Origin of the sequence: Blautia difficilis, from assembly GCF_014297245.1 — a bacterium.
Taxonomy (GTDB): Bacteria; Bacillota; Clostridia; order Lachnospirales; family Lachnospiraceae; genus Blautia_A; species Blautia_A difficilis.
In genome coordinates this window covers 1-54,078 of record NZ_JACOQG010000023.1, presented here as the reverse complement: position 1 = coordinate 54,078, position 54,078 = coordinate 1, and the positions used below count along the sequence as shown (strand labels likewise).

Below are 54,078 nucleotides of genomic sequence, written 5' to 3'. Positions count from 1 at the left end.
GATAGGCACCTGTGCCGCAAGGGGAAACAGCCCCTTGTACGAAATCTCTGATTTCGCTGTATTTCCCATTTTGAGATTTTTCAAAACTGGGAATGGCACCGCAGGTCGCACGATACAGGTAGATGGAATTGCCTGTATAGAAGTGCGCCCTTTAGTTCCTAAAGGGATTTTTCCTTAATACTTTTTCATCAGCTTATTAAAAATGACAATTCCTGCGATAACTTGAAACAGTAAATATCCGCTGAGATAGAGTACAATCATGCGAGCATTATCAATGACTTCCAATGCTCCGAGAATACCGAAAACCAAAATGGAGAAACAAACAACCAGCAGTCCTAAGCTGTAAGTATATCTTCCGGCTCTATCTCTGATTTTTGTTTTCAACTCGTCATGCTGTTCAATTCGTTCGTTCTCCAAACGCTCTTCGTATCGCTCTTTATTTTCGGGGGAACTCCAATAAAAATATTTGCATATCATCATAATTCCGGGGAAGATACCTGCGCCAGCAAAGCCCCATAAAATGCCCTCTAACTTTGTTTCAATCAACAGCGCAACAATCAAACAAGCCACACCGAAAAGAACATATAGTATCCCGGTTATCAAATTACTCTTTTTCATTTTCTGCACCTCTTTCATAGAAAAAGATTTCTTCAATCCGTTTGCCAAAAAAGTCTGAAATTGCAAAAGCTAATTCCAATGATGGATTATACTTTCCTGTTTCGATTGAACTAATGGTTTGTCTTGAAACACGAAGCATTTTTGCAAAATCATCTTGATTTAATCCTCGCTCCTTTCGTAACTGCTCAACTTTATTCTTCAAAAAACGCCTCCTTGTATGACAAGTTTCCTTTACAAACTTACTATAGCATGACACGCATCTCTTGTCAAGTTTCCTTTACAACATTTACTTCTTTATCATGGGAAAATTGCAATTTATTCATACAGTAAGAGCACCCAAACATTTTTCGTCCGGGCGCTCTCAGTATCAGTCATAAATCAGCTCAAACTTCACAATCTCCTCTGCCTGTGCCTTGCAAGCGTTCATCTGCCGCACCCATTCCATTTGATTTTCAGCTTTCAGTTGCTCTGTCACGCCGTTGCGCTTCGCCAGCTCCGGCACGATCAGCTCCATGCGGTTTCGTGTCGCTTCGTCAATCTTGGCGCAATGTTCAAAGAGCAGGACTTCCAGCCCGGAAGCCCTCTGTCTGGCGGCAGCAAGGCGTGTGCGCTGTTTCTTAACCTCTGTTGTCTGCTGGCTGGACTGCACTTCCTGTACCACTCGGACAAACTCGGCTCGGTCATACTTTGCATACTCGGCAATGGCTTTGAGCATTTCGGAAACAAGGGACAGTACCACATCTTCATTGATACGGTGCTGGGTCTTGCAGAGCGTTCCGCAAGGAACTTTGATGTACTGTGAGCAGGTGTATTGAGAAATGCGCTTGCCGTTGTTGGTGCGGTGGACATACATCTTGCCGCCGCAATCGGCGCAATAGAGCAAGCCCGTGAGGGGAGCTGCTTCGCCCCAGCCGTCCGGGTAGCGTCTGACATTCCCACGGATTTTCTGCACAAGGTCAAAGGTCTGCTGGGCGCGGCCATCACCCTCCACGCCATCTATAATCTGCTCATCGCCTATGGCGGCGCGGCGCAATATATCGCCTATGCCCTGCCGGTGCTGCCGGTGGCGGTGGGAAGGTTGTCTGCTTTCCGCTTATCGCAGAGGAAATAACCGAATATCTACTCCCTGAGAGCTGCTTTTTGGCGGCTCTCAAATTTTTTGAAAAATTTTTCGTTTTGGGTGAGAGTTTTTTCGATTTTTTGTACCTATATAAGTGAAAGGGTTTTTATCACAATTCCAGACAAACCGGAAAGGGGGGCAAACGATATGTACGATACCTGCAAGACGGGTCGCACTCGTCAAGCAGCGGGTGCGGGAAAACACCCGCCGGAGGCAGCGGCGCGAGGCAATAAGCCTCTCCGCTTTCTGCCTGATGTTATTCACGGCACTTGCCGGGGCGGCGGACGCACTTATAGTGCGGGGACAGACCGCCGCATGGGGCGTGTTCGGCACGAGGCTGCTGCGGGAGGACGCAGGCGGCTATGTGCTGGTGGCCGTCGTCTCCTTTGCCGCGGCGGCGGCGATCACCGCGCTGTGCATTCGGCTCAGAAACAGGAAAAATCAGAAAAAAGGCGGGACAAACAAGCCCGCCCGATACGAACAGGAGGAGAAAAGCCAATGAAGAAACGAATACTCAGCATACTGCTCGTCTGCTGCATGGTGCTGACGCTGCTGCCGGCGACCGCGTTTGCGGCGGAGGTAGAGACCGGCGCACGTGCATCGAACCCGGGCGGTCTGTGCGAACACCACCCGGAGCATGACGAGGCCTGCGGCTATACCGAAGGGACAGCGGAAATTCCCTGTTCCCATGAACACACGGAGGAATGTCATAGTCTAATAACCCGGTGCGTCCATGCGCATACGGCGGAATGCTACACGGCGGAAAGCGTGTCGGAGAATGCCGACGGCTTATCGGAGGCAGAGAACGCAGCACCGACGGAATGCGTTCACGCGTGCACCGAGGAAAGCGGCTGTATCCTTCAAACATCAGACTGCAAGCACGCGCATGACAAGGATTGCGGCTATGCACCGGCTTCCATGGGGAAGCCCTGCACCTATGTATGTGAGATTTGCGATTCCAAGGACGGAAAAACGCCAATGCCTCTGCTCGGGGCAGCCCGTCCCGCTGCCACCCAATACACCTATACGCTGCATTACGATGCCAACGGCGGCAGCGGTGCGCCGCCAAGTCAAAGCGAGACCAGCTCGGAATTATCTGTATGGATTCCCATATCAGAAAAAATTCCAACCCGTGACGGGTATACCTTCAAGGGTTGGGCGGATAGCCCGAATGAGAATCCGAGATATCTTCGCGAAGAGGGATATTATTGGAATTACCTGATGGTACATCCGTCTTTGAACGAAACCATCTACGCCATATGGGAGGTGCACAATCATAACTGGGGCGAATGGATCTCCAACGGCAACGGAACGCACACACGCACCTGCATCACGGACAGCAGCCATACCGAAACAGGCAACTGCTCCGGCGGCAAGGCCACCAGCACGGAGAAGGCCATTTGCGAAACCTGTCATACGGCCTACGGAGAACTTTTGCAGCTCACCAAAACGGTCATCACCACCCCGCCCACGCTGCCCTCTGAGGGGTATGTCGGCGATCAGTACCTTGATGGAGATCTTGAAGGCGGCGAAGCAAAGGTCGAGGGGACGGACATCGTTGTTCCCGGCTCGTTCCGCTTCAAGCACAATTGGGGCGGCGTAGTAGACCCGGGCGAAAACCGCATGGAAATCCTCTTTACCCCCAACGATACGGAGACATACGCCACGGCGGAATGTATCGTCACCGTGACGGGGATTAAGCACACGATCACAAGTGTCACAGAGGAAGTCCTCCCCGACAAGCCGTTGGGCACGGCGTTTGAGGATCTGTGGCTTCCTCACTTCGTCGAGGTAAAGACCAACACCGGCGCGACCTTCGGTCACATCCCCGTGACATGGGACGGCTCCTCCTATGACCCGAACGCTCTTGGCGAGCAGATCATTACCGGCCAGCTGCATGTTGAAATGAGCTTCTACGCGGAGGAGCTGGAGCCGACAAGCACGGTCAAGGCCATTGCCAGAATCACGCTCATTGGCGACGAGCCCATTGTGCCAACGCTGGATCCGCCCACCTACTCCAGGCAGATATACAGCGGCGATTTTTGCCAGCTCGCCTTTTCCGACGAGTATCTTTCCGGCGGAAAAGCCACGGCAGATGGCGAAACGGTTCCCGGCGTGTTCACTCTGAACGAGGAGCAGGAATTATACGGCTACTGGCGGAGAGATGGCGGGCTTGTTCAGGTGGGACCGCTAGCGCTCAAGGTCACCTTCACACCCGATGACCTGCAGAAGTACACCACGGCGGAATGTACCGTCAACGTGGACGTCATTCCCCGCAAATTCAGGCAAGCCAATACATCGTATATTGACAATAAAAAGATTGGAACAGCCTTTGAGGATCTCGGTCTGCCGAACGCGTTCTATTTCTTCGCGGAGGCCGATGAACCAAACCACGAGGGAAGCGGGCTGAACGGCAATGTGCCCGGCATCATCAAGTGGGACGATTCAAACTACGACCCCAATTCTTATGAGGAGCAGACCATCTACGGCGAGGTTAACCGCGCCGAATTTGAGAAGTATTACATCGTACCCGAGGGCGCCGACCTCAGAGGAGTAATCAAGGTCACGCTGCAGGCAGACCCGGCCGAGACGGAGATAACGCAGCCGCCCGTATTCCGGTGGAGGAACGGCGATTTTGCGCAGCCCGACAATACCATGTTCGTCGACAGGAGCTTCCAGATGGGAGCCACAGGCGGGGAAACCGCCGATCTTGTGGACGGCATGGCAAAGGTCAAGGGAACGGATACCGTCGTCCCCGGCACGTTCTCCTTCAAGGAGGGTACGCCCAGATGGTTTGACGAGCTGGGCGAGAACGTTGTGACGGTGGTATTCACGCCGACTGACCAGCACGGCTACAGGACGGCGGAGACCACGATCAAGGTCAACGTCATCAAAAATACCTTCAAGCGTTGCGAGGAGCCGGATCCCATTACGGAGAAAAAACTCGGCACGACCTTTGCAGGGCTTAACCTGCCAGAAATTGTGGTCGTCGAGGCTATCGACGGGCTCAGGGTTGGCATGGAGGTTTCGTGGGAGGAATCGTCCTATGACGCGCAGTCCACGGCTTGGCAGACCATCCCCGGTACGCTGGTATTCGACGCTAACGACGAGCACAAGTATCAGCAGCCGGAGCCTGCGGTAACAGCCGCGATCCGGGTGAAGCTCCTAGGTTCGGAGGATGCGCCGGCGATTACTACCACGACGCTGCCCGGCGGCACGGTCGGCTCGCCGTACCACCATCAGCTTCAGGCAACCGGGGGAGGCTTCATTCTGTGGGAGCTTTTCAGTGGCGAGCTACCCGATGGCTTGACGCTGAAACAAACCACCGGCGAGATCAGCGGCACGCCCACTGCGGAACAGACCGCCCAATTTACCGTTCGAGCTCTCAACAGCGTGGGCAACGATAAGAAGGAACTGTCTATTACGATAACCAACGCCCCCGCCGCCGAGCACACCATCACCGTCACCACAGCGGGCGGCGGAACGGCTTCCGCATCTCCTGCAAAGACTGCGGCCGGCACAGAAATCACCCTGACTGCCACGCCAAACACCGGCTATCACTTCAAGGAGTGGCAGGTCGAATCTCTGGCAGGACTTGTAATCACCAACAACAAGTTCACCATGCCGGACAGCAATGTGGCGATCAAAGCTATCTTCGAGGAGGATTCACCTTTTGCACCCACCAAGCATACCGTCACCGTGAAAACGGACGGCAACGGAATAGCTTTCGCATCTCCCTTATTGGCCGTGGCTGGTACGGAGATCACCCTGACCGCCATGCCCAAAGAGGGCTACCACTTCAAGGAGTGGCAAGTCATCAGTGGCGGCGTGGCCATCGAGAACAATAAGTTTCTCATGCCGGACACCAATGTGGAGGTCAAGGCATTCTTCGAGGAGGGCGCGCCTCCTGCACCCACCAAGTATACCGTCACCGTGACCACAGAGGGTGGCGGAACGGCTTCCGCATCTCCTGCAAAGACTGCGGCCGGCACAGAAATCACCCTGACTGCCACGCCAAACACCGGCTATCACTTCAAGGAGTGGCAGGTCGAATCTCTGGCAGGACTTGTAATCACCAACAACAAGTTCACCATGCCGGACAGCAATGTGGCGATCAAAGCTATCTTCGAGGAGGATTCACCTTTTGCACCCACCAAGCATACCGTCACCGTGAAAACAGACGGCAACGGAATAGCTTTCGCATCTCCCTTATTGGCCGTGGCTGGTACGGAGATTACCCTGACCGCCATGCCCAAAAAGGGCTACCACTTCAAGGAGTGGCAAGTCATCAGCGGCGGCGTGGCCATCGAGAACAATAAGTTCCTCATGCCGGACAGCAATGTGGAGGTCAATGCTGTCTTCGAGAAGGACGCGCCGCCTGCACCCACCGATCCCGGCAAGCCCAGCATCAGCGTCACCGGAGCCTACACCTACAATGGCTCCGAGCATACCGCAACCGTGAGCGGTTATAATCCCGCCACAATGGACATCGCAGGCAACACCGCCACAGACGCAGGCGATTACACCGTTCGCGTCACATCCAAGACCGGCAGATGGGCGGACGGCAGCACTGGGGCCGTGACCGCAGCGTGGAGCATCGGCAAAGCCACGCAGGAAGCGCCTAACGGCTTGATCGGTGTCGCGCCCACTACCGAGGGCGGCAGCGACGGCAAGATCACCGGCGTGGATGCAACGATGGAATACCGTGTGGAGAGCGAGACTATCTACACCACCTGCACCGGTATCGAGATTGAAAACCTGCCTGCCGGCAATTATTTCGTCCGCTATGCGGAGGATCACAACCACTTTGCCAGCCCCGATGCGGATGTCACAGTGGGTGAGGGTACGCCGCTTGCGGATTGTACGATCACCTTCAACGCAAGCGGCGGCAGCGGCAGCATGGATTCCGTGACCGTCAATGCAGGGACAATTTACATCCTGCCCGCCTGCGGCTTCACTGCTCCCGCCGATCAGGAGTTCAAGGCTTGGGAAATCGGCGGCACGGAGTACAAGGTGGGAGATTCCTACACCGTGCTCGTGGATACCGAAATCAAGGCGCTGTGGGAAAACAGCGTTATTACCCCCACCACCTACACCGTCACCGTCAGTAATGACGGAAACGGCACGGCTTCCGCCTCTCATGCAAAGGCTGCGGCCGGCACGGAAATCACCCTGACCGCTACGCCCAACACCGGCTACCACTTCAAGGAGTGGGAGGTCATCAACGGTGGCGTGACCATCAAAGACGACAAGTTCCTCATGCCGAACGACAACGTGGAGATCAAAGCAATTTTTGAGGAGGACGCACCTCCTGCTCCCACCGAGTTCACCATCACCGTGAAAACGGATGAAAACGGCACAGCTTCCGCCTCTTATGCAAAAGCTATTGTCGGCACAGAGATCATCCTGACCGCTACGCCCAACACCGGCTACCACTTTAAGGAGTGGCAGGTCATCAACGGCGGCGTGACCATCAAAGACGACAAGTTCCTCATGCCGGACACCAATGTGGAGATCAAGGCCATCTTCGAGGAGGACGCACCTCCTGCTCCCACCGAGTTCACCATCACCGTGAAAACGGATGAAAACGGCACAGCTTCCGCCTCTTATGCAAAAGCTATTGTCGGCACAGAGATCATCCTGACCGCTACGCCCAACACCGGCTACCACTTTAAGGAGTGGCAGGTCATGAGCGGCGGCATGACCATCAAGGACAATAAGTTCATCATGCCGGACACCAATGTGGAGATCAAGGCCATCTTCGAGGAGGACGCACCTCCTGCTCCCACCGAGTTCATCGTCACCTTTGACGGCAACGGCGGTACGCCCTCTGTCGGCAGCATGACCACCACCGATCGGAAGCTGACCTCTCTGCCCAGCGCCTCCCGAAGCGGCAGTTACAGCTTCTACGGCTGGTACACCGAAAAGAGCGGCGGAACAAAGATCACGACGGATACCGTATTCCATGCAAATGCCACCGTCTACGCCCACTGGACCTACACCGGCGGCGGTGGCGGCGGCTACAATCCACCCGTCACCTACTACACGCTGCGCTTTGAAACAGGCGGCGGCAGTGATATTCCCAGCGTGCAGGGAACGTACAATACCTACATTGACCTGACAAAGTACGTCCCGACCTGGCGTGGACATGCCTTTATCGGCTGGTACAGCGAACGCAGCCTGACGAACAAGGTTTCCGGTGTTTATCTGACGAAGGATATGACCGTGTATGCAGGCTGGCGCGTGGACGAAAATCCGGGCACAGACGTGAATCCCTTTACCGATATTTCTGAAAAGGACTGGTTCTACGGCGATGTGATGTTCGTCTACGAAAACGGATTGATGCTCGGTACGAGCAAGACCCTGTTCAGTCCGCATGGGACGGTGATGCGCGGCATGATGGCGACCATTCTCTGGCGCATGGAGGGCAGCCCCGTACCGAAGGGCAAAAACAGCTTTACCGATGTGGAGGCCGGAAAGTGGTACGCTGACGCGATCACATGGACGGCGGAGAACGGCATTTTCGCGGGCTACGGCAAAGACAAGTTTGGCCCGGACGATCCCATCACCCGCGAACAGCTTACAGCCATCTTCTACCGCTACGTAGACTACAAGGGCTACGATCTGACCGTCAAGGGAGATCTGGACAAGTTCAAGGACGCGGACAAGATCACGGATTACGCAAAGACGGCGATGCAATGGGCGGTCGGCAGCGGCCTTGTGAAGGGAAAATCCGGCAATCTGCTTGACCCGCAGGGCACGGCGACCCGCGCTGAGATCGCCGCCATGCTCCACCGCTTCATTGAGAAGTATAAGCTGGTGCAGGGCAAGGCTCCCGGCGGTCTGATGGGCTGGATCGACCCGAAGCGGCTGCAAATCCCAAAGACCGGCGACAGCAGCGTGTAAGGCTTGTGGGAGATCTCCCTCTGTACATCTCTTGCCGGATGCCTTGCGCTGACCACATGGCAGATCAGGCGGCGGCGTGAGGAAGAAGCGCTGCAAATCATCGAAAAGTAAACAGGCTCACCTTTAGGGGCGCGGGCAAATAGCCCCGCGCCCCTTTTCGGTTTCATTCGTCAGGAAAGGCGGTTGCTCTTTTGAACAACCGCCTTTCGCCATTTCTATCCGATTTGAGCAGAAAGGAAATCAGTCTATGACAAAAGAGTACGGGAGGTGTCGCTGTTGCGGCTTGCCGCCGCACTTCTTCGCCGTGGGCTGCCGCTCCCCGCCGCTCTCCGTTTGGATTCGACCGCAACACCGAACAAAAACATCCAAAGAGCCGGTCGCCTCTTATAAGGAGGTCAGGATCGGCAAGACCCTCTATCGCGTGACAAGCGTGTTTTCCGGCGAAAAGGACCTTGGCAGGACGCTGGAGCAGCTTGCGGTGCGCCGCGCCATGACAGAGCTGGACGCTCCCGCGACCGCGCAGCCCTGTCACGCATCGTAACTGTACTCTTACAGCACCAGCCATACATACAAAAAGGTCTTTTTTATAATTAAACACACACTAATTCATCTGACATTTCTCTATGAGCGTATCATAGATTCTCTTTGTTTCTGAGTCATCTGCGCCATTTACCACCAATATTTTTCCGCCTATATCCATAACTACATATGAGTGGCAGGATGCATTGGTGTAGCGGATATAATCTCCATAAATATCATTTCTGAAATTTCCCATACCATACTTCAGGTTTCCCATACCATTTGTTCTGCGATCATTCCCATTTTGAAATAAATTTTCTTTGTATGAGATACTGTCAATCTGCTCATAATCCACTGTATAATCACTCCATCCCTGTGCCTCAACAGTAAAATCATTATCATGGAAACTGATATCAATACCACCCCAGAACAAAGTCCATATAGTAAATATTACGACAAAAACTGATACGATTACATATATCACGATTGTCTTCTTGTTATACTGGATTTTTAATTTTTCTCCGGCTGCCATTTTTTTCTTATAAAAAAGATAAGAATAAAGAATGCTGACAATTGCAGCAGCCATAATGCTCACAATATACAAAACCAAAGCAGCAATGCTTTCTCCAAAAAGGCCGCAAAGCATACATAAGACACCTGATGCCACCCATAATTTTCCACTGAATCTATGAGTTGCACTCCAGTTTTCTTCATCCTGCAGTGTCCATACAACCCTGATCCCTATAGTGTTATTCTGTTTCACCTTCGGCAAATAATTTCCTATGATCATAAACAGTAATCCTGTTCCAAAGTAAATTACTGCCATAAACAAATTCTCACTATCCGCATCCATACTGATCAGTCTTGCCATACCATTATAGATTAATGTGGTAACAGGTATTATCCATATGACCATCCCTATAACCTTGCTGCTCTGCTGTCTGTTCCTGTTATCATAAAAGATGATTGTCACCAACATACAATCTGTCACTACAAAAAACACGTTTATCCATATGCTCTGCGCCATCGTAAAACCCACCAAAATTCCTGCAAGCATTACCAGTACAGAACAGATCAATGTACCTTTATATTTTTTAATCATTTCCTTCATGATTCGATACCCCCTTTAAGTCTGTGATCCACAACATAACATCTTCCAATACAGAAGTATTTATTTCATAATAAATAAATTTTCCTTCCCTTTTGCTCCTGATCAGCTCAGCATCCTTTAATATTGCCAGATGTCTGGATATGGACGCCCCCGTCACCGAAAAATGTTCACATATCTCTCCTGCTGAAAGCCGTCCGCCCTTTAACAAATTTAGAATCTCACGTCGTATTGGATCCGCCAGTGCTTTCAATGTATCCTGTAATCCCAATAGTTCATCACAGCCTTTCATTTAACATTTAACCTAATTGTTAAATATAATATAGTATAAGAACCTTCATATGTCAAGTGCAGTCTCCTACTGCTTATTACTTTTGCAGCCTTCGCAGAAAACCACTTCCTTGATTCGGCAAAAAAATAAGCAGCCACGCACGGTAAGGTGCATGACTGCTGTAGTTTTCAGACAAATTCAAAAGCCAAAAACAGAATTTTTCTATTCTGTATCACGGTGAATATTTTCTCACTCTTAACGGAATCCCATTCTGAGCAGCCAGGATTTTACTCTGCTCTACTTTTTCCTCGCCGATCACATCTACAACTGTGAAGCGTACATCATCAAGATACTGCTTACAGTCTCTTGCAAATTTCAGCATGGCGTCAAAGGACTTCTCGCCGTATTCAGGACGGACTACTTCATTGTAGGAAGCTGCGTCCGGCATATTCAGGCTGATGGATATACTGTCTACAGCCTGACAGATTTCTTTTGCAGTCGAACGTTTGTGGATCAGATCAGATAAACCGTTGGTATTCAGCCTGATCCGGAATGTGTATCTTTCCCTGATATATTTGCTCACTGCTATAAGATTTTCAAGAGCCATGGTCGGTTCTCCGTATCCGCAAAAAACCACTTCATTACAGTCTGAAAAATCAAACTCATCAATGGCTTTGTAAATCTCTTCCAATGCAGGTTCCTGTTCAAACCAGAGATTGGATGCCTCACCGATGGCATCCTCTGTATTTCGGATGCAGAAAGTGCATCTGCATGGACATTTATTGGTAATGTTAAAATATACCTGGTTTTTATATCTGTATATGATATCTGTTGTCATTTTACATTTTCCTCATTTTAACTTCAGTTATTTTTCGTATTATTTTGCAATGTTAGTCTTAAATCCGATTTTATCAAGCGCAGTACCGATGATCACAAACATAATGGCACTTCCACCTGACTGTACAACACTTCCGCTGACAGAAGTAAAGAAGGATGCTGTAAATCCAAACATAATTCCTTCTGCAATATAGTATCCTGTTGCTGAGATAGCGAATGCAAGGAATAATGCAACTACATTTCTCTTTGTGACCAGCTTTGTTCCTTTAGAAGAAAACGGAAGGCAGATCAGCATTTTGATAATTATAGTTGCAGGCGCCCATACAGGCGCTGTCAGAAGATCTGCCAGGCCACCTCCGATCGCTCCTGCCGCACATGCGTAAGGTAGTGGCAGAAATGCTGCTGCCAGATAGATCATAGTGTCACCCAGATGTACATATCCTCCGTTCACTCCTACCGGAATATGGAAGATATAAGCTGTCATTAAAGTAGTCAACGCTGCCATTACCGCTGTGGCTGTGATCCTTTTCACTGTATCGGCTGCTTTGATGTTTTCTTTTGCTGTTAATTCAGACATAATATGGTCCCTCCTGTTATATATTTTACTTAACTGTCCGGCATTTGGTATCTAGTACATCGAATATTAAGTAACTGCTATATTGACTTGTCTGATTTTTCATCTGCGGCGTTGTCGTCAATCGCCGTAGCCACCGCTACGCCTCATTCCTCCGCCTTGCAGATGAAGAAATCATCCTGCGTCAATATAGCAGAAACTTAATTTTCGATGTACTATGATTTCCTGTCTTATATCTGTGTCAGTATCCCCAGATATTTTTCAAAGCAGACTCCGTCATTTCTGTCAGTTCCTTCTTCCACTGCATCGTGAATAGCTCCGCCCAGAAATTCAACAGCCTTCTCCACACATGCTTTCATGGGAATCCCTCTCACCATTCCCGCACTCAGTACAGATGCCAGAAGATCTCCTGTTCCGGAATAACTGCCGCCCTCTTTTACAGAAAAACACCAGTCTGCTTTTTCTTTCTCCAGAACCAGATTTCCCATTCGTGCTCTGCCGTCACTGCCGGACCCCTCCACTCCTGTGATCACAATTGCTTCCAACCCAAAACGCTGAGTCAGATCTCTTCCAGATTTTTCAATTTCCTTAAGCAGCTGTGTTTCTTCCATATCAGAAAGTGCTTTCATTCTTTCTTTCATCCCCTCTTCTCCATACAGAAGAAGAAGTGCCTCTGTCAGGTTCGGCGTAATCACTGTAGCTTCTCTGACCAGAGTCCGCATTTTTTCACAGAGAGTCTCTGAATAGGTTTTGTATGTTTCCCCTCTGTCTCCCATAACCGGATCAACCAGGATATGTGTTCCCTCTGTACAGAACATATCTACAAATTTCAGGATCAGATCCACCTGTCTGGCGTCTCCCAGAAATCCTGTATAAACACCATCCGGTGTAAATCCCGTTTTTTTCCACTCATCCATGATCAGCTCCATCCGGTCTGTATAATCATCCCAGAAATAAGATCCATATCCTGTCTGATTACTCAGTATTGCGGTGGGCAGCGGACAAGCCTGGACTCCCATGGCGGAAATTACAGGAATCGCTGCTGTAAGAGAGCATTTCCCCAGACCGGACAGATCATGAATTACTGCAATTTTTTTCAATTTTTTATTCCTCTTGCTTTCTTTTATGCTTTGTATTAATATAGCATCACAGTGGATATATGAATATAGCCAGATTTAATGTTTTTTTAAGGGTCAGTTTATTTTTAACCCTATAGCAATTCAAGAATGCCATCAGCATGTTTGAAGGATCGGAGTTTTACATATGGAATTGATTTTAGATAAGAATAAAAAAAAGGAGCACCTGTATCTGGAGGTGTTCCACTATTACAGGGAACTGATCATGGAGAAAAAGCTCCCGCCCGGAAGCAGGATGCCCTCCCTCCGAAAATGTTCACAGGAACTGAAGCTGAGCCGCACTACCATTGAAAATGCCTATCTGCAGCTGGCTGCGGAGGGATATATTATTTCCAAAGCCCAGAGCGGATACTATGTGACAGATATAGCTGACAGACAACACACATCTGTCAGAAAAACAGAGAAACATGCTCAAACACCTTGCCGGTTTGATTTTGCTTCTTCAGGAGTAGATCGGGAGAGTTTCCGTTTTGACCTGTGGAGACGTTATATCAAAAGCGCTCTCCGCCAGGATGAAAGATTACTGTCTTATGGAGAGCCTCAGGGTGAGGCTGACCTGAGAGATACACTTGCCGATTATGTGAGAGAACGTCGAAACGTGCTGTGCAGTAGGGAGGATATTGTGATCGGTGCAGGTATCCAAAGTCTTTTGCACATCCTCTGCCCGCTCCTTGGACAACGTCGGACCGTTTCTTTCCCCAATCCTTCTTTTGTACAAGGAAGCACTGTATTTCATGACTATGGATTTCAGGTAGATTACAGGAATAAGGACTGTGATATTATTTATGTTTCCCCTGCACATATGACAAAATGGGGTGATATTATGCCTGTTTCCAGACGCCTGGAGCTGGTGAATTACTCTGCTGCACATGGCAGTCTGGTCATTGAGGATGATTTTGAAAATGAATTTGTGTATCTGCAGAAGCCTACCCCTTCTCTTTTTGGTCTGGCAGGCGGTCAGAATGTGGTGTATCTGGGAACCTTTTCCAGACTTCTGCTGCCCTCCATCCGTATCAGCTTTATGGTCCTTCCTCCGGAGCTGTCTGTATTGTACAGAAAAAAGGCAGACCAATATAATCAGACAGCATCAAAGGCAGAGCAGATTGCTCTGTGCCAGTTTATCCGGGATGGTCACCTGGCAGCACAGACCCGTAAGCTGAAACGTCTGTATTCTGTGAAGCTGAAAGCACTCCGCAGTGCTGTGCGGGAAGTATTTGGAAAAGATGCACAGATCCAGACCGGAGCCGCAGGTACCAGCCTGGCCCTGACTCTGTCCACAACTCTTACCTGGCAGGAGCTTCAAAAAAAGGCACAGACCAATGGTCTGCGCCTGCAGCTTCTGAGAGAGGCTCCCGGTAAGATTACCCTGATTCTCTCCTGCTCCTCCATGTCTGTGGCAGATTTCGTCCCGGCATGCAAGCTGTTAAAAGATATCAGTCAGATACAGAATTAATTAGTATCCTCTGTTATTATCAATCATATAAAGCAATGCATTACAGATACATGCGGCAACATTGCTTCCGCCCTTTCTTCCTCTGGCTACAATATAAGGTACGTCTGCCTGCATGATCAGTTCCTTGGACTGGACCACATTTACAAAGCCTACCGGCACACCGATGATCAGCTCAGGATCCAGCTTGCCATCCTCAATCAGTTCATAGAGACGTACCAACGCAGTGGGGGCATTTCCGATGGCAAAGATCAGCTTCCTTCCCATGGCAGCAGCCTTATCCATGCTGGCTGTAGCTCTTGTGGTTCCGTTGGCTTTGGCTGTGGCAGCTACGTCCTCGTCAGAGATAAAGCAGAATACTTCTCCGCCGTAGCGGGAAAGGACTCTCTTGTTGATCCCGGACTCTGCCATGTGTGTATCTGTCACAATGCAGGCACCGTCTTTGATAGCAGCAATTGCTTTCTCAACTGCATTCTCAGAGAAACAGAGATTCTCTGCATAATCAAAGTCTGCGCTTGTGTGAATACATCTTTTTACGATCAGCTCTGTTCCGGGAACCAGCTTTTTATCTCCAAGTTCCTCTGTGATGATCTCAAAGCTGCGTTTCTCTATATCCATTGGTTTTACATTTTCCAGTTCTACTTTCATTCCTTATCTCCCAAATTCCATAAATTCCCGTATACAATAGTTACATCTATCACTCATTGGTTTATCTGGATTTTCACCATACAGTTTCGGATCAGATTCCCTGCTCCAGAATTTCATAGATTTTCTTCATATCCAGATGCTTCCTCAGTTCTGCTGCCAGGATATCATACTGGGTTTCTTTAAATGCTGCAAAATCAATTCCTGTCATCTGAGATACATCGATTCCCTTTTTTTCACCCAGAACACGTACAACAGCCTCTGCCACATCTTCCCTGTCAAAAACTCCATGGACATAGGTTCCGCAGACATTTTTACAGTATGCACCGTCTTCCTTACGCTCTCCTGATACCTGATCTTCAATGGATACACTGTGTCCGGCTTCACTTTTTAACACAGTTTCTCCCATATGGATCTCGTAACCCTCCAGTTCTGCGCCGGAAAGTGCCTGCAGCTCTCCCTCCAGTTCCATGAATCTGCCGAAAACTCTGGTTCTGGTTTTCTTTTCTGCAAAAACAGTATCCATAGGAAGCAGTCCCATTCCTTTGATGGTTCCTCCGGCTTCTACATGATGAGGGTCACTTAAGGTCTCACCCAGCATCTGATAACCGCCACAGATTCCAAAGATAATCTTACCCTTTGCAGCTTCCTTCAAAACTGCAGCTTCCAGACCATTAGCCCGCATCCACAGCAGATCTTCCATTGTATTTTTTGTTCCTGGAAGGATGATCATATCCGGATTTTTCAGTTCACTGACATGCTGTACATATCTCAGGGAAACGCCCGGAATACTTTCCAGTGGATTAAAATCTGTGAAATTGGAGATCCTTGGCACCCGAATCACCGCAATATCAATAAGATCCACTTCCTGTTTTCTGTCAAATCTTTCTGTGAGGCTGTCCTCATCCTCCACCTGAATATCCAGATACGGAGCCACTCCCACTACAGGGATATGGCTTCTCTCCTCCAGCATCTGCACTCCCGGATCAAGGATCGTCTTGTCGCCGCGGAATTTGTTGATGATCAGACCCTTTACCATCTCTCTTTCATCCTCTTCCAGAAGCTCCACTGTACCGATCAGCTGTGCAAAAACACCACCTCTGTCAATATCTCCCACCAGAAGCACCGGTGCCTTTGCCATCTTTGCCATTCCCATATTTACGATATCTTCTGTTTTCAGATTAATCTCCGCCGGGCTTCCGGCCCCCTCGATCACAATGATATCATTTTCTGATGCCAGTTTATCATAAGCTTTCATAATATCCGGCACCAGCTTTTTCTTATATTTAAAATAGTCTCTGGCACTCATGGTTCCCAGGACTTCTCCGTTTACGATCACCTGGGAACCTACATCATTGGTAGGCTTCAGAAGAATGGGGTTCATCAGCACAGAAGGCTTAATTCCGGCTGCCTCCGCCTGCATCACCTGAGCTCTGCCCATCTCCAGCCCCTCTTCTGTAATAAAAGAGTTCAGTGCCATATTCTGGGATTTAAAGGGTGCCACCCTGTATCCATCCTGTTTAAAAATCCTGCAAAGCCCTGCTGCCAGAAGGCTTTTTCCTGCATTGGACATTGTCCCCTGCACCATAATCGCTTTTGCCATTCTTTGTTTCCCCTTTTCTCCTGATCAAGCGGATATTCGCAATCCGCTTCGCTACTTGCTCATAAACGAATAACTGCTCCGCAGTTTATCAGAAGGAGCTTGCACTCCTCCTGATACAAGCAAGTCCCCACCCACTGCTTATTGCTTTTCGCAATTGAAGCAGGGGACTTACTTGATTCGGTTAAATACTTATAAAAGCACTTCTTCCAGTACCTCTATTAGCTTTTTATTCTGTTCATGCAGCTTCACTGCCACACGGTAATATCCTTTTTTCAGCCCCGGATAGTTACTGCAGTCCCGGATCAGGATTCCCTTTGCAACGCATCTTTCAAAGAGATCCTCAGGTCCGTAAAAGAATATATAATTTGCTTCAGAAGGATATACCGTCAGCCCAACCTGTCTCATCTTTTCCTTCATCCATGCAGATTCCCGGAAAATGATCTGACGTCCTGCTTCCACATATTCTGCTTCCTTCAGTGCTGCCATTCCTGCCTGCTGTGCCATGGTAGACACATTCCAGGGCTGGGTGACTGCCTCCATCCGGTCAAGTACTTCCCTGTCCGAACAGAATCCATAGCCCAGCCGCACACCGGGAATCGCATATCTTTTAGTAAATGCCTTAAGAATAAAAAGTCCCGGATATTTTTCCAGTTTTTCCTTCAGCGTATGTTTATCCGGATCTTTTACAAAATCCAGGAAGCACTCATCTACTACCATAAATATTCCCTGTATGGAACAGGTTTCCAGGATTTTTTCCAGAAGATCCTGGGGTATGGTGATCCCTGTGGGATTATTGGGATTACACAGGAAAATAATATCCGGCTTTTCTTTTTTCAAAACATCCGGATAATCTTCCTGTATACAGAAATCATTTTCCTCTTTCAGATAATATCTGCTGATCTCACAGCCAACACTGACCAGTGCCTGTTCATACTCCGCAAAGGTAGGGGCAGGAAGAAGGGCCTTCTTTGGATTCAATGCCCTACTGAGGGAAAAAATAAGGTCTGCGGCTCCATTTCCGCAGATCAGATATTCTTTTTTTGTATGTTCATAAGCTGCGATTGCCTCTTTCAGAGGTCCGCATCCTACACGGGGATAATCACTCAGGTCCTCCACACTGTCTATGATCGCCTGCTTTACACTCTGCGGTGTTCCCAGAGGGTTACAGTTTGCAGAGAAATCCAGACAGTGATCATATTTATAAACATCACCGCCATGTATATGTTTTGTCATCAGTTGTCTCCTGTCTTACTATACATGTTTTATAGTCAAGCGGATATTCGCAATCCGCTATTGAACCAACAAGTTGTTATCCTGCAAGATTATTACAAAAATCAACTTATCAGCACACTGTTACCGGAATTATAAAAAGAAATAGATACGCACCGCGCTTCCGATCAGAAAGAATATCACAGCCCCCAGGATCGCTGTTGCATAAAGCAGGCGGTTGGATCGTCTGATATCCTCCACCTCCACAGATCGGATTCCATCTCCGATGGTTGGTTTCTCATAAAGCTTTCCGAAATAGTAAGCATTGCCTGCAAGCTGTATGTCCAGCGCACCTGCCATTGCTGCCTCTGTCTGTGCAGAATTGGGGCTGGCATGATTTCTTCTGTCTCTGCGGTAGATCTTTGCTGCATTTTTCACATCCATTTTTACAAATGCAGAGGCTGCCACCATCAGCCAGCCGGAAAGTCTGGCAGGAATATAATTAGCCACATCATCCAGCTTTGCAGCGCAACGGCCAAAATACAGATATTTATCATTCTTATAACCCAGCATGGAATCCATGGTATTGATTCCTTTGTAAAGGAACATCAGCCACACTCCGCCGATTGCCATATAAAGCATCGGTGCTATAACACCGTCTGAAGCATTCTCTGCCACAGTCTCTACTGCCGCCTTTGTAACACCTTCCTCTGTCAGTGACTGGGTATCACGGCCTACGATCATAGATACTGCATAACGGGCCTCATCCAGAGTTCCGTTTTTCAGTCTGTCATAGACTTTCATGCTCTCTGTTTTCAGAGATTTCGTTGCCAGAAGCTGATAGCACCAGAAGGTCTCCAGTGCGAATCCCGCCCATACTGAAATCCCGTAAAGAATATGCAGGATTAGAAAAGGGATTCCTCCGCTTAACAGACAGACAAGGATCACTTCCACTGTACCTGCAGCCAGTTCCCCCTTATCTGTTTTCGGAAAAATCTTCCGAAGTATTTTTTCCAGAAATGCGATCAGGTTTCCGATCAGACATACCGGATGATACAGCCATCTGGGATCTCCTATCATAAGATCAAGTATGAAGCCTGCAGCAAGGGCAGGCATACTGTAATATAACATATTTTTAAAACTCCTTGTTATGATATTCCAGACATTTCATGAGAAAAGCCCTGGGAATCTGGGGATTTCCATAATAATAGATATGAGGATATCCTGCCAGCAGGTTACTGCTGCTGTGCATACAGTCCCAGCCTCTTTTACTCATAGGCTTCGCTGCATGGAAATCACTTCCGCAGTTCTCAGAATCAAAATAGTGGAATTCATGAGCCGGAATCTCACCGATCTCCTCTGCACTTCTGCCAAAAACAGATTTCCCGGCGGTTAATGTGATATATCCAAATCTGGTCAGTCTGGGAGTGCGGAAACATTTTCCGGGGATCACTCCGCAGGTTTTGTGGAACACTCCATCCATATCCTCCATCTGCTCATGAAGATACATAAAGCCTCCGCATTCTGCCATACATGGCATACCCTGTTTAACTGCCTGTGCAATCTCCTCTTTCATGGAGGCATTGCGTTCCAGTGCCTCTCCATTTAATTCCGGATAACCGCCATAGAGAAGAATCCCATCCAGATCTGCAGGAAGATGTTCATCATGAACTGGCGAGAAATCAACCAGCTCTGCTCCCATTTCCTGAAGGAGACGAAAATTGTCCTCATAAAAGAAACAAAAGGCTTCATCCTTTGCCACTCCGATACGCAGTTTCTGTGGCAGACAATATCCATATGTCCTGTCTTTCTGTATCAGAGATTCCGGCACTTGCAGCTCCTCTGCATTTTGGGCAAGTGCAAGAATCCTGTCAATCTCCAGTGTATCTTCCAATATTCCGGCCAGCTTCTGCAGGCGTTCCCTCAGATCAGAAATCTCCTCAGGAAGCACAAGGCCCAGATGACGGCTCTCGATCACACAGTCCTCCACCTTTGGCACATATCCAAGAACCTCCACCCCTAGCTGTTCTTCCACCAGCTTCTTCATTCTGGGATAAAGCATGGGAGACATCTGGTTAAAGATCACGCCTTTGATATGGCTGTTCTCTTTGTACTCCATAAAACCTTTGATGTAAGCTGCCAGGGAAATACTCATTCCTCTGCTGTTTACCACAAGTATGACCGGAGTATCTGTGGTATCTGCCAGGTCATAGGCGCTTGCTTTCGTGGATATTCCACCCACGCCGTCATAATAGCCCATAACACCTTCCATTACTGCAATATCACAGTCTGCTGCATTTTTTCCAAGCAGGTATCGGGTTGTCTCGGCATCTGTAAAAAAGGTATCCAGATTTCGGGATTTCGTCCCGATGACTCTGGAATGAAACATGGAATCTATATAATCCGGTCCGCATTTAAAAGATGCCACTTTCATTTTTCGATTGACCAGTGCCTGCAGAAGTCCGCAGGTAATCAGAGTTTTGCCACTGCCGCTGGCTCCTGCCGCAAGAAGTATTCTTGGAATATCCATCCCTGTTCTCCTCTGTTTCTGTCTTATATTTTTGCAACAATTTCAGGACATTTCTATCTATTAACTGTTAATCTGTATTCCCTGATATCTGCATAATTTGTTATTTTCCCGGATTCTGAAGTGTGATAATATAAATGGGATTCTCGCCCATCATCATATGATAACGTCCGATTGCCTTTGAACGTGCCGCACTTAGCTGCACGATCTCATTTTCTTCAAATCCAAACTCTTTCGCTGTTTCCAATGCTTCGGACACAGTTTCAAGAGTGATACAGTTGATTACGATCCGGACCTGAGGGTTCTTTTCAAGTAACAGCTTCACGATCTCTTTCAGATTTCCTGACGAGCCTCCGATAAAAGCATGGGTTGGTGCCGGAAGATCTTTCAGCGCCTCCGGTGCAAGTCCTTCCACAATCTCCAGATTGTCAGCTGCAAATTTCACCTTATTCCGGTGGATCAGTTCCACTGCGTCTTCCTTTTTCTCGATTGCCCATACCTGTCCCTGATGAGCACGAAGTGCCATCTCTATTGACAGTGAACCTGTTCCTGCGCCCACATCATAGCAGACAGAATCAGCGGTCAGACGCAGTTTGGAAAGGGATACCGTGCGCACCTCTTCCTTTGTCATGGGTGCTTTGCCTCTGATAAATTCCTCATCTCTGATTCCATGTGTCTCCAGCCGTGTTCCTGCATTTTCATTTACTGCACAGATGACAGATAAGGGATCCCCCTTATATTCTGTCAGTTCGCTGGCTGGTTTTACAAAAATCTTCTCATTTTCATAGGACAGATTCTCTCCCACATACAGGAGCACATCACCCATCCCGTATTTTACCAGTTTCTCTGCCAGAACTGCTACACCGTCTGAAGTCCCAAGTATGGAAAAAACTTTCTCTGCATAACAGATATGTGAGATAAGATTACATCCTCTTCCATGTGCACTGACAATTTTGGCATCATCCCAGGATAATCCTATTTGGGACATAAAATATACAACTGAGGAAATCCCGCACTGAATCTCTATCTCTGTATTATTTTGTGCTGAACTATCCCGTTCTTCCTCACTCTTCTCTAATCCGTTCTTTCTCTGTACTCTCAGATCCGCACTGTCCTGACACAGTACTTCCAGAAGTTTTCTGGCTCCGCTGTAGAAGCCCACATCTCCTGAAAGAACGATTACAATATTGTCATACTCCGGATGTGCATCAATGTAATCCCTGATCTCCTGGCTTCTGTATTCCACGAACACATCCTGTCCCGGACGTTTCACAGAATCCACCATCCTCCTGGCACCGATCAGAAGATCCGCCTGATCCAGGCTGTTCTTACCCTGGACAGTGAGAAGTTTTTGACTTCCCATTCCAATTCCCAGCAATGTAATATGCGGTCTGTGGGCTAAGCTGAAATGTTCTGTAAGAAATCTCTTACATTCTCTCACAGACATTCCTTCCTCCTTCAGAGGACGCCCGATGATCACAGGAACTGCATCACATTCCAGGGCAGCATCGATCTTATCCTGAAATCCACCTGCTTTTCCTGTATCCTTTGTGACCAGATATCTGCAGTCATACTGTCTGAGCATTGCAGCATTCAGTTCTCTGGAAAAAGGTCCCTGCATTCCTATCAGATGTTTACCCTCAAATCCCAGCTCTGCACAGGCTTTCATCACATTGGGCAGAGAAAGGACTCTTGCATAAAGACGGTTCTGATAATCCTTCATGCCTGTAAAGCCGGCCAGCTCCTTGCTTCCTGTTGTCAGCAATACATTTCCCTGGGTCTGATCCAGATAATCTGCAGCAGCCTGAACACTGTCCACATATACTGCCCTGTCCTCATGTTCTCCTGCTTCTCTCAGCACCCTGTAATATGCTGTCTGCGTATTCTCACAGGCTGTCCTGATATTTACAGTCACCTCAGCAGCATAAGGATGAGTGGCATCCAGCACCATTTCCGGTTTCTCCTGTAAAAAGGTCTCCTCCATGGCCGCTGCATCCAGTCTTCCGGTCTGCACAGTGAGGAATTCACTTTCTGTAAGAGATTTGCTGCCATATTCTGTGGCAACAAATCCCTTTGTCTCTATCTTATGATCTGCCAGAAACCGGCAGATCTCGTATCCTTCTGTTGTTCCCGCAAAAACAAGAACTTTATACATTCCTATATCCCCTCGGTGTTACCATCTTATTGTTGATTTCCTTTGTCTGAGAATTACCGATAAATACTGTGGTAAACATATCCACCTGTGTATCTCTCAGTTCTTTTAATGTCATTACATGAGCTTCCTGGCCGTCTCTTGCGATATTGGAAACTGTTCCGCAGATGGTATCCGGTGATTTGTATTTCATCATCAGATCACAGGCTTTCTGCAGGTAATCATGACGTTTTTTACTTGACGGATTGTAAAGGCATACAACAAAATCTGCCTGAGCTGCTGCCAGAAGTCTTGCCTCTATCTTTTCCCATGGTGTAAGAAGGTCACTTAAGCTGATCAGACAGAAGTCATGGATCAGAGGTGCACCCAGAACAGCAGCTCCGCCTGTTGCAGCTGTCACACCCGGAATGATCTCCAGTTCTGTTTCCGGATAATTGACACCAACCTCATACATCAGACCTGCCATACCGTAAACTCCTGCATCACCGCTGCAGATCATGGAAACAGTCTTACCTTTCTTTGCCTCTTCAAAAGCAAGTACACAACGGTCCACTTCCTTTTTCATTGGTGTAGTCATAAATTCTTTTCCCGGAAAATATTCCTTCACCAGGTCTACATATACGGTATATCCGATGATTGCATCACTTTCATTCATGGCGCGGATCGCTTTTCCTGTCATCTGGTCATAAGCTCCCGGTCCGATTCCGATTACATATATTTTACTCAAAATGTATCCTCCATTCCCTGGCAGCCACTGCTGTGGTCACACCATTTTCTCCTGTTTTTCTCTGCAGCAGCCTGCCATTTCCACTGGCAAGGACTGCACTTCTCTCACAGACATTGTCCACACCTGTGATCTTTTTTACAAAAGGTGAGGGAGTAAATTCTCCAGGCACCTGTTTTAATTCTTCTTCTGTATAAGTCACAAAAGGAATCTGCCAGTCCTGTGACAATGACAGGATTCCCTTTTCTTCTTTCTTCAGATCGATGCTTGCGATTTGCTCAAATGCTTCTTTATGAAATCCGGATCTGTCCAGCACCTTCTGCGCTGCCTCTGCGATTCCACGGGCATCCTTGTCTTTCCTGCAGCCCATACCCAGAGTCAGACATTTCGGAACTACCTGTGTGGTAGAAATAAAAGGATTACAGGAAGTATGTACAGTAACTGCAACTCCGCAGTCTATATTCGTACAGTCTGTCCCTGTTCCATCAAAATCAGAGCTTTTCTGTGTTTCCTCTTCTGATCTGTCATCCGTACTGTTGACAGGATTCCCATATTCGTCACACCGGATCAGCCCCTCTGGCAGTTCGCCGTCCGTCGGAAACTCACTGTAAAATCCAACTTTCTTTCCTGCCAGAAGTGCAGCAGAGACTTCCTTTGCTGCTTTCATGTTAAAAATATTGCAATTGTTTTTCTTTGCAAAAACATCTACTGCAAAACGACGATGCAGGTCTGTGGCTGTTGTGACCACTGGTATAGCATCCAGAATTTCTGCTGTTTTTAGCGCCAGTTCGTTGGCACCGCCCAGATGTCCTGACAGAAGGGAAATGACAAACTTTCCACACTCATCTACGACCAGCACCGCAGGGTCTGACTTCTTTGACGCTACATAAGGCGCAATGCTGCGGACGGCAATTCCGGTGGCACCGATAAAGATCAGTGCATCTGAAACAAGAAATTTCTCTCCTGCCCATGCAGAGGTGCTGATCTGAATAGAATCCGGAAGATATTTACTTTTTTTATCCAGTTCTGCTGTCAGCCCGGCCGCCTGCAGCCCCCTGCATAATCTCTCCCCGGTCTGCTGTCCGGTAAGGCTGAAGCATATAAGTGCAACCTTCACTGTTATATTCCTTCTCTTTCTCCTGTTTACAGTAATCTCATAAACGATAGCAATTCCTTAAGGTTACCAGATTCTATGAGTGATGTGTTTTTGATTTCACAGCCTCACGAAATTCTGTAGTAAACTCCGGATCATACAGCTTGGAGCGGTCATAGTGTGCTGCTGCAACTGTATCTCCGATGATCATCAGAGCAGTTTTTGTAATATTATTTTCTGCAGCCGTTTTTGCCAGTGTTCCCACTGTGCAGACGAAGGTCTTCTGTTCCGGCCAGGTTGCCTTATATACAATGGCTGCAGGTGTTTCTGCTGTGTAACCGCCTTCAATAAGACGTCTGCTCAGTTCTTCCAGCATTCCTGTACTTAAGAATACAACCATAGTTGCCTGATGAGCCGCAAATGACTGAATGCTTTCCTTGGACGGAACCGGAGTTCTGCCTTCCATTCGTGTAATGATCACACTCTGAGAAATATCCGGCAGAGTATATTCCAGATTCAGGGCACTTGCAGCACCGCAGAATGCACTGACACCCGGACAGTAATCATAAGTGATATTTTTCTTATCCAGAATATCCATCTGTTCACGGATTGCACCGTAAATACATGGATCTCCGGTATGAAGGCGGACAGTTGTCTTTCCCTCTGCTTCCGCCTTCTCGATCACATGGATCACTTCCTCCAGTGTCATTTTTGCACTGTTGTAGATGATGCAGATGTCCTTTGTATATTCCAGAAGCTTTGGATTTACCAGAGATCCTGCATAAATCACCACATCTGCTTCCTCCAGATACTGTTTTCCTCTTACTGTGATAAGATCCGGTGCTCCCGGACCTGCTCCTACGAAATGTACCATAATCTATCATTCTCCTTTATAAATTTATTGTAACTGTGCCTCATCATTCTGTGCATTAATCAGCTTTATCAGCTTCTCTGCATCTGCAGTTTGTCCCAGATATCCATAAGTATTATTAAAGATCACTGCCCCCAGAAGGATCTGTTCATAGGATCTGTGATTTAAATAAAACTGGATCCTGTCCAGGATCTCTTTCATGGTCTTCTGAAGTATCTGATATTTTTCCAGAATGTCTATTGCTTCATCTGTAGTAGATGCATTCAGGATTTCCTTTGCACACTCCAACGATGCTCCTGCCCGGATCGCATTGGATGCCAGCACTTCCATCCTGGCATCTGCACTGTGGGAATGGGTATTCATGATTCCTGCTGCAACTTTTACAAACTTTCCGATATGAGCAATGAAAAGGATTCCCTTAACTCCCATATCAATTGCCATGTCAATGGTCTCACCTACATAATTGCTGCATTTAATATTTTTTTCATAAGGGAGATCCATATGCTCCCGCAGATAATCTGCCCCGTAATTTCCCGGTGTTACCAGAAGATATTCTTCTCCCTGGGAAAAATGCTGCTTCATCTCTACATTGATACTCTGTACAAGAGCAGCTTCGCTCATAGGTTCTACAATCCCGGAAGTTCCCAGAATGGAGATTCCTCCCACAATTCCCAGACGTGGATTAAAAGTTTTCTTTGCAATTTCCACACCTTCAGGAACGGAAATGATGATTTTAAGACCACCCTCATAATCATATTTCTCAGCGATTTCTGTGGCTTCACGCAAAATCATGGCCTTTGGCACAGGATTAATAGCTGCTTCCCCGATTTTCTGGGAAAGTCCGGCTTTTGTTACCCTTCCCACGCCAACGCCTCCGTCAAGGATGATTCCCGGTTCTTTTGTTTTCTGCACTGTGGCATAGACCAGAATTCCATTGGTAGTATCCGGATCATCTCCTGCATCCTTCTGAATTGCACAGGTCACTCTATCCTCTTCAATTCGGATATCTTTCAGTTCCAGTGTAAGCAGGATTCCCTTAGGAGTCATCAAGGTGACAGCCTTCTGCATGACACCACCCAGCAGGATCTCTGCAGCACCCTTACATGCAGCTGCTGCGCAGGAGCCTGTTGTATAGCCAAACCTCATTTTTTTATTGCCACGTATCACGTAGTAATCTTCCAGTCCGTTTTTCATGACGCCTCCCTTGCTGCATTGTTGTCACATTCTGTCTGCAGATTACTCCACAGCATTGCTATAATGTCATTTACCTGACATTCAAATAAAAAGGAGGGATTTCTGTGTGCAACAAAATCCCTCCTGAAAGTTCTTTTCCCGAAATATCCTCTGGTTGCCGCAGATCATATTTCCTCTCTACAATGAAAAGCAGACAGTATCTGGCTGTTACAGTAACGGACTTGCGCAGGAATTTCACCTGACTTCCTGTAATGCTTTTCCAGAATTATTTCCGAGAATCATTATATAATTTTGAGCAGTAAAAGTCAACGCATTTCATGGTTATACCGCCTTGTTATACTACCTTATGCTTCAGCCATTTCCTGCCGTGGAAGCGAAGAGAAAATACGATTCCCCGCACTGTCCAGTCAGTAAACATTCCAATCCATACAGCCATTGGGCCGAAGCCTCTGAAACGGATCAGATATACACAAAGACAAAAACGGAATGTCCACATAGTGATACAGGATGTGATCATAGAAAATTTTACATCTCCGGCTGCTCTGAGGCCATAGGCAGGGATAAATGCCAGAGTCCATACAATAGGTTTGACAACCGTTATCCAGGATATCATATGGAAACACATTCTTGCACTTTCCGGTTCCATACCACCCAGCTTTGTGACCGGAATGGTTAAGGCAAACACCAAAAGACAGCTTGCAACAACAATGATTTCTGCAAGAACACTTAATTTCTTAATATAGTAAACTGCCTCATCCTTTCTGCCCGCTCCCAGACACTGTCCTACTACCGTCATCAGACCGATTCCTACACCGATAGCTGCAATACCGTTAAGGTTCTCAAGGATATTCGTCATTGCCTGAGCTGCAATGGCTACCGTCCCCAGTGTAGATACGGAAGACTGTATTGCCAGCTTTCCAAGCTGAAACATGCTGTTTTCTATGCCGGACGGGATTCCCAGAGCCAGAACTCTTCTGATCATTTTTCCATCGGGACGGATCTGTCTGTAATTTCTGACTACAATAGGCTGTCTGTCCATACGAAGCTGCCAGAGTACCACTACAGCACAGAAGACTCTGGATGCAAGAGTTGCGATGGCAGCTCCTGCCACTCCCATATTGAATCCCCAGATCAGCGCCGCATTTCCGCCGATATTAATCACATTTGAAATAACCGATACTGTCATTGGCCCTCTGGTATTTCCCTGGGACCGGAATATGGATGCTCCCGCATCATAAAGTGCTATAAATGGGAAGGATAATGCCGTATAGAAGAAATACACCTGAGAGGCAGTCATAACATCTGATTCTACTTTTCCGAATATCAGTTTTAACAGCGGCACACGAAACAGCAGGCACAGAGCAGTCACTGCTACGGATATGGCAGTAATGATAAATAATACCTGTCTTGCTGATTTATTTGCCATTTCATGATTTTTCTGACCTATGTACTGTGAACAGAGGATTGCACCGCCTGCTGCCAGCGCTGAGAACGCCTGGATCACCAATACATTGATGGAATCCACCAGAGATACCGCGGATATTGCAGCAGAGCCTACATTGCTGACCATCATGGTATCCACAGTTCCCATCAGGGAATTCAGTACCTGTTCAAAAATAACCGGTATCAACAGGGTTCGGAGCATTTTGTTTGTAAAAATATGTTGCTGTTCTTCCATTTTCGTCAATTCCTCTTTTTTACTTTACCCGAATTATTTATTTTTCCTGTAAATCAACATCAAGCCCTTGAGAAGCAGTTCTTCATCCAGGATGATTTCCTTTCTGCAGTGAGGTACAATCTTCTTTGCCAGACCGCCGGTAGCAATCACAGTTGTTTTTTCTCCAAGTTCCTCTTCTATACGGTCAATAATTCCGTCCAAAGCCGCCGCATTGCTATAAAGCACCCCACTTTTCATACACTCAATTGTATTTTTTCCGATAATATGTCTGGGTGCATCGATGCTGATTCCACTAAGCTGGGAAGCTCTGGCAGTGAGCGCATCCAGAGAAATTCTCACACCTGGCATGATCATACCACCTATATATTGTTTCTTGCTGTTCACCACTGATATTGTAGTAGCAGTGCCCATATCGATCACCACAAGAGGAACCGGATAGCTGGCCAGTCCTGCCACCGCATCAGCCACCAGATCAGCTCCCAGCTGTCCCGGATTATCCATCACAATATTCAAACCAGTCTTTACACCGGGTCCCAGCACCATAACCTCTTTTTTCAGAATTTTCTCTGCTGCCAGTTTTGCAATACCCGTAATCTGAGGCACAACTGAAGAAATAATGCACCCCTCAATGTCTGTCCGTTTAATATGATAAATATCCAGTACAGTTTTAAGATCTACCGCATACTCCAGCTCTGTCTTTGTGCGCACTGTCGAAAGCCGCTCTGTAAAATAAATCTTTTCTTCATCTATACATCCAACTACAATGTTCGTATTTCCTATATCAATTGCTAAAATCATTCTGTCATTTCCTTATCTTTTTTACAATTTACTATAAATTACATAACATGAAAAGAGACTGCCGCAAATCTCTTTTGTGCAACAGCCTCCCTTTCTATCCTTTTCTTTATTTGCTGCCCGCTGTCATAACCAGAATTTTATCCAGAAGTCTGTCGGCCGCACCTTCTTTTGTCATAAGAGGAAGTGAAATTTCCTCTTCCCGGGTGATCAATGTTAGTACATTTGTGTCTCCCTGGAATCCGGCACCCTCTACTTTTACATTGTTTGCTGCAACCATATCCAAGTTTTTCTTTACCAGCTTTGCTCTGGAATTCTCGATCACATTCTGGGTTTCCATGGAAAATCCACACAAAAACTGTCCCGTTGGCTTATGTTCTCCCAGATATTTCAGAATATCATCTGTTCTCTCCAATTCTATGGACATCTGTCCCTCGCTCTTCTTGACTTTCTCGTCGCTGACATTTGCAGGACGATAATCCGCAACTGCCGCTGCTTTAATGATAATGTCCTGTTCATCACTGATAGAAGTCACCGCTTCATACATATCCTTTGCAGTCACAACAGGTACCAGATTTACAAACATTGGCGGCTCGATAGCAGTGTGTCCACTCACCAGTGTAACATCTGCGCCACGAAGCATGGCAGTTTTCGCAATTGCGTATCCCATTTTTCCTGAAGAATGATTCGTGATATATCGCACAGGGTCAATTGCCTCCTGTGTCGGACCTGCTGTTACCAGAATTTTTTTACCCTTCAGATCCTTTTTACAGGCAGTTTCTCTTTCAATATAAGCAAGCAATGTCTCTGGTTCAGGCATCTTGCCCGCACCTGTATCGCCACATGCCAGATATCCGTTTGCCGGTGCGATCACTTCATATCCATAATGCTCCAGAATCTTAAGGTTATCCTGTACAACAGGGTTTTCAAACATATTTGTATTCATGGCTGGTGAAATGAATTTCTTACATTTACATGCCATGATCGTGGTGGTAAGCATATCATCTGCAATCCCATGAGCCAGCTTGCCAATCACATTTGCGCTCGCCGGTGCGATCATCACTACGTCAGCCTTCTTTGCAATGGATATATGCTCTACCTGAAACTGAAAATTCCGGTCAAAGGTGTCTACCAGGCATTTATTTCCTGTGAGAGTTTCAAAAGTAATGGGATTGATAAAATTTGTAGCGTTTTCTGTCATCAATACATGCACATCTGCATGACGCTTCTTTAATGCGCTGGCCAGACTGGCGATCTTATATGCCGCAATACTGCCCGTCACACCCAATAATACAGTTTTTCCCTCAAGCATTTTCAAATTCTCCATCAGTCTATGATCGTAACTTTCTCGATCACAGGCTGCTCCTCTTTTGAAATGGTTCCATTATCATCTGTAGGTTTTGCATCCTCACAAATCTTATCCACAATATCCATACCCTCTGTTACATGTCCGAATCCGGCGTAATCCCCATCCAGGAAGGTGCTGTCTGCCTGTACAATAAAGAACTGAGAGCTTCCACTGTCCGGGTCCTGGGCTCTTGCCATGGAAATAGTTCCTCTTGTATGGGAAATATTATTTTCCACGCCATTGTTGCTGAATTCTCCCTTGATGTTCTCATCAGATCCACCGGTTCCATCTCCATTAGGGTCTCCGCCCTGGATCATAAATCCCTCAATAATACGATGGAAAGTAAGTCCGTCATAAAATCCATCCTGAGCAAGCTTTACAAAATTTGTCACTGTAACAGGTGCGGAATCTGCATCCAGCTCTACCTCAATGGTACCGTAATCTTTAACCTCTATCTCTGCATGATGTGTTCCTGTAAGCTCTTTTGAGGTATCCAGAAGTACTCCCTGCGCAGCATCTGTGCTCTCCTTATCTGCATCCTTGCTTTCAGTATCTGAACTGTCTGCTGATTCGCTTTCTGAACCATCGGAGAAGCCTGCCTCTTCTGCTTCCTTCTCGCTTACAGCCTCATCACTGTCTGATGTCCCGGATTCTGTTTTTGTATCCGTTTTACTTTCCTGCTCAGAAGTATCTTCTGCAGATGTTTCCTGTGATTTTGATGTATCTTCTGCCTTTTCACTGCTTCCGCAGCCTGCAAGCAGTCCTGCTGACATAGCTGTAACACAAAGTGCTGCCAGTAATTTTCTCTTCATAAATCTATACCTCCGATTGTTACTATTTTTTCATACCCGGTTTTACTGTGATATCGCCAGGCTTCCTTATTGCATTATAACGTATCATTAAAAAAAAACAACTCTTTTCACATATTTTTCATGTGTATATAATGATGTCAGGGTCAAAAAGTAGACTCTTGAAATAAATCCCAGGGACTGTTACAATAAAAAACGACAAAACAGGCATATCGCCTGTGACCATCGCATCATATAGGAAAGTGAGGAATCCAAATGGAAAAAATAACAAGTTTCACCATAGATCATATTAAATTACAGCCCGGTATTTATGTCTCCCGCAAGGATAAAGCAGGTGACAGCGTGGTCACTACCTTTGATATCCGTATGACTTCCCCAAACGAAGAGCCTGTCATGAATACAGCAGAGCTTCATACCATCGAGCATCTGGCTGCCACATTTCTCAGGAACCACCCAAAATTCGGGTCAAAAATGCTTTACTGGGGACCAATGGGATGCCGCACCGGCAATTATCTCCTGCTGATCGGAGACTATGAATCCAGTGATATTGTACCCCTGATGACCGAAACCTTTGAGTTCATCCGTGATTTTGAGGGAGAAGTCCCCGGTGCCGCTGCAAAAGATTGCGGTAATTATCTGGATATGAATCTTCCAATGGCAAAATATCTGGCCGGAAAGTTTCTGAAGGAAGTACTTTACGATATCAAACCGGACAGGCTGGTTTACCCACAATAATCCAGTTGTTCCAAGTCAAGCGGATAAAATCATCCGCTTCGCTACGTAGCTCTACACTGAATAACTGCTCCGCAGTTTATTTTGGGTTAAAAAGAGGAAGCCGCATTCCGTCACAATGCGCTTCCTCTTTTTATTTTATAATTTTGTTTTTTACTGATTACTGCTCTGCCTATTCATCCTGGGATGCTGCCTGATCTGTATCTGCCTGGTCTGCTGATCCGTCCTGAGTTCCTTCAGGTGCTGTAGTTGTTACAAAATCACCGCTTGCATAACATACCTGTCCATTGTAATCTACACGAACCCATCCGTTCTCACATACACCCGTACTGTTTAAGGTTGTACCAGCTGCTACACTTGTCACCAGTTCTGCATCTGCACTTGCATCAGAGCGAAGATTCAATTCAGAAGCTGCATAATAGGTACCGTTTTTCACCTCTACCTTTACCCCACTGGCAGTCTGCTCTGTAGTCACCTCCGGTGTGGGAGTTGCCTCCGGTGTAGGAGTCACTTCCGGTGTTGGTGTCACCTCCGGTGTTGGGGTAACTTTTACGATCATAACACTGGAATCAATAGTAGGATCAAATCCACAGCCGGAAGCTGCAAAAGCCAGACCCAATACCAGAACCAGCAAAAGTGATTTTTTCATAAGTAAGTAATCCTCCTTTTGCATTTTTCAATGCTATACTATCCTTTAATATACACGATTTGGTAAAAACTTGCAAGTATCAATCAGTCATTGTAGATTTTTCGATTTCATATTATAATTGTCTTAAAAGGAGGTATTTTTATGAAAAAAAGCAAATTTTTATATAGTCTGCCATTTAAGCTTCTGGTTAGTGTAGCCTTGGGTATGGGATTCGGCCTGCTTTTAAATTTCAACTCTGAATCCGCCTTCACCACAGCTGCATTAAATGTTATCGTAACTCTGAAATATATTCTGGGGCAGTTGATCAATTTCTGTGTTCCTCTGATCATTATCGGTTTTATCGCCCCATCCATAACCCAGCTTGGTAACAATGCTTCCCGCATGTTGGGGATTGCTGTCTTTATCGCCTATTTTTCTTCCCTGGGGGCAGCTTTATTCTCTACAGCTGCAGGCTACCTGCTGATTCCACATTTATCTATCCGTTCCAGTGCAGATAGTCTGAGAAGTCTTCCTGATGTGATTTTTCAGCTTTCTATTCCACAGATCATGCCTGTCATGAGCGCTCTGGTTCTGGCTGTTATGCTGGGTCTGGCTTCTGCATGGACCAAAGCACAGCTGATGACTTCCCTGCTGAAGGAATTTCAGAATATTGTTCTTTCCCTGGTATCCCGGATCCTTATTCCGATCCTTCCTCTGTTCATTGGACTGACCTTCTGTTCTCTGGCTTACGAAGGAACTATTACCAGACAGCTTCCTGTATTCCTGAAAGTTATTGTCATTGTATTACTTGGTCATTTTATCTGGCTGTTTCTCCTGTATACTGCTGCCGGAATCTATGCCAGAGAAAATCCTCTGAAAGTTATACGCCACTATGGTCCCGCCTATCTTACTGCAATAGGCACCATGTCCTCAGCAGCCACCCTTGCCGTAGCACTTCAGTGTGCTGGAAAAGCTAAGCCCCTGAGAAAGGATATGGTTCAGTTTGGTATTCCTTTATTTGCCAACATTCATCTCTGTGGCTCTGTGCTGACAGAAGTTTTTTTCTGCATGACAATTTCCAAGATCCTGTATGGTGCTGTACCTGCGCCAGGGACTATGGCTCTTTTCTGTATTCTTCTGGGAGTTTTTGCCATAGGTGCACCCGGAGTTCCCGGTGGAACTGTCATGGCCTCTCTCGGACTTCTCACCGGTATACTGAAATTCGGAGATTACGCCACTGCTTTAATGCTCACGATCTTTGCACTTCAGGACAGCTTCGGAACTGCCTGCAATATTACCGGAGACGGCGCACTCACTCTGATTCTTACCGGCTATGCAAAGAAACATCATATTGAAGAGCAGCACATTTCTATCTAGTATATAGTTATTTCGAAATCGATGTACTAATCTACGGGCGGATAATTTTATCCGCCCCCATCATTCGTTCAGTAATGGTATACATATCCGTAACCTTCCCTACCAAAAGCTTCTCCATCAGGCCATAATGTTTCAGGCAGGTACCACAGGTCAGTATCTCTGTCCCTTCTGCTTCCATTTTCTTCAAATCTTCTATGCTGTCAGAACCTTCTGTAGTAAGCTTTGCTCCTCCGTTGTAAAAAAGGATTGTATCCACATGGGTCTCCATCTGTGATAAAGCATATAAAAAGCCCTTGATCAGAACTTTTCCCAGTTCATCATCTCCCTTTCCCATAACATCAGCGGAAATCACTGCTACCTTTACTTTCTTTCCCGGCATTTCACAGACAAACTCCTCTTCCTTCACTTCTGTGCCTGTCTGTTCGGTCTGAACCTTCATTTTTACCCTGTATTTTTTTACCTCCAGTTTTTCTGACACAAAGGTACAACCGGTTTTATTTGCCAATCTGCTGAGATTGTTTACCGCAGTCTCATTGTCAACCAGGATTTCTATTTCATCTCCTGTTCCCGACTGATCGATCACCTTTTTTGTCATTACCACCGGTATGGGACACTGTTTTCCCAATGCATTTACTTCATATTTCATTTCAGATCACCTCATTTAGTTTTTTTGCAGGCAGATACATAGCATCATTTCTGCTTTTATCGCTTTATACATAAAAACATACCATAATTCACAGACTACTTCAACAAATTTAACCAAATCAAGTAAGTCCCCTGTTTCCATTCCGAAAAACAATAAGCAGTTCACACTTCGTTCCTGTCAGATCCTGCGAATAAATGTATAGACTTGCGAATGAGTCTGTAATCTTTTATACTGAATATATAATGATGTTAGGGGCAAAAAAGTACTTTGCCCCTAACCTGATATCAGGAGGTTCTGTTATGTTCATACAGATTCTGTCTGCCATACACAATGCAGGCACTTTGCTTTTTGGAATTTACTGTTCCGCCTTTTTTCTTGGTGTAAAATCAAATAAGAAAAATATTTTATCCCTGTTCCTACTGTTTTGTGTTCAGGGTTCCCTGTACCTCATTAATTCAGCATTTTTCGGAGAAACACTTGCCCTGCAATCCTATCCTTTCATTGTACATTTACCCTTAATCCTGTTTTTATCCCTTTATTACAAGTTTCCTCTGATTTCTTCCTGTGTTTCGGTTTTCTCCGCATATCTTTGCTGTCAGCTAAGTAACTGGATCGGATTATTTGCACTAAATCTAACAGGTGCAGAATGGTGCTACTATTCTGCCAGAATACTGACCACGTTTGGAACATTTATCATTCTTTATAAATATGTTTTTCGTTCCACCCGTACCATTTTTGCAAAAGACACCCGGGAACTGAGTATCATCGGATTCTTGCCTTTTGTTTATTATATTTTTGATTATGCATCTACCAAATTCTCCAGTCTGCTGTATTCCGGAAACAAGGCAGTCGTTGAATTTATGGGATTCGCTTTCTGTATTGCATATCTGGTATTTCTTATGATCTATTTCAGAGAATATGAAAACAAACAGGAACTAAAGCAGTACAGTAACCTGATGGAAATCCAGCTTCAGTCCATGCAGAAAGAAATTGATCAGGTAAAAATCAGCAGTCAAAAACTGGCAATCCTGCGTCATGATATGCGTCACCATCTAAGTATCATCCTTATGCAGCTGCAAAATAATCATTTTGAAAAAGCACAGGAATATATCAAAGAGATCAGCTCAGCATACGCTGATACCATTATTTCCAATTACTCCCCAAATGAAATGCTGAACTCTGTAATCTCTATCTATGATTCCCGCTTCACAGACAGGGGATTTTCTCTTGACTGTAATATTTCTACCGGAAAAGATCTGTCCTGTTCTGACCTTGCATTCTGTACAATTTTGTCAAATGCACTGGAAAATTCCATGCATGCATTAGAACAGGCAGACAGACAATCCAGATGGGCCAGACTTACTATTTCTCAAAAAAAGAAACATCTTATGCTCCAGGTTGAAAACCCTGTAGCAAAAATGCCGGAATTTGTAGATGGTATTCCTGTTTCAGCAAAAGAAGGACATGGCATCGGAGTCAAAAGCATTATTTATTATGTTGAACAGTTAAACGGACAGTGCCAATTTTCTGTATCTGATCAACTCTTTATTTTAAAAATTTTCATATAACCTATTTGCATTCCAGTGCCTTTGCTTGTCTGTAAATCTCGCAGGCTCCTGTATTTACACACCTTTCATGGGCACAATCCATAAATGACAGTGTTTTTTCGTTATCTTGTATAGTATATTCACAGCATACTGTCTGCCCCATATTACAAGTACGACAAAAACCACTGATAAATTCCTCTTCTGTTTTCAAATTTTCCATCTCCTTCTTATCATCTCTTTCGTGGCAATGTCTGTTTCATCGGACACTGCCATTTGGTTATTTTACACAATTTCAATTTTAGTTGTCTTATTTTTTATTGCATTTTATACGATACCGACTTATAATAATATTAGTACATCCACTTATTATATTTCCTAAAAATCATATGATGTCAGTAACTCTATAATATCACAGCTCTAATTCTAAATCAAAATAATAAGAAAAGAGGGAACATTATGAACAAAGAACTTTATGATGAGGCCGTGAGATCAAATGTATTATCAAAAGCATTAATCAGTACACTTCTGGAGAGTATGAATTACAGTAGTATTTCCTTTATCAACTGGACTGTGGAGGTTTTGAAGGTAATCCGCACCCGCCTGGAACGTGGAGATAAGATCATTGATGAAGTATCCGGAATCACCTATGACCTGAATTCTTTTCATAAATTTGTTAAAACTAATTTTTCTTCTTATATAACCAGCCAGGTCTTTGATACACCTGACAAAGCTGAAAAAGTATACTTCTCTTTGGAAAAAGCCTCCCCGGATGGTCATGCTTACAATATGATCATGGCAGATTCCTCAAAGAACAAAACCTACAAATGGATTTCCAGTCTCAGTGAACGTTTCTCCCTGGTAGAAATGATCGCTACCGGTATTGTCTATCTAAAGGATATTAAGACCAATACTTACCAGCCATTTATATCCGGAAATGGAAAATATTGCAGATATGATTCTGAAAATGGACAAATAATAGAATTATAATTTTTCGCAACAAAACCCCTGTCAAAATTATGACAGGGGTTTCATACTTATTCTTTAATTAGTTATTAATAAGTTTGTCTTCGCCATTCCAGCTGTAAAGTTTACGGATCTCTTCGCCAACTTTTTCAGACTGATGCTCAGAAGCTTTCTTTCTCATAGCTTTGAAGTGAACCTGTGCACCTGCATCAGACATATCAAGTAAGAAGTCTTTTGCAAATGTACCATCCTGGATATCAGAAAGGACTTTCTTCATAGCTTTCTTTGTATCTTCTGTGATGATCTTAGGTCCTGTGATGTAATCGCCATATTCAGCAGTGTTGGAGATAGAATATCTCATTCCTGCGAATCCTGACTGATAGATCAGGTCTACGATCAGTTTCATTTCATGAATACATTCAAAATATGCATTTCTTGGGTCATAACCGGCTTCCACAAGTGTCTCGAAACCAGCCTGCATAAGTGCGCAAACACCACCGCAAAGTACAGCCTGCTCACCGAAGAGGTCTGTCTCTGTCTCTGTGCGGAATGTTGTCTCAAGAACACCTGCTCTTGCTCCGCCGATACCAAGTGCATATGCAAGTGCGATATCCTGAGCTTTACCTGTAGCATCCTGCTCTACAGCGATCAGACAAGGAACACCTTTTCCAGCCTGATATTCGCTTCTTACAGTATGTCCAGGTCCTTTAGGAGCGATCATTGTAACGTCAACATATTTCGGAGGTTTGATGCATCCAAAATGGATGTTGAAACCATGAGCAAACATTAACATGTTGCCTTCTTCAAGGTTCGGTTCGATAGATTCTTTGTAAAGCTTAGCCTGTTTCTCATCGTTGATAAGAATCATGATGATATCTGCCTGTTTAGCTGCTTCAGCTGCTGTATATACCTTAAAGCCCTGCTCTTCAGCTTTCTTCCAGGATTTGCTGCCTTCGTACAGACCGATAATGACATCACATCCGGAGTCCTTTAAGTTCAGAGCATGTGCATGTCCCTGGCTTCCGTATCCAATAATTGCAATTTTTTTACCATCCAGTAAGCTTAAATTACAATCTTCCTGATAAAAAATCTTGTTAGCCATTTTAATTTTCCTCCTGCTAATTTGTAAAAAATTTATCGTTAAGGGATTCTCCCCTAGCAAACTATGTAATAATCAAGCTATAAAAAAGTCACATCATCTGATCCTCTGGATAATCCGGTAACACCTGTACGGGCCATCTCCAAGATTTCATAGTCCTTCATCAGATCAATAAATGCTTCCAGCTTATTATGAGTACCTGTCATTTCCAGTATGAGGGATTCCTTACTCACATCCACAACCTTGGCATGGAATATATCTGCAATGGAAATAATCCCCTGTCTCTGTTCCGGTCTGGCTGATACCTTCACCATAAGTAACTCATGGCATACACTGTTATCCGGTTCCAGAATCTTGATATCTCTTACATCTACAAGCTTGGCAAGCTGATTTGTGATCTGTTCCAGAATCAATTCATCGCCGCTGCACACAACGGTAATCCTGGAAAACCGGTCATCTGCCGTTACACCGCCTGTAATGCTGTCAATATTATATCCTCTGCGGCTGAACAGACCAGATACCCGGGTAGTCACACCTGCAGTATTATCTACTAACAGGGATAATACTCTCTTCTGCATGTTTCACCTGCTTTCAACGCACTTCATCAACGCGTTAATATAATAAATAATTTGTATGGTTACCATTATATCAACAATCAACATTTTGTCAATGATATTTTTGGTCAAACCAATCGGTTTTTTTTACTGATTTTTGGCTATTTTGAAAAAAATCATCAGATCAGATACTTTTCCCGCAGTTCCTCAATCATTTTGGGTTTCAGATAGAGCGCATCCCTGAAAAATCTTTCCATAGTGCCATACTCTTCCAACACGGATTTATATGCAGTATCCAGGTAGTCCTCTCTGACCTGATACAATGCTGTCAATTTCTCTTCTGTATCTGCTCCTGCTTCCGGCCAGGTCTGGGACAGACGCAGCATATATTTAAGCTCCGGTGACAGATAACGATTTGTACGCAGATAATCCTGATAAATAATATCCTTCTTTACACCCAACAGTGCCAGAAGTAAGGCTGTAGCCAGCCCCGCTCTCCCTCTTCCTGTGTCGCTGTGCCAGAGAAGTGCTCCTTTTTCATGATGGTAAACCACATCCACAAACCTGGCAAACTGCTTAATGGCATAGAAATCCGTGCCTATCTGTGCATAGAAATTTCTCACATATTCCCAGGGATCAGCCGGAATTTTCTGCAAAAGTTCACGGATATCTCCAGTATCGCACAAGCCGGAAACCTCTTCCAGAATGGGAATGTGATAATATTCCACTCCTGCCATAATAAGATCCGGTTTTTTCCTGATTTCCGCGCCGGACCGCAGATCAATCACTGCTTTCAGATTATATGCTTCCATAAGAAGCTCCTTATCTGCCTGGCTGATATGATACAGGGCTCCGCTGCGCAGAAGCCTTTTAGGCAGAATATGTCTGCCATCTTCCGTGACAATCGCACCCAGATCCCTGGTATCCGACAGGCTCTGAAGAAGCACTCTTCCTCCTTTAGGAAAGCCTGTTGCCATATCCGGATTCAGTGCCCTGAGAAGGCGGATACAATCTTGTACCTCTCTCTGGCTCATATCAAATTTATACCGTTTTTTTCTCCTGGTAACGATTACAAGATAATTTATGCTCAGCTGCCTGTCGCCGCCTTCATCTGCGCCTTCTTTTCGCATATAAGCCCATACAATGTCTCTACATGGAAGACTGTTTATCATCATATGTCTGGTAAATACCAGAAACCCATCTTCAATTCGTATCTTTCCGTACTTCATGTTTCATCACTCCACTATCTACGGTTTTTCAAAATTTCTTTTTCAGAATAGCATAGAAATCCATATTTGACAATTCCTGACAAATGTTTATAATCATGGATGTTATTATTGTTTTTGAAAGGACATCTGTTATGGAAAATCTTGTTTTCTGTCTTAATGCCACCATTCCCATTTTCCTCACTCTGGTGCTGGGACTTTTTTTCAGGCGGATCGGCCTTTTTGATGACACCTTTGTAAGCCGCCTGAACAAATTTGTATTTAATGCCGCATTGCCTGCACTTTTGTTTCTGGATATTGCAGAGTCTGACTTTTACAGTGTTTGGAATACAAAATTCGTATTGTTCTGTTTCTTTGTAACACTGATCAGTATTGGAATTTCCACAGGACTTTCCTATTTATTGAAGCCACGCAATATTCAGGGTGAATTTATCCAGGCATCCTACCGCAGCAGTGCTGCCATCCTTGGAATTGCCATTATCCAGAATCTTTATGGAAATGCAGGAATGGCTCCCCTTATGATCATTGGAAGTGTGCCTCTGTATAATGTAATGGCAGTTACCACACTTTCCCTTTTCGCACCCGGAGGTGGAAAGCTGGATACCACAAAGCTTGTCAAAACCCTAAAGGGCATTGCCACTAATCCTATTATCCTTGGAATCCTTGCCGGTATGATATGGTCTCTTTTACGTCTTCCTCTGCCCGCAATCATAAGAATCTCTGTCAATAACCTGGGAAAAACCGCTACTCCTCTTGGTCTGATGGCTATGGGCGGTGCGCTGAAATTCGGCAAAGCCTTTTCAAGACCAAAGCCGCTGATCGCCTGTACCTTTCTGAAACTTGTAGGCTATGAAGCTGTATTTCTTCCCATTGCCGTATTATTTGGCTTCTCCCATGATATGCTGGTGGCTATCATTATCATGCTAGGCTCTGCCACTACTGTAAGCTGTTATATCATGGCCAAAAACATGAAGTATGACGGTGATTTTACTTCCGGTGTAGTTATGACTACCACTCTGTTAAGCTCCTTTACCATGACAATCTGGCTCTACATATGCAAAAGCCTGGGACTGATCTGAGCCCAGGCTTTTATGTTAGATCAGCTTCAGATATTCCAGGCCGTTTCTGATTCCATAATGAAACATATCCTGTGTAATATGATCAGCCAGAGCTTTTATTTTCTCTGAACCATTTCCCATGGCAACCTTCACTGCCGCATATTCAAACATGGCAAGATCATTATTGCTGTCTCCAAATACGATAGTATCCTCCCATGGAATGTCAAAGAGCCTGCACACTGCCGAGATTCCCACTGCCTTGTTAAAGCCCTTGGGAACAAGTTCAATAGTGGTTCCCGCAATTCCTGAACCGCTCTCATGACGGATAATATCATAATACTTACTCAGTTCTCTGCAGGCAGCCTCTGCATCACAACCCTTTATCATTTTTGCACTAATCTTATTAATGTGCATACAGTCTTCATTTCCCCTGATGGGACGCCATTTTGGTCCCAGAGATTCTGTGATCAGATCTGTATACCAATTCACATCTGTATTATATTCATCCTTATCATAATACATAAAATCTGCACCTTCCATAACCGGGACCAGACCATATCTGCGCAGAATTTCCACTGACTTTTTTGCAATTTCCGGAGTCATCTCTTTATTAAAAAGACGCTCTCCGTTCTTTTCAATGGTAGCCCCACAGGCACTGATCATACCTGTAAACGGAAGTTCTTCCAGATACCAGGAAACAAAAGCTCTGCTCCTGCCTGTACACAGCCATGCCTCATGACCGTTTTCTCTTAATTTTTTCAATGCCTCCTTCGTGCTCTGGGGTACACCCTTTTCCATATCGCAGAGTGTTCCGTCTGCATCAAAAAACACTGCTTTTCTGTTCACTTTCTTATCTCCTGATCCTTATATTTACTTTTATCTGCCAGTGTGCCCACAAGCTATGCAAAAAGCACTGACGCAGCCTTTATCAGGCTCTCTGTATCCTTGGCACCTGTAGTTTCATATACAGAATGCATAGCAAGCTGTGCCAGACCAATATCCACTGTTTTCATAGGAACCTGGGTATTGGAAATATTTCCCAGTGTGGAACCACCTGCCATATCTGAGCGGTTCACAAAAGTCTGGTACGGCACCTTTGCCCTGTGGCAGATGTCTTTGAAAATTGCAGCGGATACTCCGTCTGTACAATATTTCTGATTTGCATTGTACTTGATCACGATTCCCTCATTCAGCACCGGACGATTTACCGGATCTGTCTTATCTGTATGGTTTGGATGGAGGGCATGAGCATTATCTGCAGAAATCATAAAGCTGTCTGCAAGTGCCATATAGTATTCCTCCTGGGTTCGTCCCAGTCCCATATTGATCCGCATCAGAGTATCCTTCAGGAATGTGGAGGCAGCCCCCTGTCTTGTGCTGCTTCCCACTTCTTCATTATCCAGCACACAATGGACAGCAATACTTTCCTTACGCTCTCCCTGCAGAAATCCTTCCAGAGAAGAGAATGCACACTGTAAGTCGTCCAGTCTGGGTGCAGAAACAAATTCCTCATTTATTCCCCACAGAGTACCCGGAGTCCTGTCATAAAGGAACAGATCATGTCCCAGAATATCTTCTGTCTTTACATCTGCAGCTTCAGCCACAGTTTCCATAAATCTGCCCTTTCCTTCCTTATCACTGAAAAGAGGCAGCATATCTTTCTGTACATTATATTTGTATCCCTCATTTACTTCCCTGTTCATGTGAATGGCAAGGTTGGGAATAACCAGAAGATCTCTGTCCACAGTCACCATCTTCTCTCTGACCTTTCCATCCTGACGAACGATCAGTCTTCCTGCCACTGACAGAGGTCTGTCAAACCATGGAGACAGAATCATTCCACCATAACGTTCTACATTCAGTTTGATATAAGCATTCTCCACCTCTATTTCCGGATTCTCTTTAATCTTAAGAGAAGGGGAATCACTGTGGCTTGCCATGATATGAAATTTCCATACAGGCTTTTCAGGAATAGAAAAAGCTATGATAGCAGAATGATTTCTGGTCACATAATAATTTCCACCTTGTTTAAGCTTCCAGTGTTTCTCTTCTTTCAGCTCTTCAAAGCCTTCCTTTTCAAGTCTTTTCATCATCTCTGCCACTGCCTGAAATGCAGTAGGGCTTTTCTCTATAAATTTCAATAATTTTTTTGCATTCTTCTTATACATATGTTTTTCTCCATTTGTGCAATTCTTATTTTATGGTAAATCTCAAATACCAAAGTCTGTATTTATTATAACCACCCGGCTTTGTCTTAGCAACAAAAAACAGCAGTCAGTTTTTCCTTTTGGAAAATATCTGCTGCTGTTTTTTAGCTATCAGTCTTTAATGATCAATGCCATGAATACCAAATCTGTGTTTCCTGTATTGGCAAGTCCATGTCCATGATTATCCGGAGTAAAAGTAATATCTCCTGACTTAACAGGACGATAAGTACCATTATCATTGTACTCTCCCTGTCCCTGTAAAATATAATAAGTTTCGCTTTCTCCATGATGCTCATGATATCCCAGTGAACATCCCGGTTCCAGAGTTACCTGTGCATACAGCCCACATTTACCGTTTAACTGCTCTGCATCCAGAAGCTCCTTGATAATTACATGTCCATTGCCGCCTGCCATATGCTCTTCACGTCTGATTCTCATTGCATTGTCCTCCTGTAAATTATACTTTGTCTCTTATAATACCACGATTCTATATAAAATACCATTTTTTTATTCTTCCGCTGTATCTTCTGTTTTCTCTTCTGTGATCAGGGTAATTCGTCCCTGTCCATGCGCCTGTGCATACTCATCACCGATCACATCATCAAGGGAAGCTATATAATCAATAACCAGATCATGATCAATGGTCCATTCTTCACCTTCAGCCGGTGATATAACCTTTGATCCCTTAAACATGGTCATTCCATCTCCATATCCTTCAGACTGCCGGTTGTACTCTCCGCTGCGATCTGGATTTCCGGTTTTGTTTCGCCTGCATATACTGTGGCAGACACCATTACTGCTGAAAGACTGAATAAATAAAGCATTGTTCTTTGTTTCATAAAAATACGCCTCCTTTCTTTAATACCTTAAGTATACTTGAGAAAGGGGGCATATTCAACAGCTTCTGCCATTCTTTTTATTATACTTTGTGAAGTCCCCACCCACTGCTTATTGCTTTTCGCAACCGACCCAGGGGACTTACTTGATTCGGTTAAAAACTACAGATTTTTGATTCTCTCAATGGCCTCTATGGTATTCTCATGGGTTCCAAACGCAGTGAGACGGAAGAATCCCTCACCATGAGCACCGAATCCTGAGCCCGGAGTTCCTACGATGTTGGCTTTTTCAAGAAGATAGTCAAAGAACTCCCAGGAAGTCATCTTATCCGGTGTTTTCAACCAGATATACGGAGCATTTACGCCACCGGATACAGAATAGCCTGCTGATGCCAGACCTTCGTAGATGGCTTTGGCGTTACTCATGTAGTAACCTACCTGTTCTTTCAGCTGTGCTTTTCCTTCCGGAGAGTATACAGCCTCTCCTGCACGCTGTACGATGTATGGAGCACCGTTGAATTTTGTGCCATGACGTCTTGCCCAGAGGCTGTGAAGATCTACGCCGTCACGAACCAGATCCTTTGGTACAACTGTAAAGCCGAGGCGGACACCTGTAAAACCTGCATTTTTGGAGAAGCTGCGCAGTTCGATTGCGCAGGTTCTTGCTCCTTCGCACTCATAGATGCTGTGCGGTACATTTTCTTCGGAAATGTATGCTTCGTATGCTGCATCATAGATAATGACGGAGCCATTTTTATTTGCATAATCTACCCATTCCTGAAGCTGTGGTTTGGTGATGGCACCACCGGTTGGGTTGTTCGGAAAGCAAAGGTAGATAAGATCCGGTACTTCTTCAGGGAATTCCGGAAGGAAGCCGTTGGCTTCTGTGCATGGCATGTAGATTACGTTATCAAAGTTGCCACGTTCTTTGTTGTATTCTCCTGTACGACCTGCCATTACGTTTGTATCTACATATACTGGGTATACAGGGTCGCACACTGCAATCTTGTTATCCAGTCCAAAGATTTCCTGGATATTTCCGGAATCGCTCTTTGCACCGTCAGAGACAAAGATTTCGTCTGCCTCAATGTCGCATCCTCTGTCTTTGTAGTCATTCTTTGCAATGGCAGATCTTAAGAATTCATAACCAAGATCCGGTGCATAGCCATGAAAAGTAGCTGCATCACCCATTTCATCTACAGATTTATGAAGTGCCTCAATGATTGCCGGAGCCAGAGGCTGAGTTACATCACCGATTCCCAGTGAGATCACGTTTGCCTGTGGATTGGCTTCTTTATATGCTTTTACTTTTTTTGCAATTGTGGAAAACAGATAGCTTCCCGGTAATTTCAGATAGTTGTGGTTTACTGTTACCATGTTTGATTTCCTCCCTGGCATGTTTCGCAGTTTTTATATACCTGTCTACAGCAGGCTGCTGCTTTGCTTTGCCTTTCCATTTCTGTTTGTGTCTTTTCTGCAAATATATTTTATTCGAGTTATATTATACTTAATTATTTAGCAATGTAAAGCCCCAAAGTATTTTCTGAGAATAATTTTTAATATTGACATTACTGTTCACTGGTAATATCCCGCGAGGTGTTTTTTGTGAGCGAAGGTCACAGAAAACCCGAGACATACTGCGCGAATTTATGCGATTAGCATAAATTAAGTTTGCGAAGCAAACGATACTCCTTGTGCTTTGTACAAAGAGGTTCATATTTTTTGCATCGCGAAGCGTGTTGCTGTGAACAGAGTGAACAGTAACATTTTTTACCCCGGCATAATGTCCGGGGTGATTTATTTTATTTACGCTTCTCTACTTCTTTCATAAGTGTCTCGCGAGCACTTGCAGGATTTACCTTGCCTTTCATCTCTTTCATGATCTGGCCTACAAAGAAGCCCATGACTTTATCTTTACCTCCCAGAAGTTCTGAAAGTGGTCCTGGGTTAGCATCCAGGATCCTGTTGATGGTTTCTTCCAGAAGTCCTGTGTCTTCTACAATCTTCAGACCATGTTCCTCAATGTAGGCTACAGGATCAATGTCTTCCGCAAAGACTTTCTCAAAAACTTTCTTGGCATTCTGGGGGCTGACTTCGGATTTTTCTACCATTACCAGAAGATCTGCAAGATGTTTCGGTGAGAAAGATACCTGTTCCGGATCCATTGCCTTGTCTTTTGTCAGGCGGAGTACCTCACCCATAAACCAGTTTGCTGTCTTCTTTGCATTTCCGTAGATTGCTGCTGTTTCTTCAAAAAGACCTGCAAGATGGCGGGATTCTGTAAGGATTCCCGCATCGTATGCCGGGAGTCCGTATTCTTCCTGATAGCGGGCCTGTTTTGCTTCGCGAAGCTCCGGCTGCTCTGCCTTGATTTTTTCGATCCATGCATCAGAAATATGAATCGGCGGAAGATCAGGATCAGGAAAATATCTGTAATCCTTGGCATCCTCTTTGGAACGCATCGCATAAGAATATTCTTTGTTGTCATCCCAGCGGCGTGTTTCCTGTGTAACCGCCTTGCCTTCTTCGATCAATTCGATCTGACGTTCTCTTTCGCCCTCAATTGCTCTGGCAATGGCCTTGAAAGAGTTCAGGTTTTTCATCTCTGTTCTGGTGCCGAATTCTTCTGCTCCCACTTCACGTACGGAAAGGTTAACGTCTGCACGCATGGAACCTTCCTGAAGCTTACAGTCTGATACACCCAAATATTGCATCATACAGCGGAGTTTTTCAAGATAGGCAATTACTTCCTCTGAGCTTCTCATATCCGGCTCAGATACGATCTCGATCAGCGGTACGCCGCTTCGGTTATAGTCTACCAGAGAGCAGTCTTCCCATTCATCATGGATCAGTTTACCTGCATCCTCTTCCATATGCATTTCATGGATACGAATTTTCTTTTTGCCTGCAGATGTTTCAATCTCTACCCATCCGTCATGACAGATTGGCAGATATAACTGAGAAATCTGATAGTTCTGGGGGTTATCCGGATAGAAATAGTTCTTACGGTCAAATTTGCAGTACTGATGGATCTGACAGTTTGCTGCAAGACCTGCTTTCAGGGCAAACTCTACTACTTTCTTGTTTAATACAGGCAGGGAACCCGGCATACCTGTGCAGACCGGGCATGTATGTGTATTGGGTGCTCCTCCGAACTCTGTGGAGCAGCCGCAGAAAATTTTTGTTTTTGTTGCAAGTTCTACATGGACCTCAAGTCCTATGACTGTTTCGTACTGTTTCATTATCTGGTTCCTCCTTCTCCTGGCACGGCAAAGGAACCGCGGCTGGTTTCATAGGCGTGTGCTGCACGCAGGATTTTCTTTTCCATGAAGCAGTCCCCGATCATCTGGATACCGATTGGGAGACCCTTGCTGTCTTTTCCGCATGGAACTGTGATTCCCGGAAGACCGCAGAGATTGACTGCTACTGTGTAGATATCTCCAAGATACATGGCAAGGGGATCCTTTAAGCTTTCACCGATCTTCGGCGCTGTAAATGGAGATGCAGGTGCAAGGAGCACATCATATTTGCCAAATGCCTGGTCAAATTCTTTCTTGATCAGAGCTTTTGTGCGGAGCGCCTTCAGATAGTATGCATCATAATAACCTGAGCTTAATACGAAGGAACCAAGCATGATACGGCGTTTTACTTCCTCGCCGAAGCCTGCTGTTCTGGTTTTTTTGTACATGTCGTGAAGACCTTCGTATTCTGTTGCACGGAAACCGTATTTCACTCCATCGAAACGTTCCAAGTTGGAACTTGCTTCTGCACTGGCAATAATATAGTAAGCCGGAATCATGTATTCCATAGTCTTGATAGAGAAGAATTCTACTTCTGCTCCCAGTTCTTTCAGCGTATCAAGAACGCCCATAAAAGATGCTTTTACTTCTGGATCAAGTCCTTCTGCCAGGTATTCTTCAGGAACTCCGAATTTCATCCCCTTGATATCGCCTGTCAGTTCTTTGGAGCACTGAAGGTCTTCTCTTTTCATGGATGTGCTGTCTTTTTCATCATGTCCTGCAATAATTTCCAGAAGGGCTGCGCAGTCAGCTACATCTTTGCCAACCGGACCGATCTGATCCAGAGAGGATGCGTAAGCTACCAAACCGTAACGGGATACCGTTCCATATGTTGGCTTGATTCCGGTCACGCCACAGTAAGAACTTGGCTGGCGGATAGATCCGCCTGTATCTGAACCAAGTGCCAGATAAGTTTCTCCTGCTGCTACGGCTGCACAGGAACCACCTGAAGAACCGCCTGGTACGTGTTCCAGATTCCATGGGTTTCTGGTGATGCCGTAAGCGGAGGTCTCTGTTGTACTTCCCATGGCAAATTCATCCATGTTTGTTTTTCCGATAATGACCAGTCCGGCTTTTTCCAGACGGTCAATGACTTCTGCATTATACTGCGGCACAAAGTTCTCAAGAATCTTCGATGCACAGGTTGTTTTCTTTCCGTTCATACAGATATTGTCTTTGATTGCGATGGGTACGCCTGCAAGAGGACCGGTATAAGTACCGTCCTCAATGCCTTTTTGTACTTCTTCTGCACGTTTATATGCTTCTTCTCTATATGTGTCAAGATAAGCGTGTACTTCTGAATCCTGTTTCTCAATCTGTTCAAAAACAGTTTTTACTCCATCCAGGACGCTGACCTGACGCTGTTTTATTTTTTCCCCAAGCTGCAGGGCTGTTAATTTCTCCAACTCCATTGTCCTGTCTCCTATCCTATGGTTTTCGGAACCTGATACTGTCCTTCTTTTGCTTTCGGTGCATTTGCCAGCATTGCTTCTTTGTTGTCTCCATTTGTGACAACATCCTCACGAAATACATTTTCGTCCTGGAAAATATGGGACATAGGCTCTACTTCCGATGTATCCAGTTCATCCAGTTTTTCTACATAATCAAGCATTTTCTGCATTTGGGCTTTTGCTTTTTCCTTTTCTTCTTCTGAGAGGGAAAGCTTGGCCAGGATGCAGACATTTTCCATTGTTTCATCATCTATGATCTTTGCCATGATTTTCTCCTTATATATGCTGTCTATAGCATTCTATATTGCTTTTATTTCTTTCTTCCCGGAATCAATCTGCCGCTTCCGGTCAATATATAGACAGCTTTCCAAATTTCTGACTCATTTACGGCTCCAGTCGGTTCATATCTCGCGGGAAGAGGCAGGTTTCACGAACATTCTCTTCGCCGATAAGCTGCATGGTCAGACGTTCCAGACCGATTCCCAGACCACCGTGAGGCGGCATGCCATGTTTAAAGGTATCCAGATACTGTTCCATACCTTCCTGTGTCATACCTCTGTCTTCAATCTTCTGTACCATCATGTTGTAATCATGGATACGCTGTCCGCCTGTTGTAATCTCAAGGCCTTTGAATAACAGGTCAAAGCTTAAGGTAAATCTTGCGTCTTCCGGATCATCCATTGCATAGAATGGACGTTTCTTTGACGGATAATGTGTGACAAATACGAAATCTGAGCCATATTCTTCTTTGAAATACTGTCCGATCAATGCTTCTTCTTCCGGCTCCAGGTCAAATGGGTTTCTGATCTTACGGTTGTATTTCTGTGACACCAGTTCTTTGGCTACGTCAAAACGGACTGCCGGGATTTTGGACACGTCCGGAATCTCAAGCTTCAGGATCTGTACTTCTTTTGCATATTCTGTTTTCAGAAGGTTCATGGCATACTGCAGGAATCCTGTTTCCATTGCCATGATTTCCTCAAAGCTGTCAATATATCCCATCTCGAAGTCCAGACTGGTATATTCGTTTAAGTGACGTTTGGTATTATGTTTCTCAGCACGGAATACAGGACCTGTCTCAAATACTCTGTCAAATACGCCAACCATCATCTGTTTATAGAACTGTGGGCTCTGCGCAAGTACTGCAGGTTTGTGGAAGTAGCTGAATTTGAAAAGGTTTGCCCCACCCTCTGCTCCTCTTGCCCCGATCTTCGGAGTATGGATTTCTGTGAATCCCTGTCCGTAGAGATAATCACGGAATGCTTTTGTCAGTGCCTCCTGGATTTTAAATTTGGAACGCTCCTGAATGTTTCTCAGGGAAATCGGTCTGTAGTTTAATTTTGCTTCCAGGGAAGTGTTCAGTTTCCATTTGTCGATTGCCATTGGAAGCGGCTCTGCAGGTGTTGATAAGATATCAATATGACGGATACGAAGTTCTCTTCCGTGGGGTGCTCTCTCTTCTTCATGCAGAATTCCCTTCACCCTGATCGTCATTGCTTCCTTCAATTCATGAATGGAAACATTTGCCATTTCATTTTCATAGACTGTCTGGAATAAACCTTCCCTTCTTCTAAGAATGATAAATGCCACATCACCCATATTACGGATGCTGTGAACAGCGCCTTCGATTACGGCTTCCTGGTTCAGGAGATTATTACCTACGAGTTCCTCCCAGGTATTGATTTCTTTTTTCCATGTTCCATCCATAAATTCCATTTCCTCATCCTCCATTTCTTCATTTCTGAAAACCTTTGTGATATCTCTATGAGTTTCATGTTCAAAAGTCTTTTCGTGCAGGCATGAACGACTTTCTGACCTTGAACCCCGGAATATCAAAAAGGCGTAATCAGAAAATCCGGAGACACTTATCCCCTGGACTCTCTGATTACGCCTTTGTAATCATTCTTCCCGTTATTATCTATTTTATGTTTGTTTGTATTCTTTCTATAATATGATGTCAGGGCCAAAATGTATTTTGCCTCTAACTTGATATGAACAAAAATATATTTTGTATATTACCACATATTCTGTCAAAATAATATCGTCATTTTTTACAAAATTTTCCTTATTATTTTCGGATATTTTATTTATAGCAATTCCACAAAATAATGCAATCAAGACAGTTCAGCAGAGTGCGAAGGACGCAGTATTTTACAGAGTTGCTATAGTACATACGATAAATCAAATCTCATCATACATCAGCATGAGCAGCATCTGTGCAGTTTCTACCATGTTAGTTCCGGAATCCATGCTGCATTTCTGGATATGTCTGTATGCTTCCTCTTCTGTCATCTGGTTTTTTTCCATCAGCAGGCGTTTGGCATTCGAGATATAATTCTGTTCTTTTTCTGATCTGGGCTTTGGTTTCTTTTTTTCTTTTTTTATCCGGCGTTCCAGATGATAGAGCATGTCATTGACCGTATCTACCAGTACGCTTGCTTTCATCGGCATCTGTACAGTGCTGACAGAATTCGGTGCTTCATCTATAATACGCTGAGAAGCCAGAAGCAGCATTTCAAAATACTGTGGCAAGTCATCCAGAGCGTCTTTATAATAGGCATCTGTTAGCTTATACCCGCATATCAGAACACCACTGTCAAGTTCCGAGATACTGGCCAGAGCATTAGAGACAGAGCTGCAGACAGAGGCTACTGTGAGCCCATGTCTGTTAAGTATTGTGCGGATTTTCTTTGCGTCTTCAATTTTCGGTAACGCAATCACAATGCTGCTGCTCATAATCTGCCACCACTCTTTCTGTTACAGCCTGGGTTCCCGTCCACTACTTATTGCTTTTCGCAACCGACCCAGGGGGCTTACTTGATTCGGGTCAAGCGGATAAAATCATCCGCTTCGCTACGCGGCTCTACACCAGATAACTGCTTTATCTGGTTAAATTCTGTATAAGTATTCCTCGATTTCCCAGGCTGAAATTTCTCTTGTATAACGAAGCCATTCTTTTTTCTTGGCCGCTGCGTATTCTTTACAAAATTCTGTTCCAAGTACTTCTTTGATCCAGTCACTCTGTTCAAAGTAATCAATTGCTTCGTTTAAATTTCCCGGAAGATTCTCAATCTTCATTGTTTTCTGGTCTGTTTCAGATAGCTCTCTGCTGGAGGACTTGGTCGGATAAATCTTCTTATGGATTCCATCCAGTCCTGCTGCCAGACATACTGCAAATACCAGATACGGATTTGCTGCTGCATCCGGACTTCTCAGCTCAATCCTTGTTTCCATACCTCTGGATCCCGGAATTCTTACCAGGGAATTCTGGTTATTCTTTGTCCATGTCAGTTCTGTCGGTGCTTCATATCCGGGAACCAGACGTTTATAGGAATTTACGATAGGATTGGTGATCAGTGCCATCTCTTTGCTGTGAGCCAGAAGACCACCTACAAAGTAATAAGCTTCTTCACTTAATTCCTGGGGATTTCCCGGATTGACGAATACATTTCTTCCATCTTTAAATAAGAAGAAATGAATATGCATTCCAGAGCCGTTTACTTCTGCCCGCGGTTTCGGCATAAATGTCGCATGAAGTCCATGGCGTTTAGCAATGGTACGGACTGTCATCTTGAATGACATGATCCGGTCTGCAATCGTACGAACTTCGCCGTATTTAAAATCTACTTCGTGCTGGGCAGGAGCAGTTTCATGGTGAGAAGATTCTACCTCAATCCCCATATCTTCCAGATTTAATACAATATCACGTCTTGCGTTTTCACCCAGATCCACAGGACTGACATCCAGATATCCTGCCTTCTCATGTGTTACAGTGGTCGGAACTCCGTTATCATCTGTATGAAAAAGGAAAAATTCACATTCCGGATCTACCAGACAGGTATATCCCTCCTTCTTTGCCTCCCGGGCGGTTTTCTTCAGAATATATCTCGGACTTCTCTCATGAGGTGTTCCGTCCGGACAATAGATGTCGCATAACAGTCTGGCAACTTTGCCCTGCTGTGGTCTCCACGGAAGGATTGCAAAAGTGTCAAGATCCGGTCTTAAGTACATATCCGGTTCGGATTCTCCTGCGATTCCTGCTATAAAGGAACCATCTACGATACATCGGTTATCCAGTGCACGGGGAAGTTCCCGGGCAGTTATGGCGATGTTTTTCAGCGTTCCGAACATATCTGTGAACTGGAGACGGATAAATTCCACGTCTTCCTCCTCAGCCATCTGTAATATTTCTTCTCTGGTATAATTCCCCATTTTCACTCACTCCTTGTCAGCATAATTTCTACTGTTTTTGCTTTCTTAATAATTCTTCGATACAGTTTTGTCCTGTCTGGAAGTTTTATAGCTTCTTTTGATATAATGATATAAAAAATGGCGCACTTTCTACAGTTACTTTTCTATAGAAAGAACGCCTTTGTTCATGTAGGCAATTATAACAATGTACCTGTTCTTTGTCAACTGCTTATTTTTTCATCGGCTCTTTCCATGTTACTGTGCATTCCGCTCTCAATAACATGCTTTGCTGCTTACTTATAATTGCTATTTTGAGAATACCGCATCATTCCTCGAAAGAAGATATACGCAATACTGATTCATACTGATTCCCTCTCTCTGAGAATGTTCTGCCAGTAGTCTATGCAGGCTTCTTGGAATTCTCAGCTTAAACTGTCCGGAATAATCTTCAAGGCTATCCGGTTCATGGATTTCTACCCCTTCTTCTAATGCAGCTTCAAGCCATGCTTTTTTTGCATCCAGAGCATTTGAAATTGCACTTTCCACTGTTTCTCCGCTGGTAATGCAACCAGGGAGATCTGGATACGAAACTACAAATCCTCCTTCGGTTTTATCTTCCACAACTTCCATACGATAGGACATTGACATATAATCATTCAGCGTCTTCATGATTCTTCGCCTCACTTTCTACTATTTCCCTTACCATTTCTACATATACTTTCTTTATCGGCTCATGTTTTGGTATTGTAATAGGCATGCACCCAGATTTTCTAAATGTATAATGACTGCTCCCACTTCTCGGAACATGCATATCATATCCATAACTTTCCAATACTTTTCGCAATTCATCAAACCGAAGATCTTTTGATAAATTACATATACGTGTTATCAGTTTATCCCATTTTGACATTCTTATATCTCCTATTTACATTATATGTGGTATCGTATATGGTGTCAATCAATTTTTCTCTGCAAAATTTGAAAAGGTTCCCGTATTCTCCGAAAGAGAAATACGCAAAATATAAATTCAAAAATACTGTCTTTTGTACTTAATCATAAGGGGAAATGGATGAGCCG

Annotated in this window: 50 protein-coding genes and 2 pseudogenes; 9 read left to right on the top strand and 43 right to left on the bottom strand. The window is 45.1% G+C overall.

All coding sequences use genetic code 11. From position 1 onward, the window contains the following. Positions 1 to 174: 174 nt before the first annotated feature. From H8Z82_RS12880 to H8Z82_RS18060, 4 genes and pseudogenes are all read right to left on the bottom strand, one after another. Positions 175 to 618: a hypothetical protein gene (locus tag H8Z82_RS12880; protein WP_055153924.1), complete on the bottom strand. Its 444-nt coding sequence runs from the start codon at positions 616 to 618 to the stop codon at positions 175 to 177. Continuing rightward, entirely contained in the window at positions 605 to 820 is a 216-nt protein-coding gene (locus tag H8Z82_RS12875) for a helix-turn-helix transcriptional regulator (protein WP_019161272.1), read from the bottom strand. Before H8Z82_RS12875 ends, H8Z82_RS12880 begins: the two co-directional genes overlap by 14 nt. 165 nt (positions 821 to 985) lie before the next feature. Beyond that, positions 986 to 1,177 (bottom strand): annotated as a pseudogene (locus H8Z82_RS18065) (TnpV protein); the annotation flags it as partial. Further along, positions 1,175 to 1,588 (bottom strand): annotated as a pseudogene (locus H8Z82_RS18060) (recombinase zinc beta ribbon domain-containing protein); the annotation flags it as partial. The pseudogenes H8Z82_RS18065 and H8Z82_RS18060, both read right to left, overlap by 3 nt. A gap of 403 nt (positions 1,589 to 1,991) precedes the next feature. Between H8Z82_RS18060 and H8Z82_RS12860 the strand changes: the two are divergent. From H8Z82_RS12860 to H8Z82_RS12850, 3 genes are all read left to right on the top strand, one after another. After that, positions 1,992 to 2,240 (top strand): glycosyltransferase, encoded by a 249-nt coding sequence (locus tag H8Z82_RS12860; RefSeq protein WP_243101718.1) that lies wholly within the window; start codon positions 1,992 to 1,994, stop codon positions 2,238 to 2,240. Then, the gene (locus H8Z82_RS12855; RefSeq protein WP_186995335.1) at positions 2,237 to 8,644 is read left to right on the top strand and encodes an InlB B-repeat-containing protein; all 6,408 of its coding nucleotides are present in this window, start codon (positions 2,237 to 2,239) and stop codon (positions 8,642 to 8,644) included. The genes H8Z82_RS12860 and H8Z82_RS12855 overlap by 4 nt, the downstream gene beginning before the upstream one ends. Before the next feature lie 247 nt (positions 8,645 to 8,891). Beyond that, positions 8,892 to 9,185 (top strand): hypothetical protein, encoded by a 294-nt coding sequence (locus H8Z82_RS12850; protein ID WP_207724676.1) that lies wholly within the window; start codon positions 8,892 to 8,894, stop codon positions 9,183 to 9,185. A gap of 60 nt (positions 9,186 to 9,245) precedes the next feature. Here the strand turns inward: H8Z82_RS12850 and H8Z82_RS12845 are convergent, their stop codons facing one another. The 5 genes from H8Z82_RS12845 to H8Z82_RS12825 form a co-directional block, all read right to left on the bottom strand. Then, positions 9,246 to 10,274, bottom strand: a complete 1,029-nt coding sequence (locus H8Z82_RS12845) for an SdpI family protein (RefSeq protein WP_186995334.1) — start codon at positions 10,272 to 10,274, stop codon at positions 9,246 to 9,248. Further along, positions 10,258 to 10,563 (bottom strand): autorepressor SdpR family transcription factor, encoded by a 306-nt coding sequence (locus H8Z82_RS12840; RefSeq protein WP_207724674.1) that lies wholly within the window; start codon positions 10,561 to 10,563, stop codon positions 10,258 to 10,260. The genes H8Z82_RS12845 and H8Z82_RS12840 overlap by 17 nt, the downstream gene beginning before the upstream one ends. Positions 10,564 to 10,774: 211 nt before the next feature. Beyond that, entirely contained in the window at positions 10,775 to 11,380 is a 606-nt protein-coding gene (locus tag H8Z82_RS12835; protein WP_186995333.1) for a TIGR04100 family radical SAM protein, read from the bottom strand. A 39-nt stretch (positions 11,381 to 11,419) separates the two neighbouring features. Next, positions 11,420 to 11,956: a TIGR04002 family protein gene (locus tag H8Z82_RS12830; protein ID WP_186995332.1), complete on the bottom strand. Its 537-nt coding sequence runs from the start codon at positions 11,954 to 11,956 to the stop codon at positions 11,420 to 11,422. Positions 11,957 to 12,183: 227 nt separating this feature from the next. Beyond that, positions 12,184 to 13,053: a pyridoxamine kinase gene (locus H8Z82_RS12825; protein WP_186995331.1), complete on the bottom strand. Its 870-nt coding sequence runs from the start codon at positions 13,051 to 13,053 to the stop codon at positions 12,184 to 12,186. A gap of 163 nt (positions 13,054 to 13,216) precedes the next feature. Between H8Z82_RS12825 and pdxR the strand changes: the two genes are divergently transcribed. Then, the gene (gene pdxR, locus H8Z82_RS12820; RefSeq protein WP_186995330.1) at positions 13,217 to 14,542 is read left to right on the top strand and encodes a MocR-like pyridoxine biosynthesis transcription factor PdxR; all 1,326 of its coding nucleotides are present in this window, start codon (positions 13,217 to 13,219) and stop codon (positions 14,540 to 14,542) included. Here the strand turns inward: pdxR and H8Z82_RS12815 are convergent, their stop codons facing one another. From H8Z82_RS12815 to H8Z82_RS12750, 14 genes are all read right to left on the bottom strand, one after another. Further along, entirely contained in the window at positions 14,543 to 15,187 is a 645-nt protein-coding gene (locus H8Z82_RS12815) for a precorrin-8X methylmutase (RefSeq protein ID WP_186995329.1), read from the bottom strand. Between the two features lie 91 nt (positions 15,188 to 15,278). After that, positions 15,279 to 16,787 (bottom strand): cobyric acid synthase, encoded by a 1,509-nt coding sequence (locus H8Z82_RS12810; protein WP_118587899.1) that lies wholly within the window; start codon positions 16,785 to 16,787, stop codon positions 15,279 to 15,281. Between the two features lie 189 nt (positions 16,788 to 16,976). Continuing rightward, complete coding sequence (locus H8Z82_RS12805; RefSeq protein WP_186995328.1) at positions 16,977 to 18,020, bottom strand: pyridoxal phosphate-dependent aminotransferase; 1,044 nt, start codon at positions 18,018 to 18,020, stop codon at positions 16,977 to 16,979. Positions 18,021 to 18,149: 129 nt separating this feature from the next. Then, on the bottom strand, positions 18,150 to 19,127 hold the full coding sequence (gene cbiB / locus H8Z82_RS12800; protein ID WP_186995327.1) for an adenosylcobinamide-phosphate synthase CbiB: 978 nt from the start codon (positions 19,125 to 19,127) through the stop codon (positions 18,150 to 18,152). A gap of 4 nt (positions 19,128 to 19,131) precedes the next feature. Beyond that, positions 19,132 to 20,526, bottom strand: coding sequence for a cobyrinate a,c-diamide synthase (locus H8Z82_RS12795; protein ID WP_186995326.1), 1,395 nt, complete (start codon positions 20,524 to 20,526; stop codon positions 19,132 to 19,134). Between the two features lie 100 nt (positions 20,527 to 20,626). Next, on the bottom strand, positions 20,627 to 22,678 hold the full coding sequence (gene cobK / locus H8Z82_RS12790; protein WP_186995325.1) for a precorrin-6A reductase: 2,052 nt from the start codon (positions 22,676 to 22,678) through the stop codon (positions 20,627 to 20,629). Continuing rightward, entirely contained in the window at positions 22,671 to 23,402 is a 732-nt protein-coding gene (gene cobJ / locus H8Z82_RS12785) for a precorrin-3B C(17)-methyltransferase (RefSeq protein WP_026648590.1), read from the bottom strand. Before cobJ ends, cobK begins: the two co-directional genes overlap by 8 nt. Beyond that, positions 23,395 to 24,516 (bottom strand): cobalt-precorrin 5A hydrolase, encoded by a 1,122-nt coding sequence (locus tag H8Z82_RS12780; RefSeq protein WP_186995324.1) that lies wholly within the window; start codon positions 24,514 to 24,516, stop codon positions 23,395 to 23,397. Before H8Z82_RS12780 ends, cobJ begins: the two co-directional genes overlap by 8 nt. Positions 24,517 to 24,589: 73 nt before the next feature. Then, entirely contained in the window at positions 24,590 to 25,366 is a 777-nt protein-coding gene (cobM, locus tag H8Z82_RS12775) for a precorrin-4 C(11)-methyltransferase (protein ID WP_186995323.1), read from the bottom strand. Positions 25,367 to 25,390: 24 nt separating this feature from the next. After that, positions 25,391 to 26,557: a cobalt-precorrin-5B (C(1))-methyltransferase CbiD gene (cbiD, locus tag H8Z82_RS12770; protein ID WP_186995322.1), complete on the bottom strand. Its 1,167-nt coding sequence runs from the start codon at positions 26,555 to 26,557 to the stop codon at positions 25,391 to 25,393. A 334-nt stretch (positions 26,558 to 26,891) separates the two neighbouring features. After that, positions 26,892 to 28,235 carry an MATE family efflux transporter gene (locus H8Z82_RS12765; RefSeq protein ID WP_186995321.1) on the bottom strand — a complete coding sequence of 448 codons (1,344 nt, stop codon included), beginning with the start codon at positions 28,233 to 28,235 and terminating at the stop codon, positions 26,892 to 26,894. A 33-nt stretch (positions 28,236 to 28,268) separates the two neighbouring features. Next, the gene (locus H8Z82_RS12760) at positions 28,269 to 29,033 is read right to left on the bottom strand and encodes a type III pantothenate kinase (RefSeq protein ID WP_019161250.1); all 765 of its coding nucleotides are present in this window, start codon (positions 29,031 to 29,033) and stop codon (positions 28,269 to 28,271) included. Positions 29,034 to 29,139: 106 nt separating this feature from the next. Beyond that, positions 29,140 to 30,342, bottom strand: coding sequence for a bifunctional phosphopantothenoylcysteine decarboxylase/phosphopantothenate--cysteine ligase CoaBC (coaBC, locus tag H8Z82_RS12755; protein WP_019161249.1), 1,203 nt, complete (start codon positions 30,340 to 30,342; stop codon positions 29,140 to 29,142). 14 nt (positions 30,343 to 30,356) lie between these two features. Then, positions 30,357 to 31,190: a peptidylprolyl isomerase gene (locus tag H8Z82_RS12750; protein ID WP_186995320.1), complete on the bottom strand. Its 834-nt coding sequence runs from the start codon at positions 31,188 to 31,190 to the stop codon at positions 30,357 to 30,359. 252 nt (positions 31,191 to 31,442) lie between these two features. Here H8Z82_RS12750 and H8Z82_RS12745 point away from each other — a divergent pair, with 252 nt between their 5' ends. Then, entirely contained in the window at positions 31,443 to 31,922 is a 480-nt protein-coding gene (locus tag H8Z82_RS12745) for an S-ribosylhomocysteine lyase (protein ID WP_186995319.1), read from the top strand. A 169-nt stretch (positions 31,923 to 32,091) separates the two neighbouring features. Here H8Z82_RS12745 and H8Z82_RS12740 read toward each other — a convergent pair whose 3' ends face one another. Then, positions 32,092 to 32,568 carry an SH3 domain-containing protein gene (locus H8Z82_RS12740; RefSeq protein ID WP_019161246.1) on the bottom strand — a complete coding sequence of 159 codons (477 nt, stop codon included), beginning with the start codon at positions 32,566 to 32,568 and terminating at the stop codon, positions 32,092 to 32,094. 141 nt (positions 32,569 to 32,709) lie between these two features. Between H8Z82_RS12740 and H8Z82_RS12735 the strand changes: the two genes are divergently transcribed. Then, positions 32,710 to 33,924, top strand: a complete 1,215-nt coding sequence (locus tag H8Z82_RS12735) for a dicarboxylate/amino acid:cation symporter (RefSeq protein ID WP_019161245.1) — start codon at positions 32,710 to 32,712, stop codon at positions 33,922 to 33,924. 31 nt (positions 33,925 to 33,955) lie between these two features. Here H8Z82_RS12735 and yedF read toward each other — a convergent pair whose 3' ends face one another. Beyond that, complete coding sequence (gene yedF, locus H8Z82_RS12730) at positions 33,956 to 34,570, bottom strand: sulfurtransferase-like selenium metabolism protein YedF (protein ID WP_173743034.1); 615 nt, start codon at positions 34,568 to 34,570, stop codon at positions 33,956 to 33,958. A gap of 299 nt (positions 34,571 to 34,869) precedes the next feature. Between yedF and H8Z82_RS12725 the strand changes: the two genes are divergently transcribed. Further along, positions 34,870 to 36,138 carry a sensor histidine kinase gene (locus H8Z82_RS12725; RefSeq protein ID WP_186995318.1) on the top strand — a complete coding sequence of 423 codons (1,269 nt, stop codon included), beginning with the start codon at positions 34,870 to 34,872 and terminating at the stop codon, positions 36,136 to 36,138. A gap of 1 nt (position 36,139) precedes the next feature. Here H8Z82_RS12725 and H8Z82_RS12720 read toward each other — a convergent pair whose 3' ends face one another. Then, positions 36,140 to 36,337 carry a hypothetical protein gene (locus tag H8Z82_RS12720; RefSeq protein WP_243176475.1) on the bottom strand — a complete coding sequence of 66 codons (198 nt, stop codon included), beginning with the start codon at positions 36,335 to 36,337 and terminating at the stop codon, positions 36,140 to 36,142. 236 nt (positions 36,338 to 36,573) lie between these two features. On the opposite strand from H8Z82_RS12720, the gene H8Z82_RS12715 reads away from it, so the two are divergent. Further along, positions 36,574 to 37,104, top strand: coding sequence for a hypothetical protein (locus H8Z82_RS12715; RefSeq protein WP_186995316.1), 531 nt, complete (start codon positions 36,574 to 36,576; stop codon positions 37,102 to 37,104). A gap of 58 nt (positions 37,105 to 37,162) precedes the next feature. On the opposite strand, the gene ilvC is transcribed toward H8Z82_RS12715, so the two are convergent. From ilvC to H8Z82_RS12700, 3 genes are all read right to left on the bottom strand, one after another. Next, a complete protein-coding gene (ilvC, locus tag H8Z82_RS12710) occupies positions 37,163 to 38,182 on the bottom strand; it encodes a ketol-acid reductoisomerase (protein ID WP_186995315.1) in 1,020 nt (339 codons plus the stop codon). Between the two features lie 77 nt (positions 38,183 to 38,259). Next, positions 38,260 to 38,757 carry an acetolactate synthase small subunit gene (ilvN, locus tag H8Z82_RS12705; RefSeq protein ID WP_019161239.1) on the bottom strand — a complete coding sequence of 166 codons (498 nt, stop codon included), beginning with the start codon at positions 38,755 to 38,757 and terminating at the stop codon, positions 38,260 to 38,262. Positions 38,758 to 38,912: 155 nt separating this feature from the next. After that, entirely contained in the window at positions 38,913 to 39,962 is a 1,050-nt protein-coding gene (locus H8Z82_RS12700; protein WP_019161238.1) for a tyrosine-protein phosphatase, read from the bottom strand. A 131-nt stretch (positions 39,963 to 40,093) separates the two neighbouring features. On the opposite strand from H8Z82_RS12700, the gene H8Z82_RS12695 reads away from it, so the two are divergent. Next, on the top strand, positions 40,094 to 41,038 hold the full coding sequence (locus H8Z82_RS12695) for an AEC family transporter (protein WP_186995314.1): 945 nt from the start codon (positions 40,094 to 40,096) through the stop codon (positions 41,036 to 41,038). A gap of 15 nt (positions 41,039 to 41,053) precedes the next feature. Here the strand turns inward: H8Z82_RS12695 and H8Z82_RS12690 are convergent, their stop codons facing one another. From H8Z82_RS12690 to H8Z82_RS12625, 14 genes are all read right to left on the bottom strand, one after another. Beyond that, entirely contained in the window at positions 41,054 to 41,863 is an 810-nt protein-coding gene (locus tag H8Z82_RS12690) for an HAD family hydrolase (RefSeq protein ID WP_019161236.1), read from the bottom strand. 53 nt (positions 41,864 to 41,916) lie between these two features. Next, positions 41,917 to 43,185: a M18 family aminopeptidase gene (locus H8Z82_RS12685; RefSeq protein ID WP_186995313.1), complete on the bottom strand. Its 1,269-nt coding sequence runs from the start codon at positions 43,183 to 43,185 to the stop codon at positions 41,917 to 41,919. A gap of 150 nt (positions 43,186 to 43,335) precedes the next feature. Beyond that, the gene (locus H8Z82_RS12680) at positions 43,336 to 43,662 is read right to left on the bottom strand and encodes a cupin domain-containing protein (RefSeq protein ID WP_173743026.1); all 327 of its coding nucleotides are present in this window, start codon (positions 43,660 to 43,662) and stop codon (positions 43,336 to 43,338) included. A gap of 69 nt (positions 43,663 to 43,731) precedes the next feature. Continuing rightward, positions 43,732 to 43,923 carry a hypothetical protein gene (locus tag H8Z82_RS12675; RefSeq protein ID WP_019161233.1) on the bottom strand — a complete coding sequence of 64 codons (192 nt, stop codon included), beginning with the start codon at positions 43,921 to 43,923 and terminating at the stop codon, positions 43,732 to 43,734. Further along, positions 43,920 to 44,063, bottom strand: coding sequence for a hypothetical protein (locus H8Z82_RS12670; RefSeq protein ID WP_186995312.1), 144 nt, complete (start codon positions 44,061 to 44,063; stop codon positions 43,920 to 43,922). Before H8Z82_RS12670 ends, H8Z82_RS12675 begins: the two co-directional genes overlap by 4 nt. Positions 44,064 to 44,222: 159 nt before the next feature. Then, complete coding sequence (locus H8Z82_RS12665) at positions 44,223 to 45,437, bottom strand: LL-diaminopimelate aminotransferase (RefSeq protein WP_186995311.1); 1,215 nt, start codon at positions 45,435 to 45,437, stop codon at positions 44,223 to 44,225. A gap of 425 nt (positions 45,438 to 45,862) precedes the next feature. Continuing rightward, positions 45,863 to 47,305, bottom strand: coding sequence for an Asp-tRNA(Asn)/Glu-tRNA(Gln) amidotransferase subunit GatB (gene gatB / locus H8Z82_RS12660; protein WP_186995337.1), 1,443 nt, complete (start codon positions 47,303 to 47,305; stop codon positions 45,863 to 45,865). Continuing rightward, positions 47,302 to 48,771: an Asp-tRNA(Asn)/Glu-tRNA(Gln) amidotransferase subunit GatA gene (gene gatA, locus H8Z82_RS12655; protein ID WP_186995310.1), complete on the bottom strand. Its 1,470-nt coding sequence runs from the start codon at positions 48,769 to 48,771 to the stop codon at positions 47,302 to 47,304. The genes gatB and gatA overlap by 4 nt, the downstream gene beginning before the upstream one ends. A gap of 11 nt (positions 48,772 to 48,782) precedes the next feature. Beyond that, entirely contained in the window at positions 48,783 to 49,076 is a 294-nt protein-coding gene (gene gatC / locus H8Z82_RS12650; RefSeq protein ID WP_019161228.1) for an Asp-tRNA(Asn)/Glu-tRNA(Gln) amidotransferase subunit GatC, read from the bottom strand. Positions 49,077 to 49,194: 118 nt separating this feature from the next. Continuing rightward, entirely contained in the window at positions 49,195 to 50,526 is a 1,332-nt protein-coding gene (gene aspS, locus H8Z82_RS12645) for an aspartate--tRNA(Asn) ligase (RefSeq protein WP_119242793.1), read from the bottom strand. Positions 50,527 to 50,991: 465 nt separating this feature from the next. After that, a complete protein-coding gene (locus tag H8Z82_RS12640; RefSeq protein WP_186995309.1) occupies positions 50,992 to 51,546 on the bottom strand; it encodes an ANTAR domain-containing response regulator in 555 nt (184 codons plus the stop codon). Between the two features lie 153 nt (positions 51,547 to 51,699). Beyond that, positions 51,700 to 53,022, bottom strand: coding sequence for a glutamine synthetase family protein (locus H8Z82_RS12635; protein ID WP_186995308.1), 1,323 nt, complete (start codon positions 53,020 to 53,022; stop codon positions 51,700 to 51,702). 285 nt (positions 53,023 to 53,307) lie between these two features. Next, positions 53,308 to 53,670, bottom strand: a complete 363-nt coding sequence (locus H8Z82_RS12630) for a type II toxin-antitoxin system HicB family antitoxin (protein WP_118512447.1) — start codon at positions 53,668 to 53,670, stop codon at positions 53,308 to 53,310. Next, positions 53,654 to 53,911, bottom strand: coding sequence for a type II toxin-antitoxin system HicA family toxin (locus tag H8Z82_RS12625; RefSeq protein WP_118575962.1), 258 nt, complete (start codon positions 53,909 to 53,911; stop codon positions 53,654 to 53,656). The genes H8Z82_RS12630 and H8Z82_RS12625 overlap by 17 nt, the downstream gene beginning before the upstream one ends. Positions 53,912 to 54,078: the final 167 nt, after the last annotated feature.

What these genes read in the sequence shown, in the direction of transcription:
- aspS (WP_119242793.1), bottom strand. Translation starts at nt 50,526, where the DNA reads ATGGAATTTATGGATGGAACATGGAAAAAAGAAATCAATACCTGGGAG.
- cobM (WP_186995323.1), bottom strand. Translation starts at nt 25,366, where the DNA reads ATGGTACATTTCGTAGGAGCAGGTCCGGGAGCACCGGATCTTATCACA.
- H8Z82_RS12795 (WP_186995326.1), bottom strand. Translation starts at nt 20,526, where the DNA reads ATGGATATTCCAAGAATACTTCTTGCGGCAGGAGCCAGCGGCAGTGGC.
- H8Z82_RS12720 (WP_243176475.1), bottom strand. Translation starts at nt 36,337, where the DNA reads ATGGAAAATTTGAAAACAGAAGAGGAATTTATCAGTGGTTTTTGTCGT.
- cobK (WP_186995325.1), bottom strand. Translation starts at nt 22,678, where the DNA reads ATGTATAAAGTTCTTGTTTTTGCGGGAACAACAGAAGGATACGAGATC.
- H8Z82_RS12765 (WP_186995321.1), bottom strand. Translation starts at nt 28,235, where the DNA reads ATGGAAGAACAGCAACATATTTTTACAAACAAAATGCTCCGAACCCTG.
- ilvN (WP_019161239.1), bottom strand. Translation starts at nt 38,757, where the DNA reads ATGCAGAAGAGAGTATTATCCCTGTTAGTAGATAATACTGCAGGTGTG.
- yedF (WP_173743034.1), bottom strand. Translation starts at nt 34,570, where the DNA reads ATGAAATATGAAGTAAATGCATTGGGAAAACAGTGTCCCATACCGGTG.
- H8Z82_RS12735 (WP_019161245.1), top strand. Translation starts at nt 32,710, where the DNA reads ATGAAAAAAAGCAAATTTTTATATAGTCTGCCATTTAAGCTTCTGGTT.
- H8Z82_RS12830 (WP_186995332.1), bottom strand. Translation starts at nt 11,956, where the DNA reads ATGTCTGAATTAACAGCAAAAGAAAACATCAAAGCAGCCGATACAGTG.
- H8Z82_RS12665 (WP_186995311.1), bottom strand. Translation starts at nt 45,437, where the DNA reads ATGGTAACAGTAAACCACAACTATCTGAAATTACCGGGAAGCTATCTG.
- ilvC (WP_186995315.1), bottom strand. Translation starts at nt 38,182, where the DNA reads ATGGCTAACAAGATTTTTTATCAGGAAGATTGTAATTTAAGCTTACTG.
- H8Z82_RS12760 (WP_019161250.1), bottom strand. Translation starts at nt 29,033, where the DNA reads ATGATTTTAGCAATTGATATAGGAAATACGAACATTGTAGTTGGATGT.
- H8Z82_RS12700 (WP_019161238.1), bottom strand. Translation starts at nt 39,962, where the DNA reads ATGAAGTACGGAAAGATACGAATTGAAGATGGGTTTCTGGTATTTACC.
- H8Z82_RS12805 (WP_186995328.1), bottom strand. Translation starts at nt 18,020, where the DNA reads ATGACAAAACATATACATGGCGGTGATGTTTATAAATATGATCACTGT.
- H8Z82_RS12625 (WP_118575962.1), bottom strand. Translation starts at nt 53,911, where the DNA reads ATGTCAAAATGGGATAAACTGATAACACGTATATGTAATTTATCAAAA.
- H8Z82_RS12815 (WP_186995329.1), bottom strand. Translation starts at nt 15,187, where the DNA reads ATGAAAGTAGAACTGGAAAATGTAAAACCAATGGATATAGAGAAACGC.
- H8Z82_RS12695 (WP_186995314.1), top strand. Translation starts at nt 40,094, where the DNA reads ATGGAAAATCTTGTTTTCTGTCTTAATGCCACCATTCCCATTTTCCTC.
- H8Z82_RS12745 (WP_186995319.1), top strand. Translation starts at nt 31,443, where the DNA reads ATGGAAAAAATAACAAGTTTCACCATAGATCATATTAAATTACAGCCC.
- coaBC (WP_019161249.1), bottom strand. Translation starts at nt 30,342, where the DNA reads ATGCTTGAGGGAAAAACTGTATTATTGGGTGTGACGGGCAGTATTGCG.
- H8Z82_RS12850 (WP_207724676.1), top strand. Translation starts at nt 8,892, where the DNA reads ATGACAAAAGAGTACGGGAGGTGTCGCTGTTGCGGCTTGCCGCCGCAC.
- H8Z82_RS12685 (WP_186995313.1), bottom strand. Translation starts at nt 43,185, where the DNA reads ATGTATAAGAAGAATGCAAAAAAATTATTGAAATTTATAGAGAAAAGC.
- H8Z82_RS12880 (WP_055153924.1), bottom strand. Translation starts at nt 618, where the DNA reads ATGAAAAAGAGTAATTTGATAACCGGGATACTATATGTTCTTTTCGGT.
- H8Z82_RS12840 (WP_207724674.1), bottom strand. Translation starts at nt 10,563, where the DNA reads ATGAAAGGCTGTGATGAACTATTGGGATTACAGGATACATTGAAAGCA.
- H8Z82_RS12670 (WP_186995312.1), bottom strand. Translation starts at nt 44,063, where the DNA reads ATGAAACAAAGAACAATGCTTTATTTATTCAGTCTTTCAGCAGTAATG.
- H8Z82_RS12680 (WP_173743026.1), bottom strand. Translation starts at nt 43,662, where the DNA reads ATGAGAATCAGACGTGAAGAGCATATGGCAGGCGGCAATGGACATGTA.
- H8Z82_RS12725 (WP_186995318.1), top strand. Translation starts at nt 34,870, where the DNA reads ATGTTCATACAGATTCTGTCTGCCATACACAATGCAGGCACTTTGCTT.
- H8Z82_RS12640 (WP_186995309.1), bottom strand. Translation starts at nt 51,546, where the DNA reads ATGAGCAGCAGCATTGTGATTGCGTTACCGAAAATTGAAGACGCAAAG.
- H8Z82_RS12630 (WP_118512447.1), bottom strand. Translation starts at nt 53,670, where the DNA reads ATGAAGACGCTGAATGATTATATGTCAATGTCCTATCGTATGGAAGTT.
- cbiB (WP_186995327.1), bottom strand. Translation starts at nt 19,127, where the DNA reads ATGTTATATTACAGTATGCCTGCCCTTGCTGCAGGCTTCATACTTGAT.
- H8Z82_RS12845 (WP_186995334.1), bottom strand. Translation starts at nt 10,274, where the DNA reads ATGAAGGAAATGATTAAAAAATATAAAGGTACATTGATCTGTTCTGTA.
- H8Z82_RS12740 (WP_019161246.1), bottom strand. Translation starts at nt 32,568, where the DNA reads ATGAAAAAATCACTTTTGCTGGTTCTGGTATTGGGTCTGGCTTTTGCA.
- H8Z82_RS12835 (WP_186995333.1), bottom strand. Translation starts at nt 11,380, where the DNA reads ATGACAACAGATATCATATACAGATATAAAAACCAGGTATATTTTAAC.
- H8Z82_RS12675 (WP_019161233.1), bottom strand. Translation starts at nt 43,923, where the DNA reads ATGACCATGTTTAAGGGATCAAAGGTTATATCACCGGCTGAAGGTGAA.
- H8Z82_RS12810 (WP_118587899.1), bottom strand. Translation starts at nt 16,787, where the DNA reads ATGGCAAAAGCGATTATGGTGCAGGGGACAATGTCCAATGCAGGAAAA.
- pdxR (WP_186995330.1), top strand. Translation starts at nt 13,217, where the DNA reads ATGGAATTGATTTTAGATAAGAATAAAAAAAAGGAGCACCTGTATCTG.
- H8Z82_RS12635 (WP_186995308.1), bottom strand. Translation starts at nt 53,022, where the DNA reads ATGGGGAATTATACCAGAGAAGAAATATTACAGATGGCTGAGGAGGAA.
- gatC (WP_019161228.1), bottom strand. Translation starts at nt 49,076, where the DNA reads ATGGCAAAGATCATAGATGATGAAACAATGGAAAATGTCTGCATCCTG.
- H8Z82_RS12855 (WP_186995335.1), top strand. Translation starts at nt 2,237, where the DNA reads ATGAAGAAACGAATACTCAGCATACTGCTCGTCTGCTGCATGGTGCTG.
- cbiD (WP_186995322.1), bottom strand. Translation starts at nt 26,557, where the DNA reads ATGAAAAACGGACTGGAAGATTACTACGTGATACGTGGCAATAAAAAA.
- H8Z82_RS12715 (WP_186995316.1), top strand. Translation starts at nt 36,574, where the DNA reads ATGAACAAAGAACTTTATGATGAGGCCGTGAGATCAAATGTATTATCA.
- H8Z82_RS12750 (WP_186995320.1), bottom strand. Translation starts at nt 31,190, where the DNA reads ATGAAGAGAAAATTACTGGCAGCACTTTGTGTTACAGCTATGTCAGCA.
- gatA (WP_186995310.1), bottom strand. Translation starts at nt 48,771, where the DNA reads ATGGAGTTGGAGAAATTAACAGCCCTGCAGCTTGGGGAAAAAATAAAA.
- H8Z82_RS12860 (WP_243101718.1), top strand. Translation starts at nt 1,992, where the DNA reads ATGTTATTCACGGCACTTGCCGGGGCGGCGGACGCACTTATAGTGCGG.